General features: G+C 72.8%; 28 protein-coding genes (2 of these 28 cut by a window edge). 8 read left to right on the top strand and 20 right to left on the bottom strand.

The features are described 5' to 3' along the window. From ABD832_RS20045 to ABD832_RS20010, 8 genes are all read right to left on the bottom strand, one after another. Window positions 1-2,732, bottom strand: partial view of an SDR family NAD(P)-dependent oxidoreductase gene (locus tag ABD832_RS20045; RefSeq protein WP_344897507.1) — the start only. It extends 13,192 nt beyond the left edge of the window; 2,732 of the gene's 15,924 nt are visible here — the first part of the coding sequence; the start codon lies at window positions 2,730-2,732; its stop codon lies off the left edge, out of view. A gap of 6 nt (window positions 2,733-2,738) precedes the next feature. Beyond that, the gene (locus ABD832_RS20040) at window positions 2,739-5,198 is read right to left on the bottom strand and encodes a type I polyketide synthase (protein ID WP_344897504.1); all 2,460 of its coding nucleotides are present in this window, start codon (window positions 5,196-5,198) and stop codon (window positions 2,739-2,741) included. Next, complete coding sequence (locus ABD832_RS20035) at window positions 5,089-13,017, bottom strand: beta-ketoacyl synthase N-terminal-like domain-containing protein (protein WP_344897501.1); 7,929 nt, start codon at window positions 13,015-13,017, stop codon at window positions 5,089-5,091. The genes ABD832_RS20040 and ABD832_RS20035 overlap by 110 nt, the downstream gene beginning before the upstream one ends. Before the next feature lie 19 nt (window positions 13,018-13,036). Then, window positions 13,037-26,836: an SDR family NAD(P)-dependent oxidoreductase gene (locus ABD832_RS20030; RefSeq protein ID WP_344897498.1), complete on the bottom strand. Its 13,800-nt coding sequence runs from the start codon at window positions 26,834-26,836 to the stop codon at window positions 13,037-13,039. Next, window positions 26,826-36,251 (bottom strand): type I polyketide synthase, encoded by a 9,426-nt coding sequence (locus ABD832_RS20025; protein WP_344897495.1) that lies wholly within the window; start codon window positions 36,249-36,251, stop codon window positions 26,826-26,828. Before ABD832_RS20025 ends, ABD832_RS20030 begins: the two co-directional genes overlap by 11 nt. 895 nt (window positions 36,252-37,146) lie before the next feature. Continuing rightward, complete coding sequence (locus tag ABD832_RS20020) at window positions 37,147-37,680, bottom strand: hypothetical protein (protein ID WP_344897492.1); 534 nt, start codon at window positions 37,678-37,680, stop codon at window positions 37,147-37,149. A gap of 147 nt (window positions 37,681-37,827) precedes the next feature. After that, complete coding sequence (locus ABD832_RS20015) at window positions 37,828-38,247, bottom strand: hypothetical protein (RefSeq protein WP_344897490.1); 420 nt, start codon at window positions 38,245-38,247, stop codon at window positions 37,828-37,830. A gap of 268 nt (window positions 38,248-38,515) precedes the next feature. Further along, window positions 38,516-39,559, bottom strand: coding sequence for a glycoside hydrolase family 113 protein (locus tag ABD832_RS20010; RefSeq protein WP_344897487.1), 1,044 nt, complete (start codon window positions 39,557-39,559; stop codon window positions 38,516-38,518). A gap of 97 nt (window positions 39,560-39,656) precedes the next feature. Between ABD832_RS20010 and ABD832_RS20005 the strand changes: the two genes are divergently transcribed. The 6 genes from ABD832_RS20005 (at window position 39,657) to ABD832_RS19980 (ending at window position 43,726) form a co-directional block, all read left to right on the top strand. Further along, window positions 39,657-40,352, top strand: a complete 696-nt coding sequence (locus ABD832_RS20005; RefSeq protein ID WP_344897484.1) for a TetR/AcrR family transcriptional regulator — start codon at window positions 39,657-39,659, stop codon at window positions 40,350-40,352. A 20-nt stretch (window positions 40,353-40,372) separates the two neighbouring features. Beyond that, the gene (locus ABD832_RS20000) at window positions 40,373-40,570 is read left to right on the top strand and encodes a hypothetical protein (RefSeq protein WP_344897481.1); all 198 of its coding nucleotides are present in this window, start codon (window positions 40,373-40,375) and stop codon (window positions 40,568-40,570) included. A gap of 45 nt (window positions 40,571-40,615) precedes the next feature. Then, on the top strand, window positions 40,616-41,368 hold the full coding sequence (locus ABD832_RS19995; protein ID WP_344897478.1) for a hypothetical protein: 753 nt from the start codon (window positions 40,616-40,618) through the stop codon (window positions 41,366-41,368). A gap of 167 nt (window positions 41,369-41,535) precedes the next feature. Further along, complete coding sequence (locus tag ABD832_RS19990; RefSeq protein ID WP_344897475.1) at window positions 41,536-42,375, top strand: SGNH/GDSL hydrolase family protein; 840 nt, start codon at window positions 41,536-41,538, stop codon at window positions 42,373-42,375. A 110-nt stretch (window positions 42,376-42,485) separates the two neighbouring features. Beyond that, entirely contained in the window at window positions 42,486-42,860 is a 375-nt protein-coding gene (locus tag ABD832_RS19985; RefSeq protein WP_344897472.1) for an STAS domain-containing protein, read from the top strand. A gap of 386 nt (window positions 42,861-43,246) precedes the next feature. Next, complete coding sequence (locus ABD832_RS19980) at window positions 43,247-43,726, top strand: nuclear transport factor 2 family protein (protein ID WP_344897469.1); 480 nt, start codon at window positions 43,247-43,249, stop codon at window positions 43,724-43,726. A 113-nt stretch (window positions 43,727-43,839) separates the two neighbouring features. Here the strand turns inward: ABD832_RS19980 and ABD832_RS19975 are convergent, their stop codons facing one another. Continuing rightward, window positions 43,840-44,385: a YdeI/OmpD-associated family protein gene (locus tag ABD832_RS19975; protein WP_344897466.1), complete on the bottom strand. Its 546-nt coding sequence runs from the start codon at window positions 44,383-44,385 to the stop codon at window positions 43,840-43,842. Further along, window positions 44,382-44,789, bottom strand: a complete 408-nt coding sequence (locus ABD832_RS19970; protein ID WP_344897463.1) for a VOC family protein — start codon at window positions 44,787-44,789, stop codon at window positions 44,382-44,384. Before ABD832_RS19970 ends, ABD832_RS19975 begins: the two co-directional genes overlap by 4 nt. 123 nt (window positions 44,790-44,912) lie before the next feature. Between ABD832_RS19970 and ABD832_RS19965 the strand changes: the two genes are divergently transcribed. Next, on the top strand, window positions 44,913-45,890 hold the full coding sequence (locus tag ABD832_RS19965) for a helix-turn-helix transcriptional regulator (RefSeq protein WP_344897460.1): 978 nt from the start codon (window positions 44,913-44,915) through the stop codon (window positions 45,888-45,890). Between the two features lie 28 nt (window positions 45,891-45,918). Here ABD832_RS19965 and ABD832_RS19960 read toward each other — a convergent pair whose 3' ends face one another. The 10 genes from ABD832_RS19960 to pdxR form a co-directional block, all read right to left on the bottom strand. Further along, window positions 45,919-47,262 (bottom strand): MFS transporter, encoded by a 1,344-nt coding sequence (locus ABD832_RS19960; protein ID WP_344897457.1) that lies wholly within the window; start codon window positions 47,260-47,262, stop codon window positions 45,919-45,921. Continuing rightward, window positions 47,262-48,293 carry an ABC transporter substrate-binding protein gene (locus tag ABD832_RS19955; RefSeq protein WP_344897454.1) on the bottom strand — a complete coding sequence of 344 codons (1,032 nt, stop codon included), beginning with the start codon at window positions 48,291-48,293 and terminating at the stop codon, window positions 47,262-47,264. Before ABD832_RS19955 ends, ABD832_RS19960 begins: the two co-directional genes overlap by 1 nt. Next, entirely contained in the window at window positions 48,290-49,057 is a 768-nt protein-coding gene (locus ABD832_RS19950) for an ABC transporter ATP-binding protein (RefSeq protein WP_344897451.1), read from the bottom strand. The genes ABD832_RS19955 and ABD832_RS19950 overlap by 4 nt, the downstream gene beginning before the upstream one ends. Further along, window positions 49,057-50,094 carry a FecCD family ABC transporter permease gene (locus tag ABD832_RS19945; protein WP_344897448.1) on the bottom strand — a complete coding sequence of 346 codons (1,038 nt, stop codon included), beginning with the start codon at window positions 50,092-50,094 and terminating at the stop codon, window positions 49,057-49,059. The genes ABD832_RS19950 and ABD832_RS19945 overlap by 1 nt, the downstream gene beginning before the upstream one ends. Before the next feature lie 101 nt (window positions 50,095-50,195). Continuing rightward, a complete protein-coding gene (locus tag ABD832_RS19940) occupies window positions 50,196-51,488 on the bottom strand; it encodes a YcaO-like family protein (RefSeq protein ID WP_344897445.1) in 1,293 nt (430 codons plus the stop codon). A 1-nt stretch (window position 51,489) separates the two neighbouring features. Next, entirely contained in the window at window positions 51,490-52,821 is a 1,332-nt protein-coding gene (locus ABD832_RS19935; protein ID WP_344897442.1) for a YcaO-like family protein, read from the bottom strand. Between the two features lie 159 nt (window positions 52,822-52,980). Continuing rightward, window positions 52,981-54,477 (bottom strand): CocE/NonD family hydrolase, encoded by a 1,497-nt coding sequence (locus ABD832_RS19930; protein ID WP_344897439.1) that lies wholly within the window; start codon window positions 54,475-54,477, stop codon window positions 52,981-52,983. Next, window positions 54,474-55,262 (bottom strand): hypothetical protein, encoded by a 789-nt coding sequence (locus ABD832_RS19925; RefSeq protein ID WP_344897436.1) that lies wholly within the window; start codon window positions 55,260-55,262, stop codon window positions 54,474-54,476. Before ABD832_RS19925 ends, ABD832_RS19930 begins: the two co-directional genes overlap by 4 nt. An 87-nt stretch (window positions 55,263-55,349) precedes the next feature. Beyond that, complete coding sequence (locus ABD832_RS19920; RefSeq protein ID WP_344897433.1) at window positions 55,350-55,535, bottom strand: streptamidine-related RiPP repeat protein; 186 nt, start codon at window positions 55,533-55,535, stop codon at window positions 55,350-55,352. Window positions 55,536-55,703: 168 nt separating this feature from the next. Then, window positions 55,704-57,122 (bottom strand): MocR-like pyridoxine biosynthesis transcription factor PdxR, encoded by a 1,419-nt coding sequence (pdxR, locus tag ABD832_RS19915; RefSeq protein ID WP_344897430.1) that lies wholly within the window; start codon window positions 57,120-57,122, stop codon window positions 55,704-55,706. A gap of 70 nt (window positions 57,123-57,192) precedes the next feature. Here pdxR and ABD832_RS19910 point away from each other — a divergent pair, with 70 nt between their 5' ends. Next, window positions 57,193-57,671, top strand: the 5' portion of a protein-coding gene (locus ABD832_RS19910; RefSeq protein WP_344897427.1) for a metallophosphoesterase. The gene runs 319 nt beyond the window's last position; 479 of the gene's 798 nt are visible here — the first part of the coding sequence; the start codon lies at window positions 57,193-57,195; its stop codon lies beyond the right edge, outside the window.

Below are 57,671 nucleotides of genomic sequence, written 5' to 3'. Positions count from 1 at the left end.
ACCAGGCCGTCGCCCTCGGCCAATGACACCACCGCACCCAGCAGCGGATGCCCCGCCGACGACAACCCCGCACCCGACAGATCCGTCTGACCTGCCGCTTCCAGCCAGTACCGCTGCCGGTCGAAGGCGTACGTCGGCACGTCCACAAGTCGTGCTCCGTCACCACCCGTGGTCTGAAAATAGGCCGTCCAGTCGACCTGCGTCCCGGTCACGAAGGCCCCGGCGACGGCGGTGAGCACGGTTTCGGGTTCGGATCTGCCGTTACGGATTGTCGGGAGGAAGGAGGCGTCGGTCAGGGTGTCCTGTCCCATGGCCGACAGCACTCCGTCGGGGCCCAGCTCGATGAACCTGGCGATGCCTTGGGAGGCCGCGTGGGTCAGGGCGTCGGCGAAGCGCACCGTGCCCCGTACCTGGTCGGTCCAGTAGTCGGCCGAGAACTCTGTGATCGGTTCACCGGTGAGGTTGGAGATGACCGGGATCGAGGGAGCCTGGTAGGTCAGCCCTTCGGCGATGCGGTGGAAGTCTCGCAGCATCGGTTCCATGCGGGCCGAGTGGAAGGCGTGGCTGACGCGTAAGCGGCGGCTCTTGCGTCCTCGGGAGGTGAGTTCGTTGGCCAGGGCGGTGACGGGTTCCTCGTCGCCGGAGACGACCACGGCCTGGGGGCCGTTGACGGCGGCGATCGAGACGCCGTCGACAAGGAGCTCGGTGACTTCCTGTTCGGTGGCCTGAAGCGCGATCATCGCCCCACCGGTGGGGAGTTCCTGCATCAGCCGGCCGCGTGCGGCCACCAGCGCGCACGCGTCCTGCAGCGACATCACCCCGGCCACATGGGCCGCCGCCAGCTCACCCACCGAATGCCCCACCAGGACGTCGGGCCGCACACCCCACGACTCCAGCAGCCGGAACAAAGCCACCTCAAGGGCGAACAACCCGGCCTGAGCGAACACCGTCCGATCCAGAACCCCGTCCTCGGAGGAGAACACCACCTCCCGCACCGAAGAAACCCCAAGGTGGGCATCCAGCAGGGGCGTCACCTCGTCGAAAACACGCGCGAACACCGGGAAGGACTCGTACAGCTCCCGGCCCATCCCCACCCGCTGCGAGCCCTGGCCGGTGAACAGGAAACCCAGGCCACCCGGGCTCACCTGTCCTGACACGACCTGCCCGCCCAGCAGCACCGCGCGGTGCTCGAACAGCGAACGACCCGTGGCCAGCGACCATCCCACGTCCACCGGATCGACATCCACCAGGCCGGAGAACCGGTCCACCAACCCGTCCAGTGCCTTCGCCGAACGTGCCGACACCACCCACGGCACCACCGGCACATCCCCCCGCTCGGCCGGTGTCTCGGTCGTCGGTTCGTGTTCCAGGATGACGTGGGCGTTGGTGCCGCTGATCCCGAACGACGACACCGCAGCCCGGCGCGGCCGACCCTCATCGGGCCATTCGCGCGCCTGGGTCAGCAACTCCACCGCACCGGATGACCAGTCCACATGCGGTGACGGCTCGTCCACATGAAGGGTCTGCGGCAACACCCCGTGCCGCATCGCCATCACCATCTTGATCACACCCGCCACACCCGCAGCCGCCTGAGTGTGACCGATGTTCGACTTCACCGACCCCAGCCACAACGGCCGATCCCTTTCCTGGCCGTAGGTCGCCAAAAGCGCCTGCGCCTCGATCGGATCACCGAGAGTGGTTCCCGTGCCGTGCGCCTCCACCACATCGACGTCACCGGCCACCAGGCCCGCATCCGCCAACGCCCGAGCGATCACCCGCTGCTGCGACGGGCCGTTCGGCGCGGTCAACCCGTTACTGGCGCCGTCCTGATTGACCGCACTGCCCCGCACCACCGCCAGCACCCGATGACCGTTACGCCGCGCGTCCGAGAGCCGCTCCACCAGCAGCACCCCGACACCCTCACCCCACCCCGTACCGTCCGCCGACGCAGCGAACGACTTGCACCGCCCGTCAGCGGCCAGCCCCCGCTGCCGGCTGAACTCCACGAACGTGTTCGGCGAGGCCATCACCGTCACGCCTCCGGCCAGGGCCAGCGAGCACTCGCCACGGCGCAATGACTGGACGGCCAGGTGCAGCGCCACCAGCGACGACGAGCACGCCGTGTCGATGGTGATGGCGGGTCCTTCGAAGCCGAAGGTGTAGGCCACGCGGCCGGTGGCGATGCTGGCCGCGTTGCCGTTCCCGAGGAAGCCTTCGAGCTCTTCGGGGATCGAATGCATCCGCGAGTGGTAGTCGTGGTACATCAGGCCGGTGAAGACCCCGGTCCGGCTTCCCCTCAGCGAGGCGGGCACTATGCCCGCGCGTTCGATCGCCTCCCAGGAGGTCTCCAGCAGCAACCGCTGCTGCGGATCCATCGCCAGCGCCTCACGCGGCGAGATCCCGAAGAAGGCGGGATCGAAATCCGCCGCGTCGTACAGAAAACCCCCCTCACGCGCATACGACGTCCCCGGCCGATCAGGATCATCGTCGAACAACCCCTCCAGATCCCACCCCCGATCCACCGGAAAACCCGACACCCCGTCCCCACCCGAAACCACCAGATCCCACAACCCCTCGGGAGACGACACCCCACCCGGGAAACGACAGGCCATGCCGATGACGGCGATGGGCTCGCGATCCTGCTCCTCGACCTCCCGCAGGCGCCGCTGTGCCTCCTGCGCCTCCGCGATGGCCCGCTTCAGGTAATGGCGGAGCTGCTGATCGTTCGACATGCGGTTCTAGCCCCCGAGGTTCTCTACCAGGTTGAACAGGTCGTCGTCGCTCGCGTCCGCCAGTGCGTCGACGTCATCGCTCTCCCCCGCGGTCCATTCGGCGAGAAGGGTGCGCAGGCGGGCGGCCACCGCGGGACGGTCGTCGGCCTCCAGCGTCTGCAGAACCGCCAGGGCCTCGTCGATCGGCTCCGTGTCCCTGGTGAACAGCCGCTCACGCAGGTGGTCGGAGATCGCGGACGGTGTGGGATGGTCGAAGACCAGGGTCGCGGGCAGCCGCAGGCCGGTCTCCGCGGCGAGCTTGTTGCGGAGCTCCACCCCCATGAGGGAGTCGAAGCCGAGCTCCTTGAACTGTCGCTCCGCCTCGATCGACTCCGCTCCCGCATGGCCGAGGACGGTGGCGATGTGCCCGCGTACGAGGTCGAGCAGCGCACGGTCCCGTTCCTCCTCGGGCAGGAGGGCCAGCCTCTCGGTCAGGGGCCGCGCGTCTCCGCCCTCGACGGTGCGGCGACCCCGCGTACGCACCAGGCCGCGCAGCATCGGCGGCAGGTCCGCCCCTTGGGCCCGTAGCCCCGCCAGGTCCAGCCGTATCGGCAGCAACGACGGCTCGTCACGCCCGAGCGCTCCGTCGAACAGGGCCAGCGCCTCCGTCCCGGTCATCGGTACCGCACCCGTACGCGCGATCCGTGTCCGGTCCGTGTCGCCGAGCCCGTCACCCATGCCGTGTTCCCACAGTCCCCAGGCCAGGGAGGTCGCGGGCAGGCCCTGGGTCCTGCGGTGGACGGCCAGCGCGTCGAGGAAGGCGTTGGCCGCCGCGTAGTTGCCCTGTCCCGGGCTGCCGAACGTCGAGGCCGCGGAGGAGAACAGCACGAACGCCCGGAGCGGCCGGTCCCTGGTCAGCTCGTGCAGATGCCAGGCCGCGTCCGCCTTGGGACGGAGCACCAGGTCGATCCGTTCAGGAGTCATCTGCTCCACCAGCCCGTCATCGACGGCGCCGGCCGTGTGGACCACCGCGGTGACCGGTCCGTCCAGCCCGTCCAGCAGCTCTCGCACGGCCGTACGGTCGCCCACGTCACAGGCCGCGACCGTGACGTCCGCGCCCCGCGCGGTCAGGTCCGCCACCAGCTCGGCGGCGCCCGGCACCCGCCCACCGCTCCTGCTCACCAGGACCAGACGGCGTACGGCATGCGCCTCCACCAGATGGCGTGCCACGAGACCGCCCAGTGCTCCGGTGCCACCGGTGATCAGCACCGTGTCGTCGGCGTCCCAGACGGCGTCCCGCGCCGGGCCGTCGGCACGGACCAGCCTCGGCGCGTGGAGGGTTCTTCCGCGTACCGCGAGCTGCGGTTCGTCGGACGGCAGCAGCGCGGGGAGGTCGGCCCCCTCCGCGACGTCCACGAGCGTGAACAGCCCGGGGTGTTCCGCCTGGGCCGAACGCACCAGCCCCCACACCGCCGCAGCCACCGGATCGGCGTCCCCGCCGTCGCCCACCGACACCGCGCCACTGGTCACCACCGTCAACCGTGACGACGCCGAGCGTTCGTCGGCCAGCCACTCCTGGACCGCTTCGAGCGCCTCCCGGGTCGCCTCCCGTACCGCGGAGGGCACGTCACCGCTCCGTCGCACGATCCGCTTCACCGCGGTGACGATCTCTCCCTCCCCGGTCACCGGCGTCCACTCCACCCGGAACAGCGAGTCCCTGGGAGCGGTGCCCTCGATCTCCGTGGCGGACAGCGGCCGTAGTCTGAGGGAACGGGCCGTGAGGACCGGCCGGCCGGTGCCGTCGGTGACGAACATCAGCACGTCGCCGTCATCGTTCTCGGTGATCCGAACGCGGAGGGACGTCGCCCCGGCCGCGTGCAGCCGTACGCCACCCCAGGAGAACGGGAGCTCGGCCGTCTCCCGGCGGTTGAGCATGAGCGCATGGAGGCACGCGTCGAGTGCGGCAGGGTGGATGCCGAAGCCTGTCGCGTCCAGTTCGCCGGGCAGTGTCACCTCGGCCCAGAGACCGTCACCATGACGCCAGACCGACCTCAGGCCCTGGAAGCTCGGACCGTAGTCGAGCCCCGCCACGGCCAGGTCGTCGTAGAGCTCGTCCACGTCGGCCGGTTCGGCGCCCGACGGGGGCCATTCGAACCGCTCGGCGATGTCCTCCGGGTCTTCCGGGTCTGCGGGGGCCAGCGTGCCGGTCGCGTGCCGTACCCATGGTTCTCCGTCGGCGCGGCTGTGGACGGCCAGCGACCGTCGGCCGTGGTCGTCCCGTCCGTTCACCGTCAGCTGCACCTGGCGGGTACCCCGGTCGGGGATCACCAGCGGGGTCTCCAGGACCAGTTCCTCGAGCAGGTCACAGCCGACCTGATCACCGGCCCCGGATCGCCGACTCCACCAGCACCGCCGCCGGCACCACCACCCTCCCCGCCACCAGGTGGTCGGCCAGCCACGCATGCCGTCCGGTACGCGAGAGGTCACCGGTCAGTACGACACCGTCCCCGTCGGCCAGCGGGACCGTCACGTCGAACAGCGGATGACCACCCGGCCGAGGCGCCCCGGTCACCGGGGCTTCCAGCCAGTACCGCTGCCGGTCGAAGGCGTAGGTCGGCAGGTCCACCGGACGTGCTCCGTCACCGCTCGTGGTCTGGACGTAGGCCGTCCAGTCGACCGTGGTGCCGGTCACGAAGGCCCCGGCGACGGCGGTGAGCAGGGTCTCGGGTTCGGGTCTGCCATCGCGGAGGGTGGGCAGGAAGGAGGCGTCGGTCAGGGTGTCCTGGCCCATGGCCGACAGCACTCCGTCGGGGCCCAGTTCGATGAACCTGGCGATGCCTTGGGAGGCCGCGTGGGTCAGGGCGTCGGCGAAGCGGACCGGCCGGCGTATCTGGTCGGCCCAGTACTCGGCCGAGAACTCTGTGATCGGCTCGCCGGTGAGGTTGGAGATGACCGGGATGGAGGGGGTCCGGTAGGTCAGTCCTTCGGCGATGCGGTGGAAGTCTCGCAGCATCGGCTCCATGCGGGCCGAGTGGAAGGCGTGGCTGACGCGTAAGCGGCGGCTCTTGCGTCCTCGGGAGGTGAGTTCGTTGGCCAGGGCGATGACGGGCTCCTCGTCGCCGGAGACGACCACCGCCTGGGGACCGTTAACGGCCGCGATCGAGACACCGTCGACAAGGAGGTCGGTGACTTCCTGTTCGGTGGCCTGCAGCGCGATCATTGCCCCACCGGTGGGGAGTTCCTGCATCAGCCGGCCTCGGGCGGCCACCAGCGCGCAGGCGTCCTGCAGCGACATCACCCCCGCCACATGGGCTGCCGCCAGCTCGCCTACGGAGTGACCCACCAGGACGTCGGGCCGCACACCCCATGACTCCAGCAGCCGGAACAGGGCCACCTCAAGGGCGAACAACCCGGCCTGAGCGAACACCGTACGGTCGAGGATCCCGTCCTCGGAGGCGAAGATCACCTCCCGTACCGAAGGGGTCCCAAGGTGGGCATCCAGCAGGGACGTGATCTCGTCGAAGGCGCGGGCGAAGACGGGGAAGGTCTCGTACAGCTCCCGGCCCATCCCCACTCGCTGCGAACCCTGGCCGGTGAACAGGAAGCCCAGCCCGCCCGGTTCGGCTCGACCGGTCAGCACCCCGGCCGTCTCACGCCCGGCAGCCAGCGCGCTCAGGCGCTCCAGCAGTTCCTGGCGGTCTGCCCCCGCGACCACGGCGCGGTGTTCCAGCGCCGCACGGCCCTTGGCCAGCGAGTAGGCCACGTCCACCGCACGCAGGTCCGCATGCCGACCCAGATGATCGCGAAGACGTCCGGCCTGAGCACGCAACGCGGTCTCACTACCGGCCGACAGCGTCCACACCGGCGATCCCGGCTCGTCACCGGCATGTGTCCGCGCAGGGGAATCCTCGGATGCCTCCAGGATGACGTGGGCGTTGGTGCCGCTGATGCCGAACGACGACACCGCAGCCCGGCGCGGCCGACCCTCATCGGGCCAGTCGCGCGCCCGGGTCAGCAACTCCACCGCACCCGACGACCAGTCCACGTGCGGTGACGGCTCGTCCACGTGCAGGGTCTGCGGCAACACGCCCTCACGCATCGCCATCACCATCTTGATCACACCCGCCACCCCCGCAGCCGCCTGGGTATGACCGATGTTCGACTTCACCGACCCCAGCCACAACGGCCGATCCCGCTCCCGGCCGTAGGTCGCCAAAAGCGCCTGCGCCTCGATCGGATCACCCAGAGTGGTCCCCGTACCGTGCGCCTCCACCACATCCACATCACCCGGAACCAGACCCGCATCCGCCAACGCCCGAGCGATCACCCGCTGCTGCGACGGACCGTTCGGCGCCGTCAACCCGTTCGACGCACCGTCCTGATTGACCGCACTGCCCCGCACCACCGCCAGCACCCGATGACCATTACGACGCGCATCCGACAGCCGCTCCACCAGCACCACCCCGACACCCTCACCCCACCCCGTACCGTCCGCCGACGCAGCGAACGACTTGCACCGCCCGTCGGGGGCCTGGCCGCGCTGCCGGCTGAACTGGACGAAGGCGTCGGGTTTCGCCATGACCGTGACCCCGCCGACCAGGGCCATCGAGCACTCTCCCTGGCGCAGCGCCCGCATCGCCCAGTGCAGCGCCACCAGCGACGACGAGCACGCCGTGTCCACCGTCACCGCGGGCCCCTCCAGACCGAAGGTGTAGGCCAGGCGGCCGGAGGCGACGCTTCCGGAGTTGCCGATGCCGATGTGTCCTTCGAGGTCCTCGGGTGTGGTGAGCAGTCGTGCGGCGTAGTCGTGGTACATCAGGCCGACGAAGACTCCGGTGTCGCTGCCGCGCAGCGTGGTCGGGTCGATGCCCGCGTGCTCGATCGCCTCCCAGGAGGTCTCCAGCAGCAACCGCTGCTGCGGATCCATCGCCAGCGCCTCACGCGGAGAGATCCCGAAGAACCCCGCATCGAACTCCGCCGCGTCATACAGAAAACCCCCCTCACGCGCATACGACGTCCCCGGCCGATCAGGATCATCGTCGAACAACCCCTCCAGATCCCACCCCCGATCGGAAGGAAAACCCGACACCCCGTCCCCACCCGAGACCACCAGATCCCACAACCCCTCGGGAGACGACACCCCACCCGGGAAACGGCAGGCCATGCCCACGATCACGATCGGGTCGCCGTCGGTGGCCGCGACCGGCGCGGACGGGAGGGCCACCCCGGTGGAGGCGCCGAACAGCTCATCGTTCAGGAACTCGGCCAGGCGGGTCGGGGTGGGGTGGTCGAAGACCAGTGTCGCGGGCAGTCTCCGGCCGGTGGCGGTGCTCAACCGGTTGCGCAGTTCCACCGCGGTGAGGGAGTCGAAGCCGAGCTCGCTGAACGCGCGGCGCGCATCGACCGGCTCGGTATAGCCCAGCACCTCGGCGGTGTACCTGCTCACCAGCTCCAGCAGCCTGGCGCCGCGCTCGGTCTCGGGGAGCCCGGCCAGGGCTTCGGCGGGAAGGCCCGGTCGTTTGGCGGTTCGGCGGGCGGGAGCCCTCACCAACCCCCGCAACAACGCCGGAACACCCACACCCGCAGACCCCAACACCCCCACATCCAACCGAACCGGCACCACCACCCCCTCCCCCACACCCAACGCCACATCCAACAACCCCAACGCCACCCCCGAGGGCAACGCACCAAACCCCAACCGACCCAACCGCGCCACACCCCCCACCCCCAACCCCGCAGAAATCCCACTCCGCTCCTCCCACAACCCCCACGCCAACGACACCCCCACCAACCCCAACCCCCGACGCACCCCCACCACCGCATCCACAAACGCATTCGCCGCCGCATACCCCCCCTGACCCGCACTCCCCAACGTCCCCGACGCCGACGAAAACACCACAAAAAAATCCAAATCCAACCCCGCCGTCACCTCATGCAAAAACCACACCCCATCCGCCTTCGCCCGCAACACCCCCTCACACCCCCCCACCGACAACCCCCCCACCACACCGTCCTCCACCACACCCGCCGCATGCACCACCCCCACCAAACCCTCAACCCCACCCACCACCCCCGCCAACGCCTCCCGATCCCCCACATCACACGCCACCACCTCCACCACCGCACCCAACCCCTCCAACTCCCCCACCAAACCCCCCACCCCAGCAGCACCCCACCCCCCACGACTCACCAACACCACCCGACCAACCCCCCACACCCCCACCACATGACGCGCCACCAAACCCCCCAACACCCCCGTACCACCAGTAATCAACACCGCACCAGACGGATCGACGGTGATCTCGTCGGGGACCGCGCTCACCCGGGCCAGCCTCGGCGCGTAAAAACTCCCTCCGCGTACCGCGAGCTGCGGTTCGTCGGACGGCAGCACCGAGGGGAGCTCCGCACCCTCCTCGATGTCCAGCAGGGCGAACAGGCCGGGGTGCTCCTCCTGGGCCGAACGCACCAACCCCCACACCGCCGCACCCACCGGATCGGCGATCTCGCCGTCGGCCACCGACACCGCGCCGCTGGTCACCACCGTCAACCGTGACGACGCCGACCGCTCGTCCGCCAGCCAGCCCTGGACCGCCTCCAGCGTCTCCCCGATGGCCTCCCGCACCGACGCCAGCGGATCGGCGCCGCCCCGCGCGATCCGCTTCACCACCGCGACGTTCTCCCCCTCCCCCGTCACCGGCGTCCACTCCACCCGGAACAGGGAGTCGGGAGAATCGGCCGCGCGGAGCCGCCGTTCGGACACCGCCCGCAGGGTGAGGGACTCGATCGAGGCCACCGGCTCCCCGGTCTCGTCGGTGAGGTCCAGGGTCAGGGAGTCCGGTCCCGACGGCGTCAGCCGTACGCGCAGCGTGCTCACCCCGGCGGACCACAGCGACACACCCGCCCAGGAGAACGGCAGCCGGACCTCGTCCGCCCGCTCCGGTGCGGCCGCGCCGCCCGCGTGCAGGGCGGCGTCCAGGAGTGCCGGATGCACGCCGAACCGTTCGGCCTCGGCGCGGAACGGCTCGGGGAGGGCGACCTCGGCGTAGACGTCGTCCCCGTGCCGCCAGACGGCTCGCAACCCCTGGAAGGCGGGGCCGTAGGCGTATCCCCGCTCGGCCAGCCGCTCGTAGAAACCGTCGATCTCCACCGGTTCGGCACCGGCCGGGGGCCAGGCGGCCATGGTCGCGCGCGGCTCCGCGGAACCCGGGGCGAGCATGCCGGAGGCGTGACGGACCCACGCCTCGTCCGTCTCCTCCGGCCGCGAGTGCACCGCCACGGTACGCAGGCCCGCCCCGTCCGCCGCGCCAACGACCATCTGTATCCGGCGTCCGCCGTGCTCGGGCAGGACCAGTGGCGCTTCCAGGGTGAGTTCCTCGAGCCGGCGGCAGCCGACCCGCTCACCGGCCTGGCACGCCAGTTCCACGAAGGCGGTGCCGGGCAGCAGCACCGTGTCCAGCACGACGTGGTCCGCGATCCACGGCTGGGCGTCCCGGGACAGGCGGCCGGTGAGCACCAGGCCGTCGCCCTCGGCCAATGACACCACCGCACCCAGCAGTGGATGCCCCGCCGACGACAACCCCGCACCCGACAGATCCGTCTGACCCGTCGCCTCCAGCCAGTACCGCTGCCGGTCGAAGGCGTACGTCGGCACGTCCACAAGTCGTGCTCCGTCACCACCCGTGGTCTCGACGTAGGCCGCCCAGTCGACCTGCGTCCCGGCCACGAACGCACCGGCGACGGCGGTCACCGTCGTCTCGGGTTCTGGCCTGTCCCCGCGCAGCAGCGGGAAGAACGACGCCTCGGCCAGGGTGTCCTGACCCATGGCCGACAGCACCCCGTCGGGCCCCAGCTCGATGAACCTGCCGATCCCCAGCGAGGCCGCGTGCGTCAGGGCGTCGGCGAAGCGGACCGTGCCCCGTACCTGGTCGGCCCAGTAGTCGGCCGAGAAGGTCGTGATCGGCTCGCCGGTGAGGTTGGAGATGACCGGGATCGAAGGGGCCCCGTAGGTCAGACCCTCGGCGATGCGGTGGAACTCCCGCAGCATCGGCTCCATCCGGGCCGAGTGGAAGGCGTGACTCACGCGCAGACGACGGCTCTTACGTCCCCGGGAGGTGAGCGTGTGCGCCAGAGCCGTGACGGGCTCCTCATCACCGGAGACGACCACCGCCTGAGGGCCGTTGACCGCCGCGATCGAGATGCCGTCGGTGAGAAGCTCCGACACCTCCTGCTCGGTGGCCTGAAGCGCGATCATCGCCCCACCGGCCGGCAACTCCTGCATCAACCGGCCCCGTGCCGCCACCAGCACGCACGCGTCCTCCAGTGACATCACCCCGGCCACATGAGCCGCCGCCAGCTCACCCACCGAATGCCCCACCACGACATCCGGCCGCACACCCCACGACTCCAGCAACCGGAACAGGGCCACCTCAAGCGCGAACAACCCGGCCTGAGCGAACACCGTCCGATCCAGAACCCCGTCCTCGGAGGCGAACACCACCTCCCGCACCGAAGAAACCCCAAGGTGCCCATCCAGCAGGGACGTCACCTCGCCGAAAGCACGAGCGAACACCGGGAAGGACCCGTACAGCTCCCGGCCCATCCCCACCCGCTGCGAACCCTGGCCGGTGAACACGAAACCCGACCCGTCCGGCTCGGCCGTCCCGGTCAGCACCCCGGCCGTCTCACGCCCGGCGGTCAGGGCGTCCAGGCGCTCCACCAGCTCCGTACGGTCTCGTCCCAGCACCACCGCGCGGTGCTCGAACACCGAACGGCCCCGGGCCAGCGACCACCCCACGTCCACCGGATCGGCGTCCACCAGCTCCGGAAGCCGTCCCACCAGCCTGTCCAGCGCCTCCGGGGAACGTGCCGACACCACCCACGGCACCACCGGCACGTCCCCGCCCCCGGCCGGTGCCTCGGTCACCGGTTCCTGCTCCAGGATCACGTGGGCGTTCGTCCCGCTGAAGCCGAAGGAGGAGACGCCCGCGCGGCGCGGCGCCCCGGTCTCGGGCCACGGCATCGACGAGGTGGGCAGCGCTATCCCCCCGCCGGTCCACTCCACGTGAGGGGTGGGGTTCCCGGCGTGGAGCGTGCGGGGGAGGATGCCGTGCCGCATGGCCATGACCGTCTTGATGACCCCGGCGACACCGGAGGCGGCCAGGGTGTGACCGGTATGGGATTTGAGCGTGCCGAGCCAGAGCGGCCGATCGGCGGGACGCTCGGCGCCGTAGGTCGCCATGAGCGCGCGGGCCTCCACCGGATCGCCGAGCGGCGTACCGGTGCCGTGCGTCTCGACCATGTCGATGTCCGCCGCGGTCAGCCCGGCGTTCGCGAGCGCCAGCCGTACGACCTGCTGCTGGGCGACGCCGTTGGGCGCGGTGAGACCGTTGGACGCGCCGTCCTGGTTGAGCGCGGAACCCCGGACGACCGCCAGCACCCGGTGGCCGTTGCGCCGGGCGTCGGAGAGCCGTTCCAGCACCACGATGCCGACGCCCTCGGCCATGCCCATGCCGTCGGCGTCGGCGGAGAAGGCCTTGCACCTTCCGTCGGGGGAGAGCACGCGCTGGCGGCTGAGCTCCACGAACGAACCCGGGGTGGACAGTACGGTGACGCCACCGGCCAGGGCGAGGGAGCAGTCCGACTGGCGCAGGGCCTGGCAGGCAAGGTGGAGCGTGACCAGTGAGGTCGAGCAGGCCGTGTCGACGGTGATGGCGGGGCCTTCGAGCCCGAGCGTGTAGGCGATCCGTCCCGAGGCGATGCTGGGCACGACGCCGGTCGCGACGTGTCCTTCGACGCTCGCCGGTGCCTGCTGGAACAGCGGGCCGTACTGGTGGTGGTTGATGCCCACGAAGACGCCGGTCCGGCTGCCGCGCAGCGAGGACGGGGCGACCCCGGCCCGTTCGATCGCCTCCCAGGAGGTCTCCAGCAGCAACCGCTGCTGCGGGTCCATCGCCAGCGCCTCACGCGGCGAGATCCCGAAGAACGCGGCGTCGAACCGGTCGGCGTCGTCGAGGAAGCCACCCGTACGCGTGTAGGACGCCCCCGACACGTCGGGGTCGGGGTCGTACAGGTTCCCGAGATCCCAGCCACGGTCGGCGGGGAAGTCACCGGCCGCCTCACGGCCCGCGGCGACGAACTCCCACAGGTCCTCGGGGGATCGCACGCCGCCGGGGAGGCGGCACGCCATCGCGACGATCGCGATCGGCTCCCGGTGGCCGTCCTCGACCTCCTTCAGCCGCCGGTTGGCCTTGCGCAGCTCACCGGTGACGCGCTTGAGATATTCGCGCAGCCTGTCCTCGTCCGCCACTGCGGCTCCTCCCCTGTTCCTACGCCCCGAGTTCGCGGTCGATGAGGTCGAAGATCTCGTCGTCGGTGGCCGACGTGAGGTCCTGGTCGTCACCGTCGTCGTCCGGGGCCCGGTTCTCGTCGTTCAGCCTCGCCAGCAGCGCGGACAACCGTTCGGTGACGAGCGAGCGTTCACCGTCGCCCAGGGTCGCGACCGCGGCCTCCAGCCTGTCGAGTTCGGCGTGCACCGACGGCTCGTTCCCCAGGAGCAGCGACCGCAGGTGCGCGGCCAGCGCCGCCGCGTTCGGATGCTCGAACACCATCGTCACCGGCAGGCGCAGGCCCGTCGCGGCGTTGAGCCGGTTGCGCAGCTCCACCGCGGTCAGGGACTCGAAGCCGAGTTCCTTGAACGCCCGGTCCACGCCGATCGCCTGGGGCGAGGCGTATCCCAGCGCTTCGGAGACGTGGGTGGTCACCAGGCGCAGCAGCTCCCGCTCCTGCTCGGCGGGCGGCATCGCGGCCAGGCGCCGGGCGAACGTCCCGTCCGGACCATCGGTCTCCTCCACGGTCCGCCGTACGCCGGCGAGCTCGGCGAGCAGGGGCCGGGAGCGGGCCGAGGTGAAGGTCGAGGTGAAGACCTCCCAGTCCACGTCGGCGACGGCGGCGAAGGCCGGGCGTTCGGCGAGGACGCGCTCCAGCCTGTCCAGGGCCGTCCCGGGGTCGAGGAACGGCAGGCCCTGGCGGCGCAGGCGTTCCTCGTCCACCTCCTCGGGAAGGCGTTCGCTGTCCCAGACCCCCCAGGCGACGGAGATCGGGGCGTGCCCGTGGCGGCTCCTGCCGTACGCGGCGTAGGCGTCGAGGAAGGCGTTCGCGGCGGCGTACGCGCCGTGGTCACCGCTGCCCCAGACTCCCGCGATGGAGGAGAACAGGACGAAGGCGTCCAGGTCGTCGTGGTCGAGCAGCTCGTCCAGGTGTACGGCGCCGTTCACCTTGGCGGCCATCGCCTCGGCGAACTCGGCGACCGTGGTCTCGGCCAGCGAGGCCAGGCGCGCGGCGCTCGCGGCGTGCACCACCGTGCGGGGGACGTGCCCCTCGGAACGGAGCCGGTCGAGGAGCGAGGCGACCTCCGCGCGGTCGGCGACGTCGCAGCTCACGATCTCGACGGTGACGCCCAGCTCACCGAGCTCCCGCTCCAGCTTCGCCGCCCCCTCGGCGGCGGGCCCGCGGCGACCGGCCAGGACGAGGTGCTCGGCGCCGCGTCCCGCGAGCCAACGGGCGATGTGGGGTGCCAGCGCGCCGGTGCCACCGGTGATGAGCGCGGTGCCGGAGGTCCGGAACGTGGCGGGAGCGGTGATCGGTGCCCTGACCAGGCGCCGTACCAGGATGCCCGTGTCGCGGATCGCGACCTGGTCCTCCTCGTCGAGTCCCGCCAGTACGCCGCAGAGCCCGTCCCAGGCGGTCACGTCCGGTGCATCGGGCAGGTCCACCAGCCCGCCCCAGGTCCCGGGGTGTTCCAGCGCGGCCACCCGTCCGAGACCCCAGGTCTGGGCCTGGACGGGCTGCCGGACCGGGTCGTCCGGGCCGGTGGAGACGGCGCCGGAGGTGACCGACCACAGCGGGGAGGTCCATCCGGTGCCGGCCAGCGCCTGGACCAGGGTCAACATCCCCGCCACGCCGCCGGGGACGGCCGGGTGCCGGGGGTGGGGGCGTTCGTCGAGGGCGAGCAGGGAGAGCAGACCGGCCGGTTCGGCATGCTCGGCCAGCCTCCGGGTGAGCGTGTCGCGGTCGTCCGTACCATCGACGGTGAGGACCGCCGGCCGGGCACCGTGCCGTTCGAGCGCCTCCGTGGCCGCCCCGACGAGGTCGTGGTCGTGGTCCTCGGGGACGATCAGCAGCCAGTCACCGGACAGGGTGCCGGTCGCGGGGGACGAGGCCGCGGGCCGCCAGGCGATGTCGTACCCCCAGGTGTCCGTGACCGGGGCCTCACCACGATCGGACGGCAGCAGCCAGTAGCGTTGCCGTTGGAAGGGGTAGGTCGGCACGTCCAGATAAGGCGGCGCGTCACCGAAGGCCGGACTCCAGTCGACCTCCACACCGTGCACATACGCCTCGCCCAGCGACAGCAGGACCCGCTCCATACCGCCCTCATCACGGCGCAACGTGCCCACCACGGCCCCCTCGACCCCGGCCGCCTGAAGACTCTGCTCGATCCCGATCGTCAACACCGGATGCGGACTCATCTCCGCAAAAACCCGATGCCCCTGGCCGGCCAGCAACGACACCGCCTGCTCGAACCGAACCGGATGACGCAGGTTGTCCACCCAATACGAAGCATCCAACCCAGCGGCATCGAACACCCGCCCGTGCACCGTCGACACGAACGCCACCCCAGCCGACCGCGGCGCGATCCCCGCCAGCTCCTGAACCAGACGCGACCTGAGCCGCTCCACCTGAGGAGAATGCGAGGCGTAATCCACCGCGACCCGCCGCGCCCGGATCCCTTCGACATCACAACGAGCCAGCACTTCCTCCAGCGCCTCCGGCTCCCCCGACACCACGGTCACCTCGGGGCCGTTGTGCGCGGCCACCGACAACCGCTCCCCCCACCCGCCGATCAGCATCTCAGCGCGCTGTGCGGAGATCCCCAGCGACACCATGCCGCCCTGACCGGCCAGCACCCCCAGAGCGCGGCTGCGCAACGCCACCACCCGCGCACCATCAGCCAGCGACAACGCCCCCGCCACACACGCCGCCGCGATCTCCCCTTGCGAATGCCCCACCACCGCCACAGGCCGCACCCCGAACGAACCCCACACCTCAGCCAAACTCACCATCACCGCCCACAAAGCGGGCTGCACCAACTCCACCCGCTCCAACGACACCTCCCCCCGCAACACCCCCTCCAAAGAGAAATCCGTGTACGGCTCCAGCGCTTGAGCACACTCGGCAATGCGAGCCGCGAACACCGGCGAAGCATCCAGCAGTTGCGCACCCATCCCCACCCACTGCGCACCCTGACCGGGAAAAACGAACACCACCCCCGCATCCGCACCCACCAGCACCCGACCCCGCACCTGACGATCCCCCACCACCACCGCACGATGATCAAACCGAGCCCGACCCGACACCAACACCCGACCCACACCCGCCACAACCCCCACCGGCCACGAACGCCCACCCACCAACGCCACCTGATCAGCCAACGCCTCCACCGACCGACCCGACACCACCAACGGCACCGGGCCTACCACATCATCGGCCACCACCGACTCGACCGGACCCTGCTCCACGATCACATGCGCATTCGTGCCACTGGCGCCGAAGGAGGAGACTCCCGCCCGCCTGGGCCGACCCTCGTCGGGCCAGTTGCGCGCCTCGGTCAGCAGTTCCAGGGGACCCGCCGACCAGTCCACGTGCGGCGACGGCTCATCCACATGAAGGGTCTGCGGCAACACCCCGTGCCGCATCGCCATCACCATCTTGATCACACCCGCCACACCCGCGGCCGCCTGGGTATGACCGATGTTCGACTTCACCGACCCCAGCCAGAGCGGCCGGTCCCGCCCCTGGCCGTACGCCGCCGACAACGCCTGCGCCTCGATCGGATCGCCCAGCGTCGTCCCCGTACCGTGCGCCTCCACCGCGTCGACGTCATCCGGCGCCAGACCCGCACCGACCAGGGCCGAGCGCACCACCCGCTCCTGCGCCAGGCCGTTCGGCGCGGTCAACCCGTTCGACGCACCGTCCTGGTTCACCGCACTGCCCCGCACCACCGCCAGCACCCGATGACCGTTGCGCACCGCGTCCGACAACCGCTCCACCACCAGCACGCCCGCGCCCTCCGACCAGCCCGTGCCGTCGGCGGCGGCGGAGAACGGCTTGCACCGGCCGTCGGGGGCCAGGCCGCGCTGGCGGCTGAACTCGATGAACGGGGTCGGCGTGGGCATCACGGTGACCCCGCCGACCAGGGCGAGCGAGCACTCCCCCTGGCGCAGCGCGGTGGAGGCGAGGTGCAGGGCGACGAGCGAGGTGGAGCAGGCCGTGTCGACCGTGATCGCCGGACCCTCCAGACCGAAGGTGTAGGCGACCCGCCCGGTGGCGATGCTGCCGACGTTCCCGGACAGGAGATGACCTTCGAGCTCCGGCGGGAGACCGCGGGGGTCGGTGACGTAGTCGTGGTACATCACGCCCGCGAAGACGCCGGTGTCGCTGCCGCGCAGCGAGGACGGGTCGATGCCGGCCCGTTCGATCGCCTCCCAGGAGGTCTCCAGCAGCAGCCGTTGCTGCGGGTCCATCGCCAGCGCCTCACGCGGAGAGATCCCGAAGAACTCCGCGTCGAAGTCGCCGGCGTCGTGGAGGAAACCACCGGAGCGGGCGTAGCTGGTGCCCCGGTGGTCGGGGTCGGGATGGTAGACGGCGGGCCAGCCGCGGTCGGCGGGGAAGTCCCCGATCGCGTCCCGTCCCGCGAGGACGAGGTCCCACAGGTCCTCCGGTGAGCGGACCCCGCCGGGGAGGCGGCACGCCATCCCCACGATCGCGATGGGCTCGCCGGCCGGAGCCGGGCGGGCCTGGCGGGGGCGTTCGGGCTTGCCCTTCCGGAGGTACGTGGCCAGCGCCTCGGGGGTCGGGTGGTCGAACACCACGGTGGCCGGAAGCCTCAGCCCGGTCACCTGGTTCAGCCGGTTGCGCATCCGTACCGCGAGCAGCGAGTCGAATCCGAGGGACTTGAACGTGGTGTCGGTCCTGATCTCGCCGGTGCCGGAGTGGCCCAGGACGTCGGCCACCTGCGCGCGTACCAGGTCGAGGAGTTCGCGTTCGGTGAGGTCGTCGATCGCGGGGGCCGTGGGGGCGGCGTGGCGTACGGGAGCGCGCACGAGGTCGCGCAGCAGCGGCGTGACCGTCGCTCCGGCCGGTCGGCGGCGCGCCGAGGTGTCCAACCGCGCGGGGACGATCACCGGTGTGCCGGTGGCGAGGGCGGCGTCGAACAGTTCCAGGGCCTCCGGCGTCGGCATCGCGGTGACGCCGTTCTCGGCCCACCAGGTGACCTCGCTCTCCCGGAGGTCGCCGGTGAGGGCACTGCGCTGTGCCCATGCCCCCCAGACCAGCGACGTGGCCGGCAGCCCGAGGTCGTGGCGGTGCCGGGCGAGGGCGTCGACGTAGGCGTTGGCGGCGGCGTAGCTCGCCTGGCCGGGTGCCCCCAGGGTGCCGGACAGCGAGGAGAACAGGACGAACGCCGACAGGTCGTGCCCGCGGGTGAGCTCGTGCAGGTTCAGGGCGGCGTGGGCCTTCGGCCGCATGACCGCGTCCAGGCGTCCGGCGTCGAGAGCGTCGACCAGGGCGTCGTCGAGGACGGCGGCGGTGTGGACGACCGCCTTCAGGTCCGTGACCCGTTCCAGGAGGGTGGCGAGCGCGGCGCGGTCGGAGATGTCGCAGGCGGCCACGGTGACGTCGGCGCCCAGCGCGCGCAGCTCCGCGACGAGGTCCGCGGCACCGGGGGCGTCGGGACCGCGACGGCTGACGAGGAGGAGACGGCGGGCGTCGTGCCGGTCGACGAGGTGGCGGGCGATCCTCCCGCCGAGGGTTCCGGTCCCCCCGGTGATCAGTACGGTGCCGTCGAGGTCCAGCGGACCTTCGGGGACGGGCTGCTCGGCCCTGGCCAGCCGGGGGACGAGCGCCTTCCCGTCGCGGATCGCCAGCTGCGGCTCGTCCGGAAGCAGGACGGGCAGGTCCTCACCGGCGAGGTCCACCAGGACGAACCGGTCGGGGTGCTCGGACTGGGCCGAACGCAGCAGCCCCCACACGGGCGCGTGTTCCAGGTCGGCCGTCTCGCCGGCCGTGCCCGTGGCGACCGCGCCGCGCGTCAGCACCACGAGCCGGGCGGAGGCGAAGCGCTCGTCGGCCAGCCAGGTCCGCACCGTCCCCAGCGCCCATCGGGTCGCGTCCCGCGGCGGTGCCTCGACGAGCACCGTCTCCGGTACGGGCTCGGTGACGGAGGCGAGGTCCGGGTGGATCGCGGTCGCCGGGATCGGCCGGTCGCCCGGTGCCGGTTTCCACGTCACCGTGAACAGCGAGGAGGCGGAGCGTCCGGTGAGCCGCCGTTCCGGGACGGAGCGGACCGTGAGGGAGGACACCTCGACGACCGGCCGCCCGTCCTCGTCGGCCGCCTCCAGGCGGAAGGCGTCCGCGCCGGTGGGCGTCAGCCGTACCCGGAGGGTGGACGCGGTGCGCCCGTGCAGGCGGATGCCGTTCCAGGCGAACGGCAGCAGGACGTGTCCCTCGCCCGCCCGCATCTCGCGGGCGTGCAGCGCGGCGTCCAGCAGCGCGGGGTGGATGCCGAACCGGGTGGCGTCGTCCTCGTTGCCCGGCGGCAGGGTCACCTCGGCGTAGATCTCGTCGCCGCGGCGCCAGGCGGCGCGCAGGCCCTGGAACGCGGGCCCGTAGTCGTACCCCTGTTCGGCCAGCCGGTCGTAGCGGTCGCCGACCTCCATCGGCTCGGCTCCCGGCGGGGGCCACTGTTCCCGGCCGGTCACCGGCTCGTCCGGGGCCGGGCCGAGGAGGCCGGTGGCGTGGCGGGTCCAGGAGTCGGCGTCCTCGCGCCGCGAGTGGACGTGCACCGGCCGCCTGCCCGACCCGTCGTCGGCATCGGCGACGACCTGGAGGCGTACGCCGCCGTGTCCGGGCAGGACGAGCGGGGACTCCAGGGTGAGTTCCTCCACCTGGCCGTGGCCGGTCCGGCCGCAGGCGTGCAGGGCCAGCTCGGCGAAGGCCGCGCCGGGCATGAGGACGACGTCCCGTACGGCATGACCGGCCAGCCAGGGGTGGCTCTCCAGCGACACCGTGCCGGTCCACACCAGCCTGTCGCCGTCGGCGTCGTCCAGGACAGCGCCGAGGAAGGGGTGGGTCTCGGGCACCAGGCCCAGGCTGCGGGCGTCGGAGGCGGGGGGCGGGGCGTCGAGCCAGTAGCGTTGCCGTTGGAAGGGGTAGGTCGGCACGTCCAGGTACGGCGGCGCGTCGCCGAAGGCCGGGCTCCAGTCGACCTCGACACCGTGCACGTGTGCCTCGCCCAGCGACAGCAGGACCCGCTCCATGCCGCCCTCGTCGCGGCGCAGCGTGCCCACCGCGACCCCCTCGGCCCCGGCCGCCTCGAGGGTCTGCTCGATGCCGATCGTCAGCACCGGGTGCGGGCTCATCTCGGCGAAGATCCGGTACCCGTGCTCGACCAGCGTGGCGGTGGCCTCGGCCAGGCGTACCGGCCGGCGCAGGTTGTGATACCAGTACCGCGCGTCCAGCTCCCGGCCCTCGACCCGGTCACCGGTCACCGTGGACAGGAACGGGATCTCCGGAGCCAGCGGGGTGATCGACGACAACGACTCGATGATCTCCTCGCGTACCCGTTCCACCTGGGGTGAGTGTGAGGCGTAGTCCACCGGCAGCCGCCGGGCCCTGATCTCTTCGGCCTCGCAGCGGGCCAGGAGTTCCTGCAGCGCTTCGGGCTCTCCCGACACGACCGTGACCTCGGGGCCGTTGTGTGCGGCGATCGACAACCGCTCTCCCCAGTTGCTGATCAGCGCCTCGGCGCGTTGTGCGGACACTCCCAGCGAGACCATGCCGCCCTGGCCGGCCAGCACTCCCAACGCGCGGCTGCGCAACGCCACCACCCGCGCACCGTCGGCCAGCGACAACGCCCCCGCCACACACGCCGCCGCGATCTCCCCTTGCGAATGCCCCACCACCGCCACAGGCCGCACCCCGAACGACCCCCACACCCCGGCCAAGCCCACCATCACCGCCCACAGAGCGGGCTGCACCACCTCCACCCGCTCCAACGACACCTCCCCCCGCAACACCCCCTCCAAAGAGAAATCCGTGTACGGCTCCAACGCCCGAGCACACTCCGCGATCCGTTGTGCGAACACCGGCGAGGACTCCAACAGCCGCGCACCCATCCCCACCCACTGCGCACCCTGACCGGGAAAGACGAACACCACCCCTGAGTCCGCCCCCGCCAGCACCCGGCCCCGCACCTGACGATCCCCCACCACCACCGCACGATGATCAAACCGAGCCCGACCCGACACCAACACCCGACCCACACCCGCCACAACCCCCACCGGCCACGAACGCCCACCCACCAACGCCACCTGATCAGCCAACGCCTCCACCGACCGACCCGACACCACCAACGGCACCGGCCCGGAAACACCACCGGTACCCACCACCGGCTCGACCGGACCCTGCTCAACGATCACATGCGCATTCGTGCCGCTCATGCCGAACGACGACACCGCCGCGCGACGCGGCCCGCTCTTCTCCGGCCACTCCCGGGCCTGGGTCAGCAGTTCCAGGGCACCGGACGACCAGTCCACGTGCGGTGACGGCTCGTCGGCGTGGAGGGTGCGCGGCAACACCCCGTGCCGCATCGCCATCACCATCTTGATCACACCGGCGACACCGGCGGCCGCCTGGGTGTGGCCGATGTTGGACTTGATCGAGCCCAGCCAGAGCGGCCGGTCCCGCTCCCGGCCGTAGGTCGCCGACAGCGCCTGCGCCTCGATCGGGTCGCCCAGCGTCGTCCCCGTACCGTGGGCCTCGACCGCGTCCACCTCCGACGGCTCCAGCCCCGCGGCGGCCAGGGCCGAGCGCACCACCCGCTCCTGCGCCGGACCGTTCGGCGCCGTCAACCCGTTCGACGCACCGTCCTGGTTCACCGCACTGCCCCGCACCACCGCCAGCACCCGATGACCGTTACGCACCGCGTCCGAGAGCCGCTCGACCAGCAGCATGCCGACGCCCTCGGCGGCGCCGAACCCGTCGGCGGCGGCGGAGAACGGCTTGCACCGGCCGTCGGGGGCCAGGCCGCGCTGGCGGCTGAAGAAGCGGAACATGTCCGGGCTGGACATCACGGCGATGCCACCGGCCAGGGCGAGCGAGCACTCTCCCCGGCGCAGCGCCTGGGCGGCCAGGTGCAGCGACACGAGCGACGACGAGCAGGCCGTGTCCACGGTGAGCGCCGGTCCCTCCAGCCCGAGCAGGTAGGACACCCGTCCGGAGGCGACGCTGGCGGTGGTACCGGTGAGCAGGTGACCGTCGAAGCCCTCGGGCTGCTCGTGCAACCGCGTCAGGTAGTCCTGGTAGCTGAGGCCGACGAAGACACCGGTGTCGCTGCCGCGCGCCGAGGACGGGTCGATGCCCGCCCGTTCGAACGCCTCCCAGGAGGTCTCCAGCAGCAGCCGCTGCTGCGGGTCCATCGCCAGCGCCTCGTGCGGCGAGATCCCGAAGAAGGCGGCGTCGAACTCCAGCGCGTCGTGCAGGAACCCGCCGCCGCGCACGTAGCTCTTGCCGGGACGGTCGGGATCGGGGTCGTACAGCCCCTCCAGGTCCCAGCCGCGATCGGTGGGGAGGTCGCCGATCGCGTCCCGGCCCTCCGCCACCAGCTCCCACAGGTCCTCCGGAGAACGCACGCCGCCGGGGAAACGGCACGCCATTCCCACGATCGCGATCGGCTCGTCGGCGGCGACGGCAGGAGCCGAGGGCAGGTGACGCACGGTGCCGGTCAGTCTCTCCACCAGGTGCCGGGCGAGGGCCTCCAGCGTCGGGTGGTCGAAGACCAGCGTCACGGGCAGTCGCACGCCGGTCGCGGTGCTCAGGCGGTTGCGCAGGTCCACGCCCAGCAGCGAGTCGAATCCGAGGTCCTTGAACGGCAGCCCCGTCCGGACCGCGGCCGGGTCGTCGTGGTGCAGCACCGTGGCGGCCTGGGTCCGTACCAGATCCAGCACCGCGCGTTCGCGGTCCGCCTCGTCCATGGCCGCGAGGCGGGACGCGAAGGAGGACCCGGTGTCGTCGGTGTTCTCCGCGGCGATCCCGCGCACCTCGGGCACGGCGGACAGCAGGGGCCTGGGACGGGACGCGGTGAACGCCAGATGGAAGCGGCGCCAGTCGATGTCGGCCACGACGACGGCGGTCTCGTCGTGGTCGACCGCCTGCCGCAGGGCCTGGAACGCCAGGTCCTCCGGGAGTTCCCGCAGCCCGTGGGAGCGGTGTACCTCGTCGCGCGTCCAGTCGCCCCAGTGCACCACGGTGGCGGGCAGCCCGTCGGCGCGCCGACGCCGCGCGAGCGCTTCGAGGTAGGCGTGACCGGCCGCCGTACCGGCCTGTCCCGGTGTGCCCAGGGTTCCCGCGAGGGAGGAGAACAGTACGAAGGCGTCCAGGTCACCGGTGAGCTCGCCGAGGATCGTGGCGCCTTCCAGGTGGATCCGGGCGGCGTCGGCGATCCGTTCGGGGGTCGGCTCGGCCGAAGGCTCGTCGTCCTCGGCCGCGTCGGTGTGCACGACGGCCGTGAGGGGGTGATCGGCGGGGATCGACGCGAGCAGGGCGGCGACGGCGTCCCGGTCCGTGATGTCGCAGGCGGCGAAGGTGACCGCGTCACCGAGCACGGTCCGCAGGTCGTCCGCGCCGGGGGCCTCCGGTCCGCGACGACCGGCCAGCAGGACGCGGTCGGCCCCGGCCTCGGCGAGGGCACGGGTGATCTGGACGGCGGCCGTCCCCGTGCCGGTGACCAGCACCGTTCCGCGGGGCGTCCATGTCCGGACCGGGCGGGCAGCGCCCAGCGGAGCCCTCATCAGACGGCGTACCAGGACGCCCTGGTCGCGGACGGCCACCTGGTCCTCGTCGCCGGCGGCCGCGAGCACCCCGGCCAGGCGCGTCGCCGTGTCCCGCGTCGTCCGCCCGGGCAGGTCGATCAGGCCGCCCCGGCGGGCGGGCCGTTCCAGTGCCAGCACCCGGCCGAGTCCCCAGACCGCCGCCTGCCGGGGGTTGGCAGGGGAGTCGGCCTCGTCGGTCGTGACCGCTCCGCACGTCACCAGCCAGAGCGGTGCCTCGATGCGCGCCTCGGCGAGTGCCCGTATCAGCCGGGTGGTCGGCTCCAGGGCCGCCGTCTCGTCGAGGGCGAGCAGGGACAGCGTTCCGGAGACGTCCGCGTACCCGGCGAGGGACGCGACGGATCCGTCCGCCGGCACCGGGACGACGACGGGGGTCGCGCCGTGCAGGCGGAGGGTCTCCGCGCAGAGGTTCGCGAGCGGCCCGTCCTCGTGGCGCGGCGGTACGGCGATCAGCCATCGCCCGGAGAGTTCCACCGCGTCCGGGACGGGACCGGCCTGCCATTCGACGCGGTAGCGGCACTCGTCCACGGTGGGAGTTCCGGCCCTGCCCGCCGGGGAGACGGTGGAGGTCAGCCAGTAGCGTTGCCGTTGGAAGGGGTAGGTCGGCACGTCCAGATACGGCGGCGCGTCACCGAAGGCCGGACTCCAGTCGACCTCCACACCGTGCACGTGCGCCTCGCCCAGCGACAGCAGGAACCGCTCCATACCGCCCTCATCACGGCGCAACGTACCCACCGCGACCCCCTCGACCCCGGCCGCCTGAAGACTCTGCTCGATCCCGATCGTCAACACCGGATGCGGGCTCATCTCCGCAAAAACCCGATGCCCCTGATGCGCCAGCAACGACACCGCCTGCTCGAAGCGGACCGGATGACGCAGGTTGTCCACCCAATACGAAGCATCCAACCCAGCGGCATCGAACACCCGCCCGTGCACCGTCGACACGAACGCCACCCCAGCCGACCGCGGCACGACCCCCGCCAACTCCCCCACCAGACGCGACCTGAGCCGCTCCACCTGAGGAGAATGCGAGGCGTAATCCACCGCGACCCGCCGCGCCCGGATCCCTTCGACATCACAACGGGCCAGCAGTTCCTCCAGCGCCTCCGGCTCCCCCGACACCACCGTCACCTCGGGGCCATTGTGCGCGGCCACCGACAACCGCTCCCCCCACTCGCCGATCAGCGCCTCGGCCCGCTGTGCGGAGACCCCCAGCGACACCATGCCGCCCTGACCCGCCAGCACCCCCAACGCACGACTGCGCAACGCCACCACCCGCGCACCGTCCTCCAGCGACAACGCCCCCGCCACACACGCCGCCGCGATCTCCCCTTGCGAATGCCCCACCACCGCCACAGGCCGCACCCCGAACGACCCCCACACCCCAGCCAACCCCACCATCACCGCCCACAACGCCGGCTGCACCACCTCCACCCGCTCCAACGACACCTCCCCCCGCAACACCCCCTCCAAAGAGAAATCCGTGTACGGCTCCAACGCCCGAGCACACTCCGCGATCCGAGCCGCGAACACCGAAGAGGACTCCAGCAGCCGCGCACCCATCCCCACCCACTGCGCACCCTGACCGGGAAAAACGAACACCACCCCTGAGTCCGCCCCCGCCAGCACCCGACCCCGCACCTGACGATCCCCCACCACCACCGCACGATGATCAAACCGAGCCCGACCCGACACCAACACCCGACCCACACCCGCCACAGCACCCACAGGCCATGAGCGCCCACCCACCAACGCCACCTGATCAGCCAACGCCTCCACCGACCGACCCGACACCACCAACGGCACCGGACCCACCACATCACCGGCCACCACCACCGACTCGACCGGACCCTGCTCCACGATCACATGCGCATTCGTGCCGCTGATCCCGAACGATGACACCCCGGCCCGACGCGGCCGACCCTCATCCGGCCATTCGCGGGCCTGGGTCAGCAACTCCACCGCACCCGACGACCAGTCCACATGCGGCGACGGCTCGTCCACATGAAGGGTCTGCGGCAACACCCCGTGCCGCATCGCCATCACCATCTTGATCACACCCGCCACACCCGCAGCCGCCTGCGCATGCCCGATGTTCGACTTCAACGACCCCAGCCAGAGCGGCCGATCCCGATCCTGCCCATAGGTGGCGAGCAGGGCATCCGCTTCGATGGGGTCACCGAGGGTGGTTCCGGTGCCGTGGGCCTCGACCGCATCCACCTCCGATGGGGCAAGCCCCGCGGCGGCCAGCGCCGAGCGCACCACCCGCTCCTGCGCCGGACCGTTCGGCGCCGTCAACCCGTTACTGGCGCCGTCCTGATTGACCGCACTGCCCCGCACCACCGCCAGCACCCGATGACCACGCCGCACCGCGTCCGACAACCGCTCCACCACCAGCACACCCACACCCTCGGACCACGTGGTGCCGTCCGCCGACGCAGCGAACGACTTGCACCGCCCATCAGCGGCCAACCCACCCTGACGGGAGAACTCCACGAACATCCCCGGATTGGCCATCACCGTCACCCCACCGGCCAACGCCAGCGAACACTCCCCCGCCCGCAACGCCTGCACCGCCTGATGCACCGCCACCAACGACGACGAACACGCCGTGTCCACCGTCACCGCCGGACCCTCCAACCCCAGCGTGTACGCCACCCGCCCCGACACCACACTCGACGTCGTCCCGGTCAGCAGGTGGCCTTCGAAGCCCTCCGGAGGGGAGTGCAGCGGAGCGGCGTAGTCCTGGGCGATGGCGCCGATGAAGACGCCGGTGTCGCTGCCGCGCAACGACGACGGATCGATCCCCGCCCGCTCGAACGCCTCCCACGAGGCCTCCAGCACCAACCGCTGCTGCGGATCCATCGCCAACGCCTCACGCGGAGAAATCCCGAAGAACCCCGCATCGAACTCCCCCGCACCCACCAAGAACCCACCCGACCACCCCCCCGACACCCCCCACCCCCGATCCGTCGGAACACCACCCACCACATCCCGGCCCCCGGCCACCACCTCCCACAACTCCTCCGCGGACGACACCCCACCCGGAAAACGACACGCCATCCCCACGATCGCGATCGGCTCCCGCGAGCGTGCCTCCACGTCGTGCAGGCGCTGCCGCGTCTCCTTCAGCTCGATGGTGACCCGGCGGAGGTATTCGACGAGCTGCTCGTCATTCGCCATGGGTGAGCTCCTTGTCGATGAAGCTGAGGAGGTCGTCGACGGAGGCCTCCCGCAGCAGTTCCGCGACGTCCGAGGCCGGGGCCGCGGGCGGCTCCGGAAGTGATCGCGCGGGGGCCGGGTCCGGTGGGCCCAGCCGGTCGCGCAGGTATCGGACCAGGGCCGAGGGGTTCGGGTGGTGGAACAGCAGTGCGGCGGGGAGCCGCAGGCCGGTGGCGGTGTTCAGCCGGTTGCGCAGCTCGATCGAGGTGAGCGAGTCGAACCCGAGGTCCTTGAAGCTGGCCCCGTCGTCGATCGAGTCGGTCGCGCCGTGACCGAGCACGGCCGCGGCGTGCGTGCGGACCAGGCCGACCAGGATCTTCTCCTGCTCGTCGGGGGCCGTGCCTTCGAGGCGTTCGCGCAGCGTCCCGTCCCGTCCGGGAGCGGCTCCCGAGGCGGGTCCGGCCGCGGATTCGGTCGCGGATTCGGTCGCGGATTCGGTCGCGGATTCGGTCGCGGATTCGGTCGCGGATTCGGTCGCGGAGGCCGCGGGCAGGAGCCCTCGCAGCACCGGGGACACGTTCCCGCCCGCGCGCAGCGCGCCGAGGTCCAGCCGCGCCGGTACGGCCGTCGTCTCGGCCCCGTCCATCGCCAGGTCGAACAGGGCGAGCGCGTCCGCCGCGGACATCGGCCGCAGCCCGGATCGTGTCATGCGTGCCCGGTCGGCGGCCGAGAGCCGCCCGGCCATGCCTCCGGGCTCCTCCCACGGTCCCCACGCGATGGACGTGGCCGCGAGCCCGTTCACGCGCCGGTGCTGGGCGAGCGCGTCGAGCACCGCGTTGGCCGCGGCGTAGTTGCCCTGGCCCGCGCCGCCCAGGGTGGCCATGACAGAGGAGAACAGGACGAACGCCGACAGATCGTACCCGCGGGTGAGCTCGTGCAGGAGAAGCGCGGAGCCGGCCTTGGCGCGCAGTACCGCGTCCAGCCGTTCCGGTGTCAGCTCGGAGATCACCGCGTCGTCGAGGATCCCGGCCGCGTGCACGACGGCGGCCAGCGGATGCGCGGGGGGTACGGCGTTCAGGAGTTCCGTGACGGCCCGGCGGTCGGCGACGTCGCAGGCGGCGTGCGTGACCGTCGCGCCCAGCCCGGCGAGCTCGTGCCGCAGCCGTGCGGCGCCGGGATCGGAGGGACCGCGCCGGGAGGCCAGGACGAGGTGGCGGATCCCGTGGGCGGTGACCAGGTGCCGGGCGAGGGCCGTGCCGAGCGCCCCGGTGCCGCCGGTGATCAGGACGGTCCCCTCCGGGTCGGGCCGCCGTGGCACGGTGAGCACGACCTTGCCGACGTGCCCGGCCCTGCCGACGAACCTGAACGCCTCGGATGCCCGGCGCACGTCCCAGGAGGTGACCGGCAGCGGTGCCAGCGTCCCGTCCGACAGCAGCGGCATGATCTCCGACAGCATGCGGCCGATCCGCTCGGGTCCGAGGTCGAGCAGGTCGAAGGCGTGGTAGCGCACACCGGCCGGGTCACGCGGGTCGGTCTTGCCGAGCTCCACGAAACGTCCCCCCGGTGCGAGCAGCCGCAGGGAGGCGTCGGTGAGCTCCCCGGCGAGGGAGTTGAGGACGACGTCCACCCCGTGTCCCGCCGTGGCCGCGCGGAACCGGTCCTCGAACTCGGCGGTACGCGAGGAGGCGACGCGCCCGCGCGGCAGGCCGAGCGCTCCGAGGGCGTCGAGGGCGCCGTGCTTGCGGGGGGAGGCCGTGCCGTACACCTCGGCGCCGAGGTGCCGGGCGAGCCGGACCGCGGCCATGCCGACCCCGCCCGCCGCGGAGTGGATCAGTACGGACTCGCCGCGCCGCAGGTCCGCCAGCTCGACCAGCGCGTGGTAGGCGGTCAGGTAGGCGATGGGCGCCGAGGCGGCCTGGGCGTCCGTCCAGCCGGCGGGAATCGGCGCGACGACCCGGTGGTCGGTCACGGCGACCGGGCCGAAGGCGCCGGAGAACACGCCCATCACCCTGTCGCCCGGCGCGAGGCCGGTGACCCCCGGCCCCACCTCGGTGATCACACCCGCGGCCTCCAGCCCCGGCGGACCGGGATCGCCCGGGTAGTGGCCCAGCGCGCCGAGCACGTCACGGAAGTTCACCCCGGCCACGCGGACCGCGACCCGCACCTGCCCGGCCGAGAGCGGTGCGGCAGCCTCGGGGCAGGGCTCCGGCGACAGCCCGTCCAGGGTTCCGCGCCTGACGACCGCCAGCCTCCAGGGCGTCTCCGGCTCGCCCGCGCCACCGGTGCGGGGCGGCGCCGGCATGTCCGCCCGTTCGGTGACGGCCCTCGCCAGACGGGGTACGCGGAGGGCGCCTGCGCGCAGGGCGAGCTGGGGTTCGCCCGTGGCGAGCGCGGCGGGGACGAGCGCAGCGGACTCGCCGCCGGTGTCGTCGGTGTCGCCGATGTCCAGCAGCACCAGGCGGCCGGGTTGTTCGGACTGGGCCGAGCGCACCAGGCCCCACACGGCGGCCTGGGCCAGGTCGGTGACGTCCTCCCCGGGCTCCGTCGCCACCGCGCCGCGGGTCAGCACCACCAGCCGTGAGGAGGCGAACCGGTCGTCGGCGAGCCAGCCGCGTACCAGGTTCAGGACGCGATGGGTGACGGCGTGGACGTCGCCCCCGCCGGGACACTCGACGGCGACCAGCTCGGGCACCGGCGTCCCCAGCGTGGTCAGGTCAGGGTCGTCCCCCGGTATGACGACCGGCTCGGCGAACGGCCCGGCCGCGGAGCCGGGAAGCGGCAGGACGGGCCACTCCAGCCGGAACATCGCGTCCGCGGGTGCGTCGGGAACTCCCGCGGACGGGCGCAGGACCAGTTCCTCGATCGACAGGACGACGTCACCGGCCTCGTCGACGGCGGTCAGCGTGACCGCGCCGTCCTTGCCGTCCCCGCCCACGGGTGCCAGCCGTACCCGGAGGGTCTGCGCGCCGGTCGCGGTGAGCGACGCGCCGCCGAACGTGAACGGCACGACCGGAGAGCCGTCTCCGGCCGCGCGGCCGGCCCAGGGGTGCAGTGCGGCGTCGAGCAGAGCGGGGTGCAGCCCGAACCCGCCGCGCGTCAGGCCCGCCGGGACCCTCACCTCGGCGTACACCTCCTCACCCCGGTGGAAGGCGGCGCGCAGCCCGCGGAAGGCGGGGCCGTAGGCGTACCCCCGGGCGGCCAGCGCCTCGTACAGGCCGTCGATCGCGATGCCGGTCGAGGCGGGATCGTCCGGGGACGGCCAGCCGGGCACGACGGCCGCGACGGGTACGGCGGGCTCGTCGGCCGGGGGGACGACGGAGGCTGCGGGGGCTGCGGGGGCTGCGGGGGCTGCGGGGGTCGCGAGGGCTGCGGGGGCTGCGGAGGTGAGGACGCCGCCGCCGTGCCGGATCCAGTCGCCGTCCGGAAGGCGGCTGTAGACGGTCAGGGCCCTGCGCCCCTCGGCGTCACGGGCGGCGACCGAGAGCTGCAGCTCGACGTGGCCGTGCTCGGGCGGCGTCACCGGCCGTTCCAGGGTGAGTTCCTCCACGCGGGGACATCCGGTCCGCGCGCCCGCGTGCCAGGCCAGTTCGAGCAGCGCGGTCCCGGGCAGCATCACCGTCCCGCCGATCGCGTGGTCGGCGAGCCACGGATGCGAGGCGCGTGACAGCCGCGCCGTGAACACCGTCTCCCCGGTGGAGGCCGACTCCACGGCGGGTCCCAGCACGGGATGACCGGACGGCCCCGACGACCCCGACGACCCCGACGACACTGCCGGTGGCGACTCCAGCCAGTAGTGCCGCCGCTGGAACGGGTAGGTCGGCAGCGGGGCGGGGCGCGCACCGTCGAAGAACGCGGCCCAGTCCGCACCGGCGCCGCGTACCACGGCCGTCGCCAGCGCGGTGGTCGCCGTCAGCGCCTCGGGCCTGTCCCTGCGCAGTACCGGCACGAACGCCGCGCCGTCGACGCACTCGGCTCCCATCGCGGACAGCACCGCGTCCGGCCCGAGCTCCAGGAACGTGCGGGCCCCTTCGGCGTGCAGTGTCCGTACGGCGGCCAGGTAGCGCACCGGTTCGCGTACCTGGCGTACCCAGTAGGCGGCGGAGAGGTCGGTGATCTCCCCGGTCACGGTGGACACGATCGGGACGCGCGGCGCGGAGTGGGTCAGTCCCGCGGCCACCTCCTCGAAGTCGCGGAGCATCCCGTCCATGCGCGGTGAGTGGAACGCGTGGCTCACCCGCAGCTCACGGGTCCTTCGTCCGCGCGCCTCGAAGTGCGCTCCGACCTCCCGTACGGGGGCCTCGTCACCGGAGACGACGACGGCGGACGGCCCGTTGACCGCGGCGAGGCCCATCTCGTGCTCCCGCCCGGCCAGCAGGGGGAGCAGTTCCTCCTCCGACGCCTCGACGGCGACCATCGCCCCGCCTTCCGGCAGCGCGTCCATGAGGCGGCCCCGTGCCGCCACCAACGCGCACGCGTCGCGCAGCGACAGCACCCCGGCCACGTGGGCCGCGGCCAGCTCCCCGACGGAGTGACCGGCCAGGAGGTCCGGCCGCAGACCCCAGTGCTCCAGCAGCCGGAACGACGCGACCTCGAGGGCGAACAGCGCGGTCTGGGTGAACGCGGTCCGGTCGAGCGCGGCGTCCGGCTCGTCACCGAACACGACGCGCGCCAGCGGCCGGTCCAGGTGCGCGTCCAGCTCGGCCCAGACCTCCTCCAGCGCCCGGGCGAACACCGGGTACGTCGCGTGGAGTTCACGTCCCATCGCGTGCCGCTGGCCGCCCTGCCCGGCGAACAGGAACGCGAGCCTGCCCGGCACCGCGCCCCGGAGCACGCCGGGGGTCTCGTCTCCCGCGGCGAGTGCCTCCAGCGCCCGCCGGAAGTCCTCCGGTGCCGAGGCGACCACGGCCGCGCGGCGGGTCAGGGTCGCCCGCGTCGTGGCCAGGGCGCGTCCCACCTCGGCCGGGGTGTGCGACGGATGGCGGTCCAGGTGCTCGCGCAGCCGTGCCGCCTGGTCGCGCAGCGCCTGCTCGTTCTTCCCGGAGAGGATCCACGGCATCGGCACGTCGGCCTTCGCCACCGGCTCCGACAGCGCCGGGCCCGGGACACGGGTGTCCGTCACCGCCTCCGACGGCACCGGGCCCACCGCATCACCGATACTCACCACCGGCTCGACCGGACCCTGCTCCACGATCACATGCGCGTTCGTGCCACTGATCCCGAACGACGACACCCCGGCCCGACGCGGCCGACCCTCATCCGGCCAGTCGCGGGCCTCGGTCAGCAACTCCACCGCACCCGACGACCAGTCCACATGCGGCGACGGCTCATCCACATGCAACGTCCGCGGCAACACCCCGTGCCGCATCGCCATCACCATCTTGATCACACCGCCGACACCCGCAGCCGCCTGCGCATGCCCGATGTTCGACTTCACCGACCCCAACCACAACGGCCGATCCCGCCCCTGCCCATAGGTCGCGAGCAACGCCCTGGCCTCGACGGGGTCGCCCAGTTTCGTCCCCGTGCCGTGGGCCTCGACCGCGTCCACGTCCCCCGGCGCCAGCCCTGCCGCGGCCAGGGCCGAGCGCACCACCCGCTCCTGCGCGAGACCGTTCGGCGCCGTCAACCCGTTACTGGCGCCATCCTGGTTCACCGCACTGCCCCGCACCACCGCCAGCACCCGATGACCACGCCGCACCGCGTCCGACAACCGCTCCACCACCAGCACGCCCACACCCTCGGACCACGTGGTGCCGTCCGCCGACGCAGCAAAAGACTTGCACCGCCCATCAGCGGCCAACCCACCCTGACGGGAGAACTCCACGAACATCCCCGGATTGGCCATCACCGTCACCCCACCGGCCAACGCCAGCGAACACTCCCCCGCCCGCAACGCCTGCACCGCCTGATGCACCGCCACCAACGACGACGAACACGCCGTGTCCACCGTCACCGCCGGACCCTCCAACCCCAGCGTGTACGCCACCCGCCCCGACACCACACTCGACGTCGTACCGGTCAGGCCGTATCCCGCCGTCTCCCCCGCGGTCTCGTGGAGGCGCGGCCCGTAGTCGGTGGGCATCGCGCCGATGAAGACGCCGGTGTCGCTGCCGCGCAACGACGACGGATCGATCCCCGCCCGCTCGAACGCCTCCCACGACGCCTCCAGCACCACCCGCTGCTGCGGATCCATCGCCAACGCCTCACGCGGAGAAATCCCGAAAAACCCCGCATCGAACTCCCCCGCACCCACCAAGAACCCACCCGACCACCCCCCCGACACCCCCCACCCACGATCCACCGGAACACCACCCACCACATCCCGACCCCCGGCCACCACCTCCCACAACTCCTCCGCAGACGACACCCCACCCGGAAAACGACACGCCATCCCCACGATCGCGATCGGCTCACCGGCCGACGTCACGGCCGGTGCCGCAGCATGGAACGCGGCCGGGCCGGTACGCAGGTGCGCGGCCAGGGCCGAGGGAGTCGGGTGGTCGTACACGGCGGTGCTCGGCAGCCGGAGGCCGGTGGCGGCGGTGAGCCGGTCGCACAGCTCGACGGACATGGGCGAGTCGAAGCCGAGGTCCTTGAAGGTCAGGTCCATCTCCACCGCGTCGGCGGAGTAGTGCCCCATGACCGCGGCCACCTGCGCGCGCACCACACCCTCGGCGCCCTCGACACCCCGGACGTCGCCTCCCTCCTCGGGCTGCGAGGCCGCGGGAACCGCGGGCCCGGCCGAAGCGGGCATCGGGAGCGGACCGGCCACGCCGTCCAGCCAGTGACGCCGCCGCTGGAACGCGTACCCCGGCAGGTCCACGGCCCGTGCGTCCGGGAAGACGGCGTCCCAGTCCACGGCCGCCCCCGCGACCTGGGCCTCGGCCAGCGACGTCAGGAACCGGTCCATCCCGCCCTCGTCGCGGCGGAGCGTGCCGAGGGCGACGGCGTCACCGATGGCGTCACGGCCGGGGTCACGGGCAGGGTCACGGCCGGGTTCACCGGCGCCGAGGGTGTCCCTGACGCCCCCCGTGAGCAGCGGGTGCGGGCTGATCTCCAGGAAGAGGTCGTGACCGTCGGCGGCCAGCGCGCGTACCGTCTCCTCGAAGCGGACCTGGCCGCGCAGGTTCCGGTACCAGTAGCCGGCGTCCAGCTCGCGGGTGTCCAGCGGGGACGCGGTGACGGTCGAGTAGAACGCCGTCCCCGATGCTGTCGGCCGGAGACCGGCCAGCGCGTCGAGGAGCGGGTCCCGTACGGCGTCGACGTGGGCACAGTGGGAGGCGTAGTCCACCGCGACCCGCCGCACCCTGACGCCCTCGGCCTCGCAGGCGGCCTGCATCTCGCCCAGCGCGTCGAGGTCACCGGAGACCACGACCGAGGAGGGCCCGTTCACCGCGGCGACCACGAGCCGGTCGCCCCAGCGGGCCAGCCGTTCCCGGGTCCGGTCGGCGGGGAGCGCCACCGACAGCATGCCGCCGCGCCCGGAGACGGCCGACATCGCCCGGCTGCGCAGGGCGACCACCCGCGCGGCGTCGTCCAGCGACAGGGCGCCCGCCACGTACGCGGCGGCGACCTCTCCCTGGCTGTGGCCGACGACCGCGGCGGGCTCGACACCGTGGGAACGCCACAGGGCCGCCAGCGACACCATCTGCGCGAACAGCGCGGGCTGTACGACCTCGTCCCCCTCCAGGGGCCCGCCGCCGCCCAGCAGGTCGATGAGGGAGAGGCCCAGGTACGGGTCGAAGGCGCGCGAGCACGCGGCCATCCGCTCGCGGAACGCCGGGGCGGTCTCCAGGAGCCGGGCCGCCATGCCGGTCCACTGGGAGCCCTGTCCCGGGAAGACGAACGCGATCCGTCCGCCACCGGCCCTCCCGGTGCCCCGTACGAGGCCGGGGGCGGGTTCCGCGCGCGCCAGCCCGGTCAGGCCTCGCAGCAGTCCGGCGCGGTCGGCCGCCACGACGGCGGCGCGGTGTTCGAAGGCGGTCCTGGTCGTGGCGAGCGAGTGACCGAGGTCCACGAGCTCCGAGATGTCTGCAATACCGAGATCCGGGTCGCTCTCCAGCCGGGCCAGCAGCCGTTCCGCCTGCGCGCGCAACGCCGCCTCGCTCCTGGCGGAGACCGGCCAGACCATCGGGGTCCCGGTGCGACGGGCGTGCGGCCCGGGGAGGGGCCGCGGGGCCGGGGGCTCGGAGAGCAGGACGTGGCAGTTGGTCCCGCCCATGCCGAAGGAGCTCACCCCGGCGACGAGCGGGCGGTCCGCGTCGGGCCAGGGACCGGTCTCGGTCTGGACGCGCAGGCGCAGCGCGTCCATCGGGATCCGGGGGTTGGGCGTCTCGAAGTGCAGGCTCGGCACCAGTTCCCTGCGGGCGACGCAGAGCGCGGCCTTGACCAGCCCGGCGATCCCGCCCGCGCCCTCGAGGTGCCCGATGTTGGTCTTCACCGAGCCGACCCGCAGCGGCGCACCCTCGAACGCGGCGCCGAGCGCGCGCGCCTCGACCGGGTCACCGACGGCGGTGCCGCTGCCGTGCAGCTCGACGTACTGCACCTCGCCGGGCCGTACGCCCGCGTGGTCGAGGGCCCGCCGGATGACGTCCTCCTGCGCCGTCGCCTCCGGGGTCGTCAGGGTGGGGCCGGCGCCGTCGTTGCCGGTCGCGGTGCCGCGGATCACGCAGTGGATCCGATCGCCGTCGGCCAGGGCGGCGGACAGGGGTTTGAGCACGACGACGGCGCCCCCCTCGCCGCGCACGTACCCGTTCGCGCGGGCGTCGAAGGTGGCGCACCGGCCGTCGGGGGACAGCCCGCCGAACGCCGCGGAGACGATCGTGCTGTCCGGGGCGATCATCAGGTTGACGCCGCCAGCGAGCGCGAGGGTGGACTCCCCGCCGCGCAGGCTCTCGCAGGCCAGGTGCACGGCCACCAGGGAGGAGGACTGGGCCGTGTCGACGGTCAGGCTCGGCCCGCGCAGGCCGAAGGTGTAGGAGAGCCGGTTGGCGATGACGCCGCGGTTCAGGCCGGTCATCGCGTGGGAGGTGACGGCCCCGGCGCCGTGGCGGGCCGTCAGGGCGGCGTAGTCGTCCCAGATCGCGCCCGCGAAGACTCCCGTACGGCTCCCGCGCAGGCTGGACGGGACGATCCGGGCGTCCTCCAGGGCCTCCCAGCCGAGTTCCAGCATGAGCCGCTGCCGCGGGTCCATGGCCGCGGCCTCCCGGGGGGAGATGCCGAAGAAACCGGGGTCGAACCGGTCGATCCTCTCGACGAATCCCCCGCGCCGGTCGACGTCCCCGGAACGATCCGCGGGAGCCTCGGTGATCGCGTCCACACCGTCCCTGAGCAGCGTCCAGAACTCCTCCACGCCGGTGGCGCGGGGGAACCGGCAGGAGACCCCGATGATCGCTATGGCGTCGTGACGACTTTTCCGCACACCGAAATTGCTCATCCGCACAACCTTGCTCCCCCGAAAGTGGGCAGGACGGCACCCACTCAAAGCCCCAGTTGCTGCACTTCGATATAGCTACGATCAAAGATCGACTTTAGGCGGACATGAACGACATGAGCGATAGTACGTCGTCGAGTGACCCGTGGGACACCCGCCCCGATATTTATCTATTACGACCACATTCTCACTGAGAGTGACCAGGTTAAGCGGACAAAAGTCATTCACGCGACAGAAGTCGGCCGTTAACAGAGAGGGCATCAAAGTGCCCATCGCATCACTGTCGGCCGTCTGACCAGCGCCGAATTCGAAGCGTCACCGTCGAGCGGAAATGACGGGCCGACCGATAAATAAGAATGGGGCGTCCGAAAGGAGTGTGGAACGCGCCAATGAACTCGCGGGCGAGCGTTCGTACGTCATCGTCCTGAATCGACCGTTTCATCTGCCGTCGAATCACCCGCGCGGACACCGCCGGATTCGGGTGCGGGCCTTCGCCACGGCGACAGCACGACGACCGCACGACGACCGCACGACGGCTGAATGGCGGCCGGGCGGTGGATTCACCGGCACCCCGGGAACGACGCGCCGATCATGAGGGAAGCGCGACCGTGTCCTCCCAGGCCATCCTGGCCGGTGAGGCCTCCTCGCCCCTCCCGGTCACGGGGCGCCCGGACGGGAGGAGGCCCAGGCGGCCACCAGCCCCGGTCGCGCGCGACGAGGCTTCAGTCGCGCGCGACGACAAGCGGAGCGCGCCGTCCGTGTCCCGCCCCCGGTGGCCGGCCCATCCCCGGTGCGGCACGACCCGCTCATCGGTCTTCGATCGTTCCAGTGCCTTTACAATGTAGATTCCCAAGCGGGATCATGCCCCACCGGGCGACCGCCCCGGGCCGGTCATCGTTCAGCGGCCGTAGGCCTTCTCCCTCGGCAGCGGACCGACCCCGGCGTGCCGGCCCGGTCGCATCGCGGCGTGCCGCTGCCCCGGGCCCGGCCCGGAGCGGGCGGCCAGCAGGTCGGCCACGACCCCGGTGGCGAAGGCGTACACCGTCTTGTGCAGCAGGTCGACCACCAGCTCGCGACGGGGCCAGGTCTCGGGAGGCGCGCCTACCCCGGTGGCGTTCTCCAGGATCTGGTCGTTGGTGATCCGGACCACCGTGAACTTCGCCGAGGACCACGGCCCGCGCAGCCCGGCGTGGGACATCACCGAACGCAGCACGCCCAGCAGGATCCCCTGCCCGGCGTGCATGGCCCAGTTCACCGGCTCGGGCTGGCGTCCGGGCCGCTCGGCCATATCGGTCAGCCGTTCCAGGACCCGTGCCGGAACGTGGGAGTCGGGGCGGCCGGTCAGCCGCTGCTCCACCTTCTCCCCCAGTGTCATCACCGCGACACCGGCCGCCCCGGCGACCAGTCCCTGCCACAACGCGTGTTTCATCATGACCGCCCCGTACCCGAAAGCGGCGTCATGTCACCGACCGTCCCGGCCGTCCCGCCGCTCCCGCTCCCGGGTTCCGGGTCCCGGTCCGTACGACGGCCGGCGTCGCCACGAGGGGACGGCACGCGCCGGCCGTGAAACGGCGGCGGATCACATGATGACGATCGAGAATGCCCGGTCCTCCCACTTGTTGGGCATTCCGGTGATGACGTGGAAGGTGTCCTTCTGCGTTCCGCAGGCCGGGTGCGGCCACATCGAGACACGAATTCCGTACTCGAAGGACGTGTACTGCAGGGTGGCCGAAGGAACGAGTTTCGTGATGTCCAGGTCCTTGTCCTCCAGTTCGACGCAGTACTGCCCGACGGCGGGCTTCGTGACCGCCCTGATCCCCTTGGCGCGATTGATGCTGCCGTCGGCGTTGATCACGGCGGCCGCCTGCGCGTACGGGGTCGCGGCCTTGGCCGGGACCGGGGTGTTCGCGCTCGCGCCTCCCGTCCAGGCGGCCCCCGTGGCGAGACCGATCGCCGCACCGGCGCAGACGAACGCGATGATCCTGCTCCTACCGAACATGTGATTCTCCTTTTTCCCGCGCACCTCGTGAATGATTCGAGGAAAGCGCTGAATCCATGCGATCGTATCCGGCACGTCCCGGCGGACAAGCGCGTGCGGTCCACGGCGGCCGGGTAAAGGTCTTACCGCGTCCGGGGCCCGTATGGAATCAGGTGATTTACGCGTCAAAGCGCTGGAAAATGAATTCGGCGGCGTTTGTGATTCCGTCCGGCATGCCATACGGAACGCGCCGGGCCCGCGGTCTCACCGCTCCGCGGCCCTTGTCGTCTCAGTGCCTCCGGTAGTGGTCGGCGACGGCGGCGAACGCGGCCTTGGGCTCCCACGGCATGTCCGGGTAGGTGGTCCCGAGGCGGTCCTCGTAGAACCTGACGATGCCGTAGCTCGCCAGGTCCAGGTCGTCGCGGGGGTCGCCCCCGGGGCGGTGCGGGTGGTCGGGGAGCGCGAAGGTGAACACGAAGGCGCCGTCGACGCCCCCGGCCTCGAAGACCTCCAGCAACTCGCGCAGGTACGCGGCCTGACCGGCCTCGTCGCGGGCGTACTCCCCCTTCAGCCGCAGCGGCGCGCGGGTCTCCTTCTCGTACTCGACGACCTCCAGGCCGCGGGCGCCCCTGTCGCCCGCGCCCCGGTAGGTGGCCGAGCCGAACTCGGTGATCGCGACCGGCTTCCCCTGCGCGACGAGGCCGGCCACGCCCTCGGCGAAGTGACCGGCGATCTCGGCCGAGCGGTAGAGATCGAAGGACATGATGTCGAAGGGGGCCCAGTCGACCCGTTCGAGCGGGACGGACGCGTAGGTCACCCTGCCGCCGAAGTGCTCGCGGACGAGCGCGACGGCCCTGCCGAGGAAGTCGTTGACGGCCGCGGAGACCTCGCCGACCCGCTCCGGCAGGCGGTCCGACCCGGTCAGCGACTCGACCCGCTCGTCGATGTCGTCGCCGGGCAGGAACCCCCTGTTCATCAGGCTGAGCTCGGCGCCGGTGACGAACACGACCTCGGCGCCCCGCCGCCTGATCCGTTCCGCGCGCACGGCGCAGTCGGCGAACAGCGACAGTGTCTCCTCCTCGGTCAGCTCCAGGGGGTAGGGGGAGAACCACACCTCCAGGCCGAGGTCGGCGGCGTGCGAGGCCACGATCTCCATCCGTTCCGGGTCGCCCCCCATGACGCGGACCGCGGTGCAGTGCAGGTCGTCACGGATGACGCGCAGCTCGCGCCCGGCCACCTCCGGGTCGAAGGACGGGTGGCCGAGCACCCCCCTGCAGGCGAAGCCGGTGTCGTAGCTGATGCCCTTGGCCCGCATGTCGTGCCTTCTTCCCACGAGAACATTTAAGGTACTTGGCGTACCTTATGTGCGGGCACGCGGGCACGGCAACCAGAATGGGAGGACATGATCGGCGGCGAGCACGGGAAGGGCCATGACAGAGGATCCGACGGGACGGCCGGGCGCCGGGCGGACACGGCGACGCGGAGCCGCCCTGGAGGAGGCGATCCTGCGCGCCGCGGCGGAGGAGCTGACCGAGGCCGGATACGCCGGGCTGACCATGGACGGGGTCGCCGCCCGCGCCGGCACCAACAAGAACGCCATCTACCGCCGCTGGCCGAACCGCCTCTCGCTGGGCATCGCCGCCTACCGGCGGCTGACCACGACGGTCTCCCCTCCCGACACCGGCGATCTGCGCGGTGACGTCCTGGAGTGGCTGCGCCGGGCGAACCGCCACTGGAGCTCTCCCCTCGGCGTGATCCTGCGCGAGCTGCTCTCCGCGGCCGGGGGCACGTCCGAGCTCCTGGCGCAGCTGCAGGAACGGTCCGGCGACGCCGCGGCCGCCCCCTGGCTGACCATCCTGGAGCGCGCGGTCGCGCGGGGCGAAGCGGCTCCCGAGGCGCTCCATCCGCGGGTCGCCACCGTGGCGATCGTCCTGCTGCGCAACGAGTTCGTCGTACGCGGGGTCCCCACCGTGTCCGACGACGTCCTCGTCGAGATCGTCGACGAGGTGTACCTGCCCCTGGTACGGCGCCGGGCGGGCCGAGACGACCCCGCCGCCCGCGACCCCGGCCCGGCCGACGCTCCCCGGCCGGAACCGGACCCGCGGATCGGCGCGCGGGAAGAGTGATCGTCGATCAGAGTGGTGATGTGACCTGTCGAGACTGCAAGACGTGCACCAACCCCGCCGTCGTCCGCGTGGGGCAGCGATGGATGGTCGGCCTCCTCTACCTGGGCACCGTGGGCGTCGGCTTCGTGGTGAAGCGCGGGTTCATGCGGCACTGCCCGACCTGCAGGCACCTGCTGAGCCGTCACCTGCGCCGGACGGATGGGTCGTTCCGCGACTAGGCCGCCGTCTCGTCCGGATCGTGCGGGGCTTGTCATACTTCCCGGATGGAGATGCAGGCCCTGGAGGCGGCACGGCGCTGGCTGGCCGCTCGGGGCGTCCGCCGGGTGCGCGACGGGTGGGTGAGCGACGAGAGGCCGGACGTGCTGCTCACCGCCAACCAGGTGGCGCACTCCTGGGCCGGCGACGTGTTCGCCGAGGACCTGGACGCGGCCGACCGGGTGCGGCTGGCCTTCGGGCTGCTGGACCTCCTGGACGAATACTGGGTCACGTGCGAGATCCGGTTCGCGAACGGGAGTGCGGACGGCCCCCTGCCGGCCGACGCCCTGTGGGACGGCTATCGTCAGCGGCTGGAGGCGGACCGGGACGCCGAGGCCGTCACCTACTCGCTGTGGGTGGACTGGTTCGAGGACCACACCACTTCCGCGACGGCCTTCGACGAGGTCCTCGGTAATGACGTCGACCGGGTGGTGGCGGAGCGATCGGAACCCCTGCTCCGCCGAGCCCGCCGGGTTCTGGAGTGTTCGGGCCCGGTGCGCTGGACGGTGAAGGAGCCGGCGTACCGCACCGTCGTGCGGCTTCCCGCCCTGCATCCATCCCTCTTCCGCGGTCTTCGGGCGAGCTTCCACGACGTCTACGGCGACCTCGAACCCGCCGCCGCACTGGCCCTCCTCGACCGGCTGGAGCTTCCCGCGAACACCCGGCATCGTGCCGAACTGCGCCACGTACTCGCCGCGGGACACGAGAACCACTTCAGCAGCCCCGGCGCCTGGGACGATGCGGTCCGCTCCTGCTCCTGAGCCGCGGGCCTGGCAGATCAAGGAAACCCGTCCGCGGTCTTCCTTCACCGCCTGACAGCGGACTTGACCTGAGCGTAAGGTTTCTGTTCCCCCTATGTACGGCGGGCGCGAAGCGATTCATGATCGGCTCAGCACCCGGCACACCCCCCCGGACAGAGGTAGGTCCCTTGTCTAGACGCCATGCCCTCCAGATCGCCCTCATCCTGCTCGCCGCCCTCGGCTGGGCCGTGGTCCCGACCACCCCGGCGACCTCGGCCACCGTCGCGCCGCCCGGCTCCATGTCCGGGCTGGGCGACTCGATCACCCGCGGGTTCAACGCCTGCGGCTGGTTCGCCGACTGCACCAGCCGGTCGTGGTCGACGGGGTCGAGCACCTCGGTCGACAGCCACCGCAACCGGATCAGGACGCAGAACCCCGACCTGGTCGCCTACAACGACGCCCGGTCGGGCGCGAAGATCGCCGACCTGGCCGGGCAGGCGAGGACCGCGGCCTCCCGGGGCGTCGACTACGTGACGATCCTGATGGGCGCCAACGACGCGTGCACCTCCTCGGAGTCGTCGATGACCTCGGTGACCGACTTCGAGAGCCGCTTCCGGGCGGCGATGCAGGAGCTGGCGGCCGGGATCCCGCAGGCGTCGGTGTTCGTCGCCAGCATCCCCGACCTCAAGCGCCTGTGGTCGGTCGGCAAGGACAGCTCCTCGGCGCGCACGGCGTGGAGCGCCTTCAACATCTGCCGGTCGATGCTGGCCTCCCCCCGCTCGACGTCCGCGGAGGACGAGGCGCGCCGTGACCGGGTCAGGCAGCGGGTCGTCGAGTTCAACGACGTGCTGGCCCGGGTCTGCGCGGAGTACAGCACCTGCCGCTACGACGGCGGCGCCGTCTTCTCCTACCCCTTCACGCTCGGCCAGCTCAGCACCTGGGACTACTTCCACCCCAACACCAGCGGGCAGCGGGCCCTCGCCGAGGTGACCTACCAGCCCCTCATGGCGACGGCGTCGGACCTGTAGCCGAGGATCCGCCCCCGGCCGAGGGCTCGTTCGCGGCCGGGGGCATTTCCGCGCTTCATCGGGGTATCGCGGGGGCGCCAGCGGCGCCGACGCGACAGAGGAGGACCCGGGTGAACGAGCGGCACCGCCAGGAGTTGCGGGTACGGGTGACCCATCACGGTCACTGCAGCGTCCTGGAGATCGGCGGGCACCTGGACTTCATCACCGGGCCCGCGCTCGTCGACCACGTGGAGGCGGTCTGGGAGCTGAGCCCGGGTCCCCGCCTGGTGATGGAGGTCTCCGGGCTGACCTTCTACGACTCCACCGCGCTGGCGGTGCTGGCCAACACCCACCACCGGGTCCTCGCCACCGCCACCGGCCGACTGGTGTTCGTGGGCCTGCCTCCCGGGTTGCGGCACCTGCTGCTCCGCACCGGCCTGCTGCCCCACTTCGCGCTGCGCGACAGCGTCGACGAGGCCGTCACCGGCCTGCTCCCGACGGCGTAGAGGACCCGTCCCCGCCGAGACCGGGGACGCGCACCTGCCCTCACCGATCGTCGAGGCCCCCTCCCCGGACGCTCCCGACGGCGTCCCGTCCCGCGACACGCACCGGCCTTACTCCCTTTCCCGGTTTGACAGGTTAGATGCCGTCGTCGTAGCGTCGTTACCGACGAAATCAATTATGACGGTTAGGTGCGTCCGGGTACGCCCGCCGGGCGTCCGGAACCGCGGATCCTCCGATCGAAAATCGCGCCGGCACGGGTGCCGGTCCCGGCTCCGGCTCCGGCTCCACGGTGACGCGACGACGGCGGCCGGGCCTGCCGGACGTCCACGAGCGCCGATCCCGGCCCGCGGGCCCGGCCGTCACCACACCGACCCATCGGGAGCCCCACATGAGCACCGGCCACCACGACGCCGAACCCCCGCGCCATCCGCTGCCGCCCTTCACCGCCGACACCGCACGGGACAAGGTGCAGGCCGCGGAGGACGCCTGGAACAGCCGCGACCCCCGGCGCGTCGCCGCCGCCTACACGCCCGACAGCACCTGGCGCAACCGCTCGGCCTTCCTCACCGGCCGCGACCGGATCGAGGCGTTCCTCACCGACAAGTGGGAGCGCGAGCTCGACTACGCCCTGCGCAAGGAGCTCTGGGCGTTCGGCGACGACCGCATCGCCGTCCGGTTCCAGTACGAATGGCATGACGCGACCGGCCAGTGGTGGCGCAGCTACGGCAACGAGCAGTGGGAGTTCGACGCCCTCGGCTACATGAGCCGCCGGGAGGCCAGCATCAACGACGTCCCCATCACCGAGGACCAGAGGCGCATCCACGGCCCCCGGCCCACCGGCGACCGGACCGGCATCCCCCTGCGCTGACGGCGTCGCCGCGGCCCGGCGGCCGCCTTCCCGTCATCGTGTGGTGGAACCCGCCGCCCCGGCGACCTCGACGAAGCCGTACATGCGGGCACGAAAGACGTCGCGGTGGACGATCAGCGGTCCTCCAGCAGGGTGGAGATCGCCCCGTCCAGGCGGGCCGCGCGTCCGGCCGGGGTCCTGGCCTTCAGCAGCGGCAGGATCAGCCGGTAGCGGCCGGTCCTGCCCAGCGCGTCGAAGCGGGCGGCGGCGCGGGGGTGGGCCGCCAGCGCACCGGCCAGGTCGGCGGGGACGACGGCGTCGCGCTGGGCGGTGTAGGCGGCCTCCCATCGGCCGTCCGCCCGGGCCGCGGCGACCTCGGCCAGGCCGGGCGGGCGCATCCGCCCGGCTGCGGTCAGCGCCTCCACGCGCTCGACGTTCACCCGCGACCAGGCGCCGCCCCTGCGGCGGCGCGAGTACCGCTGCAGGTAGAAGTCCTCGTCATGGGCCCTGCGGTGGCTGTCGATCCAGCCGTAGCACAGCGCGACCTCCAGCGCCTGCGTGATCGTGACCGACGTGGCGGCCGACCCCTTCTTCGCGATCCTCAGCCAGGCGCCGTCGCCGCTCTCGTGGTGGGCGGCCAGCCACGCCTCCCACGCCGCGGCGTCCTCGAAGTGCATCATCGGCCCAGCATCTCCAGGTAGTGGCTGTTGTACATGACGCCCAGCACGTTGCCGAACGGGTCGGCCACCGACGCGGCGACGAAACCGGGGCCGTGCTCGGTGAGCGGCGTGTGGAGGGTGGCCCCCATGGCGAGCAGCCGGTCCAGCGAGCCCTGGACGTCGTCGACGTGCCAGTGGGTGATCGCGCCTCCCGGCGCGGCGGGGGCGGCCGGCGGGGCGTAACGCCGGTCGATGATGCCGAGCTCGGCCTGGTGGTCGCCGATCCGGAACTCGTAGTAGGCGGCCGGCAGCCCGTTCCCAGGACGCTCGAAGTACGGCTCGACGCCCAGCAGGTCGGCGTACCACGCCTTCGCCGCCTCCAGGTCGTCCGCCCAGAGGGTGACGGTGGCGAGTCCTCGCAACATGCGCTTCTCCTTCGCTGCCGGGGGGCTGCCGGGGATCCGGCTGCCGTGGTCCGAGTCGATGTCCATGACTCTAGGAGGGCAACAGGTCATTGAACGTCCTATTAGGGATGGCAGGATGGGGGCATGCGCGATCCCTCCGGCCGGCTGCTGCGGCTGCTGTCCCTTCTGCAGACCCCGCGCGAGTGGCCGGGTGCCGAGCTCGCCGACCGCCTGGGCGTCACCTCCCGGACGATCCGGCGCGACGTCGACCGGCTGCGCGAGCTCGGCTACCCGGTGCACGCCACCCAGGGCAACGTCGGCGGGTACCGGCTGACCTCGGGAACGGCCATGCCTCCGCTGCTGCTCGACGACGAGGAGGCGGTCGCCGTCGCCATCGGCCTGCGCGCCGCGGCCACCGCGGCCGTCAGCGGCATCGAGGACACCTCGCTCCGTGCCCTGGCCAAGCTGGAGCAGGTCCTCCCGGCACGGCTGCGTCCCCGGGTGGCGGCGCTGTCGGGGGCGGCCGTCGTCCTGCCCCCGCGGGACGGCCCGGCCGCCGACGCCGGCGTCCTGGCCGCGCTGGCCGCCGCCTGCGTGACGCACGAGAAGGTCCGTTTCGCCTACACCAGGCCGCACGGCGAGGCGACCCGGCGCCTGGTGGAGCCGCACCGGCTGGTGGTCTCGGAGCGCCTGTGGTACCTGGTCGCCTACGACGAGCACCGGGCCGGGTGGCGTTCCTTCCGGGTGGACCGGATGGGCGAGCTGCACCGCACCGGTGTCCGCGTCCCGGCGCGCGAGCTGCCCGGCGGCGTCGACACCGAGACCTGGGTGACCCGGCAGATGCCGCCCCGCGACGTCCGGGCCCGGCTGCTGCTGCACGTGCCCCTCGAACGGGCCGCCGAGAGCGTCCCCGCCTGGCAGGGGGTCCTGGAGGCGGTCGACGACGACTCGTGCCTGCTGCTCACCCACCCCGACTCACCGCGGCACCTGGCCTACCGCGTGATGCTCCTGCCGGTCGACTACACCCTCCTCGACCCCCCGGAACTGGCCGGTCATCTCCGCGCGATCACCGAACGCGCCGGACGGGCCATCGGCGCGTTCGCCGGTACGGACCGGGCGTAGACCCGGAACGTGCCGTCGTCCGCGGCGCTCACGGCCCGCTCCCCGCCCGTGTCACGCCGGTCCGGCGGGCGAGCCCGAGCAGGGTACGGGCGGGGGGCAGGGTCAGCGTGAGCAGGACGGTCACGGCGACGGTCACCAGGGCGGCGCGCGGGGAGGTCAGGTCCGCGAGAACCCCGGCGAGGGCGGCCCCGGCGGGCTGCCCACCCCAGGCGATCATGCGGGCGGTGGTGTTGACGCGTCCCTGGAGGTGGTCGGGGGTCTGCTCCTGGCGTTCGACGATCCCGTTGAGGCTGACGAGCGTGTTGGCACCCTGCCACAGGGCCAGCACGACCAGACCGAGCGGGAAGTGCCCGGTGAACGCCCAGGCGAGCAGCAGCAGCCCGACGGCGGTCAGGGCGACGAGGGAGATCACCGGGGTGGGCACGCGGCGGCGCAGCCACGGCACCGCGAGACCTGCGGCCATGGCCCCGACGGCGGCCGCGGCGAACAGCAGGCCGATCCTGGCGTCCTGTACGGGCAGCCCGAACTGTTCCACGGCGACCACGACGAGCAGGCCGATCACCGCTCCCTCGGCGAGACTGTTGCCGACGCCGAGGAAGGTGAGCGACCCGATCAGGCGATGCGACCGGATGAACCGCACCCCTTCGCGGATCTCCCCGCGCAGGTCCCCGGAGACCCGCCCGGAAGGATCGCGCTGGTCCCCGGCAGCCCGTCCGGAAGGATCGCGCGGCTCCTTCGCGGCCCGCTCGGAAGGATCGCCCGGGTCCCCGTCCGTTCGGCCGGAAGGATCGCGCGGTTCTTCGCGGGCCCGGCCCGGGCGGACCGTGGGAGGCAGGGCCAGCCGGGCCAGCAGGACCGCCGCGACGGCGTAGCTGAGGGCGTCGGCGCCCATCGCCGCGGGCGCGCCCACCGCGGCGACGAGCACGCCCGCCACCGCGGGCCCGATCAGCGTGACCAGGGTCCCGGCCGTCATCAGGGTGCTCGTCGCGCGGGCGACGCCCTCGCGTCCCACCAGGGCGGGCAGCGCGCCGAAGGCCGCGGCGTCGAAGAACACGAACGCCGTCGCCGTGGCCCCCGCGACCAGGAACAGGTGCGCGGTGGTGAGCACCTCCAGCGCCGAGGCGGCGGGGACGCTTGCGATCAGGGCGGCGCTCGTCCAGCTCGTGAGGGTGAGGGTCCGCCGCCGGTCCCAGCGGTCGGCCAGCGCCCCCGCCGGGAGCCCGAACAGCAGGTACGGGATCGCCTCCAGGGCCGTGAGCAGGCCGCTGAGGGCGGCGCTGCCGGTCCGCTGGTACAGCAGGATCGGCAGCGCCACGAGCGTGATCGACGACCCGATCCACGAGACGGTCCGCGCGAGGAGGTACAGCCGCATCAGAAGGCGGCCGGGTGCAGGGCACGCGCCAGCGTCACGGTGCCGTCGACGGAGCGCAGCCCGGAGTAGTCGGCGGCCGGGGTGGCGACGAGGCGGCCGTTCCTGACCGCGTCGGTCTGGCCGAGGTGCTCGCGGATCCAGGCCTGGGCGGCCGCGCGGTCCTTGTCGTCGACGTAGTGGAAGACGATCGTGTGCGGGTCGGCCTTGGCGACGGTCTCGACCGAGACGGTGTCGAAGTTCTTGCCCTCGGGCACCGAGCCGTCCAGGAGGTTCTCCCCGCCCGCGGTGCGGACGATGTCGGAGTACAGGCCACCGGCCAGGGCGTAGAGCTGCCTGTCGAAGAGCTGGACCATCGCGAGGCGGACGGGCTCGCGCCCGGCCAGGCGCGTGCGGACGTCGTCGAGCGCCTTCCGCACGCCCGCCCCGGCCTCGGCGGTGCGGGCGGGGATCCCCAGCAGGACGCCGAGCGCGTCGAGGTCGCGGCCGGTGTCGGCGAGGGTGGCGGTGCCGGTGGTGTCGGGGCAGAAGGCGGCGCTGACGTAGACCGGGACGCCGAGCTCCTCCAGCTCCTTGATCGTGGGGAGCTTCGTGCCGTCGAAGTTGTACTCGCCGTCGGCCAGGATGAAGTCCGGGCGGGCGGCCAGCAGCGACTCCCGCGAGACCTCCCCCTCGGCGAGCACCTTCACCGAGGCGTAGTCGGCGGCGTAGGCGGGCTTGGGCGGGGACTGGCCGGCCCACCCGTGACCGGCGACGCGGTCCTTGAGCCCCAGGGCGAGCAGCATCTCGGTGTTGGACGGGAAGAACGACACGATGCGCTCGGGCGCCCGCTCGACCCTGACGGTACGCCCGCAGTTGGTGACCTGCGCGGGGTAGGAGGCCTGCCCCTCCTGCGGGGCGACGGTCGCGGTGGCGCCGGGAGCGGCGGCGAAGGCGGTGACGGCGGGGGCGCTCTCCGCCTGTCCGCCGCAGGCCGCGACCGGCAGGAGCACGGCGGCGACGGCGAGAACGGGAACGAGGGAACGGGTCTTCATCGGGGATCTCCGGTGGTGTCGAGGGGGGCGAAGGTCAGGGCCGGGCGGCCGGTGAGGGGGTTGACCCCGAGGTGGGCACGGACGCCGAAGACCTCGCCCAGCAGCGAGGGCGTCAGCACCCGCGCGGGCGGGCCGCAGGCGACGACGCGCCCGGCGGCCAGCACGTAGACGCGGTCGCAGTAGGCCGCCGCGAGGTTGAGCTCGTGCAGCGCCGCGAGCGTGGTGACGCCCAGGGAGCGGACCAGTTCGAGCAGGTCGAGCTGGGCGGCGATGTCGAGGTGGTTCGTCGGCTCGTCCAGGATCAGGACGCCTCCCTGCTGCGCGAGCGCGCGGGCCAGCAGGGTGCGCTGCCTCTCCCCGCCCGACAGGGTGGCGTACAGGCGGTGGGCCGTCCCGGTCAGGCCCACACGCTCCAGCGCCCGGGCGACGATCTCCCGGTCGGCGGCGGGCGCGGCCCGGTGCGGGGTACGGCCGGTGGCGACGATCTCGGCGACGGTGAGGTCGAACCCCTCGGCGGAGTGCTGCGCGACGACCGCGACGCGCCGCGCGGACCGGCGGGCCGACAGGGTACGCCACACGTCGTCGCCGCCGACCCGGACCGTTCCGTCGCCGGGACGCAGCGCCCGGTAGACCGAGCGCAGCAGGGTGGACTTGCCGGACCCGTTGGGGCCGATGAGGCCGACCAGCTCACCCGGCTCGACGTGCAGGTCGACGCCGGACACCCCGCCGACGGGGATGGACAGGCCCGCCAGGTCGACGCGCATCACGCCACCGCCGTCTCGCGCCGCAGCAGCCACAGGAAGAAGGGGGTGCCCAGGACGGCGGTCAGGACGCCGAGCGGCAGTTCCAGCGGCGGGGACAGCGTCCGGGCGGCGAGGTCGGCGGCGACCAGGAACAGCCCGCCGGCCAGTGCCACCAGGGGCAGGGTGAGCCGGTGGTCGGAGCCCACCAGGAGTCTGACGGCGTGCGGGACGATCAGCCCGACGAAGCCGACGCCCCCCGCGACGGAGATGACGGACGCGGTCAGCAGCGCCGCCACCACCAGCAGCGCCGGCCGGAACCGGTGGACGTTCACGCCCAGGAAGGCGGCGGTCTCGTCCCCCAGGAGCAGCGCGTTCAGCCGCCGTCCCTGTGTCAGCAGCCAGAGCGTGCAGGCGGACACGACCGCGCACGGCACGGCCAGGTCGTCCCAGCCCGCCCCGGAGACCGAGCCGAGCAGCCAGAACAGGATCCCGGCGAGCTCCTCGGGCTGGGCGCGGAGCTGCAGGTAGCTGGTCGCACCCTGCAGCAGGTACGACAGGGCCACCCCGGCCAGCACCAGCCGGGTCGGGGTGAGGGTGCCGCGGCGGCTGCCGAGCAGCAGGACGAGCCCGAGCGTGACGCAGGCCCCGAGGAACGCGGCCCCGGCCACCCCCAGCCCGGCGACGCCGCCCAGGGTGATGACCGCGACGGCCGCGAGGGAGGCCCCGGAGCTGACCCCGAGGACGTAGGGATCGGCCAGGGGGTTGCGCACGACGGCCTGCAGGACGGCCCCGGCGACGGCGAGCCCGGCTCCGGCGACGAGGGCGAGCACGGTCCGGGGCGTGCGGGAGCCCCAGATGATCGCGTCGTCGATGCCGCTGACGTCGGCAGGCCGGTGCCCGGTCGTCAGGTGCGCGCCGATCACCCGCCACACGTCCCGGACCGGCAGGTCGACCGCCCCGTGGGTGACGGCCGCGACGAGCACCAGGGGTACGGCGCCGAGCAGGAGCGCCACCAGCAGCGGGTAGCGGCGTCCGGAGATCAGGTGCGAGGAGGTCACGGGAGTCTTTCGGTTCTTCCGGGAGGCCGGTGAGATCGTGAGGCGGAGGTCGGAGAGACGGTGAGATGGGTTCGGGGAGGTCGGTGCGGAAGGCGGCGAGGTCAGTGCGGAAGGGGCAGGGCACGGCGCGGGCGTCCGCCGAGACGGGCCGCGAGCCGGCTCCCGCCCAGGAAGGGCAGTCCGGCCGCGGTGTTGGAGTACAGGCCGGGGGCGATGACGCGGACCACGCGCACCCCCGCCGAGGCGACGTCGGGCGTGGTGACGTCGGCGCACAGCACCCGCGTGCCGAGCCGGGCCGCGAGGTCGGCCACGCTCCCGGGCGGCCGGACGCGCTCGGGCGGGGCGCCTTCGGTGAGCGCCTCGGCGAGCTCGTCCTCGAAGCGCTCCTGGACCGCGGGGTCGAGGAAGAGCTGCAGGTGGCAGCCGTGGTCGACGACGTCGGCGAGATCGTCGCGGTAGGAGGAGCCGTAGGCGCGGTCGGCCCGCCACGGTTTGAGCGGGCTGCGCGGATCGGCCGCGACCCGGCAGTACGGGCCGTCCGGGTCGTCCAGTCCCGCGACGAACAGCTGCAGCTGCAACGCCTCCCCGTACGCCTTGACCATCGCCTCCCCGGCGTCGGCGCGCACCCCCATGCCGAGGCTGAGGTATCCGGTCTCCCGGTCGCGGACCAGCGCGCCGACCACACGCAGGCCCGTGGCGGAGGGGAACTCCAGGAACCGGACGTGCAACCTCCGGCGCGGCCCCTCCGCGAGGACGCCCAGCCACGCGGGCGCCTCCAGGAGGCGGAGCCCGGCGCGCCCGTGCCAGGCGAGCGTCATGGCGTCGCGCTCGGCGAGCTCGCACAGGGCGCCCCAGGCGGCGTACGCCCCGCTCGGCCCGGCGGCGAGACCGGCCTGCACGACCGGGTTGGTGCGCGGCGTGGGCGTGGCGACGTCGGCCGAGAAGTAGGAGACCCACACCAGCCCGGCCGGGACGAGCACCTCCTCGCCGGTGACCAGGTCGGAAGCGGGCGTCCACTCCACGGGAAGGTCGGGAGTGAACTCGGCCAGGGGGAACCCCGGTGTGGCGTACTGCTCCGGGGAGTACAGGGCCAGGGTGCGCGGGTCGAGCGCGAGCGGGCCGAGCTCGCGGTGGGAGCCGGTGCGCAGCCCGGCGGGCACGAGGTTGCCGCAGTAGCGTTCGGCGGCCTCGCCCAGCGCCGCGCCCAGGGCGGCCCGCGGGTCGGCGAAGGCGTACCCGGCACCGGCGGAGTCCGACGGCCAGGGGCTGAACCGGGTGGTGTCCGACAGGACGGCCGTGACCATCGAGAACGACTCGGGCAGGTGGCCGGGGACGCGGGTGTGGACCAGGTCGCGGACGATCCCGGTGCGCGCGTCGAGCAGGAGAGGGTACATGTCAGGCCAGGGGAAGAGGGGTGACGACCAGGTCGTCCTCGGTCAGGACGTTCTCGGTGAGGCCCAGCAGGCGCGGCACCTCGTACAGGCGCGACCCCCCGCGCAGGGGGAAGGCGGGCGGGGCGTTGCCGACCAGGCCGGGGACCAGGACCCGCACCACGCTCAGCCCGGCCGCGGCGACGTCGGGCGTGGTCAGGTCCGCGCAGTAGGCGGTGAGGCCCGCCTCCGACAGCCGGTCCAGGTACCCTTGCGGATCGGCGGCCGGCAGGTCGTCCAGCGCGGGACCGGGGGCGGCCCGCAGGCGGTCCAGGGGCTCGCCCCGCATCCGGGGGTCGAGGTAGAGCTGGGCGATCGCCGGCAGGTCGGTCAGGTCGCGGAAGTCGGCGCGGAAGGCGTCCCGGTAGGTCCGGTCGGCCCGGAACGGGCGGAACACGTGCGCCTCCAGGGCTCCCGTGGCGACCGCCCGCCAGACCTCGCCGTCCGGGTCGGCGAGCTGGAGCGTCAGGGAGTACAGCCCGTAGGCCTCGACCAGGGCCTTCGCCGCGGCCTCGGCCGGGGTCGACCGGCAGGCGCTGCCGAACGCGACGATCCCGTCGTCGTCCTCCAGGAACGCCGCCATCACCGGGACCCCGAACGGCGAGGGGATCACCAGGATCCGCGCGGCCGGTCCGTCGCCGCCGAGCAGCGAGGTCACCCGTTCCGGATCGGCGACCGCCCGCGCCGGCGCGCCGGAGGCCCACCAGATCGTGGTGGCGTCCCGTTCGAACAGCTCCTCCAGCGCGGCCTGCCGCGCGCGGGCCGGGCAGGGCCCCGCGGCGATCCCGGAGTACAGCAGGGAGTGCGTGGGCGGCTGCGCGGCCCGTGGCCCGTGGAAGTAGTCGAGCCAGACCATCGAGGCGGGGACGAGCACCTCCTCGCCGGTCCGCAGGTCGGTGGCGGGCGTCCAGGCGATCTCCAGGTCCCGGGTCAGCGGGACGAACGGGAAGCCCGGCTCGGCGTACTGGGCGGCGGAGTACAGCGGGATCGTCTCCGGGTCGAGCGCCGCCTCGTCCAGCGCGTACCACGACGACACCCGCAGCCCGGACGGGATCGCGTTGCCGCAGTAGCGTTCGACGGCCTCGCCCAGCGCCGCGCCGCGGGCCCGCGCCGGGTCGCCGATCGACGCGCCGAACCCGTGCCGGTCGGCCCGCCATCCCGCGAACCGGCGGGTGTCGGCGACGGCCGAGCCGTAACCGGTCCACCAGCGGGGCAGTCCCGGGCGCCGGGCCTGCGGTTCCAGTGCGGTCAGTACGCCGGTGCGCGGATCGACCAGCAGGTCTTCTGGGCGGGTCATGCGGTCTCCAGGGTCACGCGGTCTGCGAGGTCGGGCGGTCTTCGGGGACGAGTGGTCTGCGAGGTCGGGCGGTCTGCGAGGGCGAGTGGTCATCGGGGAGGTGCGGTCTTCGGGACAGGCGCGTCTCACAAGCGGGCGCGTCTCAGGGACAGGCGTGCCTCAGGGACAGGCGTGCCTCAGGGACAGGCGTGCCGCGTGGACGGTCTGGCGGACGGGCGCGGTCGCCGTCGTGGTGTACCGGTCGGCGCCCGTCCCCAGGGAGCGGGCCAGCCGGGGGAAGTCGCCGCCGCCGATCTCCAGCCGCAGCCGGGAGCCGGATGCCGGCACCGCGGCGAACGGGCTCAGCACACAGCGGCCGGACCCCGCGGCGCGTCCCCGGGCGAGCTCGAAGACCTGCCCGGTGGCCGTTCGCTCCACCAGCCGGACGATCCAGTCGGCGTCACCGGCGGACGCGCCGACCTCCAGGTCGACGTGCGCGCCCGTGAGGGTGGTCCCGGTGGTGAGCGGCGTCGCAGTGAAGCGCAGCACGTCGGCGCGCGCGTCGAGGCCGCGCCGGTCGGTGCCGGGGGCCAGGGAGGGACACGGGTCGTCCGGGTCGTGGCGGAACGAGCCCGCGGGCCCGTCCGGCGGGGTGTCGCGGAGGGTCCCGGCGGGGTGGGCGTGCAGCACCGTCTCGCCCTCCGCCCGCGGCCAGGGACGCCAGGTGTCCGCGCCGACCGGGAGGACCAGCTCCCCGGCCCGGGCGGTGCCGTCCAGGCAGGCGCGGATCCACTCGACCTGCAGGGCGCCCAGATCGAGCGAGGAGACGGGCCCGTGCTCGCGGTCGCCGTAGCGGGTCCTGCCGGTGAAGGCCAGGTCGTGTCCCCACGGCCCGACGACGAGCCACTGCGGTGGCCGGGGAGCGCGTCCGGTTCCCACGGTGCGCCAGTGCAGCAGGGTCTCGTCGACGAGCAGGTCGTACCAGCCGCCGATGTGCATCCCCGAGACGGGAAGGCCCGCGAGTTCGCTCTCGGTGATCTCCTCCTCGGGCCGGTGGTCCGGGCCGCGGCGGACGACCCCGGCCCAGCCCGGCAGGCGGACCCCGAGCCGCTCGGGCAGTCCGGTCACCGGCAGGTGGGACAGCACGCCGGGGTCGGCGCCCAGCAGCAGGGAGGCGAGGCCGTCGCGGCCGGTCCGGGAGTCGGCGCGGTCGAGCCACCAGGCCGCGTGCTCGGCCAGCCGCAGCACGCCGTCCTCGAACTTCGTGCGGTGCAGGGCCATGGACGGTCCCATGCTCACCACCACGGGCACGGAATCGGGGCGTTCGGCCGCCAGGGCCCACGCGGTGAAGCCGCTGTAGGAGCCGCCGTAGCCGATGAGCCGTCCGTCGCTCCACTCCCGCGACAGCGCCCAGTCCGCCAGGGCGGCGCCGTCGCCGCGTTCGTTGCGGTAGCACTCCCAGACGCCGTCGGAGTCGTGGCGTCCCCGGACGTCCTGAACGACGTACGCGAATCCCCGCCGCGTCCAGCCCCGGCCCTCGGCGAGGTGGTGGGAGCGCCCGTAGGGGGTGCGCGTCACCACCGCGGGGACGGGCCACAGCGAGGGGTCGGGGAGCTGGACGTCGACCGCCAGGGGCGTGCCGTCCCAGCCCGGGACCCGCAGGTTGAAGGCGCTCATGCGACCGGCAGCGGCAGGACCGGGTGCCGGTCGACCGTCCCGGTGGCCGGGTCGACCACGAGCTGGAACGAGCCGGTCGCGGGCAGGCCGGTGTCGCGCCACGTCAGCACGTCGTTGACCAGGAGCCCGGCGGCCAGGCAGACCGCTCCGGCGTTCGGCCAGCGCAGCGGCGGCAGCGGGACCTTCCCGGCCGCGCCGTCGTCGAGCCGGGCCCACAGCGCGGCGAGCTCGTCGGGCAGCGGGGACGCGGCGAGCCTGCGTCCCCGCAGGTCGCGGTAGGAGGCGGTCGCCCCCGGTACGGTCATCGGTCCCAGCACCAGCCGGGTGCCCTCGACGTGGCAGCGGTGCCAGACCGTCCCGCTCGCGTCGAGCCGCCGCCAGCGCTCGTCGGTGAGCCAGCCCGCGCAGGCGACGACGACGTCGGCCTCGCTCCCGGTCCCGGTCCCGCTCCCGGTCTCGGTGGGCTCGTGCCGCACGACGGCCACGTCCGGGACCGCCTCGAACAGTCGCGCGGTCTCCGCCGCGACCGGCCCCTCCCCCGTGACGCGCACCGTGATCCGCCGGACGGGCTCGCGGCGGGCGGAGGTGAGCACGCCCCGCTCGCGCAGGACCGCGGCCAGCGGCTCCAGCTCCGGGTCGGCCCCGCCCGCGTACGCCTGGTCGCGCATGCGCTCCAGCAGGTCCGCGGGGCCGGACAGCCGGGCGAACCGCTCCTGCGGGTCGCATGACCGCCAGGTGCCGTCGGGCCCGGTGTACAGGTGGTGGCCGGGGGCGATCAGCTCCATCGGTCCTCTTTCTCGGCTTTCTCGCTCGGTCTTCTCGGCGGGGCGGAGGGCGGGCGGCCCGTCCGGGGACGGGCCGCCCTGGCGGAACTAGGAGTTCCAGGCGAACGGGGAGTGCACCAGGGCGTTGGTGCCCGGACCCTGCAGGGCCGGCAGCGCGGCCTCGGCCGCCAGTTCCTCGAACGCGAACGGGGTGTGGACCAGGGCGTTGGTGCCCGGGCCCTGCAGGGCCGGCAGCGCGGTCGCGGGGGCCAGTTCCTCGAAGCCGAAGGTCATGGAATTCTCCGATCGACAGTGAAAACGGTTGTCGTTTTCGGGAGTAACCAAACCAGATCATCCGACTCCCCGCAAGTGGTGTCTCACGGACGAATGCGCGCATACGTCATGGAGTGCGGTCCGTCCCGCACCGAGGACGGCAGCGACACGTGCTCCGGCTCGCGCCCCTCACACCCCGGGCCGCGCGGGGGCGTCCCGGTCGGCCAGGACCGCGAACAGGGCGTCGAGGGCGGCCGGGTAGGCGCGCTCGGACGGGGCGGCGAAACCGACCAGCAGCCCCTGCGGGCGGCCGTCGGGGTCGTGGTGGAGCTCGGTCAGGCCGCGTACGGCCAGGCCCCGGCGGTCGCACCGGGCCAGCAGGTCGTCCTCGGCGGGGGCGCCGGGCGGGAGGGTGACCAGCGTGTGCAGTCCGGCCGGGACGCCGTGGGCGACCAGGCCCGGGACGGTGGCGACCCTGCCGAGGAGGAGCTCTCGGCGGCGGCGGTAGCGCAGGCGGGCGGCGCGGATGTGACGGTCGTAGGCGTGGGTGGTGATCAGATCGGCCAGGACGAGCTGGCCCAGGGTCTCGGTGTACTGGTCGGCGTGCCGCTTGGCCCGCGTCACCGGCTCCACCAGGTGGGGCGGCAGGACCATCCAGGCCAGGCGGAGGGCGGGGCCGAGGGTCTTGGACACGGTGCCGCAGTACACGACCTGGTCGGGGGCGACGCCCTGCAGTGCGCCGACGGGCTGACGGTCGTAGCGGTACTCGCCGTCGTAGTCGTCCTCGACGATCAGGCCGCCCGTGGAGCGCGCCCACGCGCACAGTGCCTGACGGCGGCCGGGACGCAGCGGGACGCCGGTCGGGTACTGGTGCGCGGGCGTGAGGAACGCCGCCGCGTCGCGGTGGGTCAGCTCCTGCGTGCGGGCGCCGTGGGCGTCGACGGGCAGGGCCCGGACGGTGAACCCGGCCCGCCGGACGACGTCGCGGAAGACGTCGTGGCTTGGGTCCTCCACGGCCGCGGTACGGGCGCCGCCCGCGACCAGCACGCCGCAGAGCAGGCCCAGGCCCTGGTGGTAGCCGGAGGTGACGACGATCCGGTCGGGGGTGGTGATCACGCCGCGGGTGCGGCCCAGGTAGCCGGCGAGCGCGGCGCGCAGCTCGATCCGTCCCTGCGGGTCCCCGGCGCCGAAGACCTCGGGACGGGCGCGGGCGAGCACCCGGCGGGTGGAGGCGAGCCAGGCCCGGACGGGGAAGGCGCTGACGTCCGGCAGGCCGGGGCGGAGGTCGTGGCGGGGGGCGGCGGGCGCGGGCACGTGGTGCGCGGGCTCCCGGGTGCCGCCCGGGACGGCGGCCACGCTGGTGCCCGATCCCGGCCGCGTGGTCAGGTAGCCCTCCTCGACGAGCTGGTCGTAGGCGGCGCTGACGGTGCCCCGCGAGAGGCCGAGCTCCCGTGCCAGCCCGCGGGTGGAGGGCAGGAGCGTCCCGGCGGCCAGCCGTCCCTCGCGGATCGCCGTCCGCAGGGCGGACTCCAGGCCGGAGCGCCGCCCGCCCGCCGTGTCCAGGGAGATGTGCAGGTCGAGCCGGGAACCGGACCAGTGTTTCGGCATGAGACCGGATCTTAATCCTGGTCCGGTGGTCCTCTACGGTCGTGGTGAGCCAGAACGAAGGGAACCCGCAGTGATCGTGATCGCCCATCTCAGCGACCCCCACATCGACGACGGCCGGCGCAGCGTCGAGCGCGTCAAGACCGTCATGGACCACCTGGAGGATCTCCCCTACGACCTGGACGCCGTCCTGGTCACCGGCGACATCGCCGACCACGCCCTGCCGGCCGAGTACGAGCGGGCGCGCCGGTTGTTCACCTCCCGGCATCCGCTGCTGATCTGTCCCGGCAACCACGACGAGCGCGCCGCGTTCCGGCGGCACCTGCTCGGCCGGCCGGGGACGGAGGAGCCGATCAACCAGGTGCACCGGACGTCCGGTGCCGTCATCGTCCTGTGCGACTCCTCGATCCCCGGGAAGGACGAGGGCTTCCTGGAGGAGGAGACGCTGGCGTGGCTGGAGGACACCCTGGCCGGCACCCCGGCGGAGGTTCCCGTGCTGGTCGGCTTCCACCACCCGCCGGCCCGGCTGCAGATCCCCTTCATCGACGCCAT

The organism is Streptosporangium longisporum, from assembly GCF_039534895.1.
GTDB classification, from domain to species: Bacteria; Actinomycetota; Actinomycetes; order Streptosporangiales; family Streptosporangiaceae; genus Streptosporangium; species Streptosporangium longisporum.
This window is presented reverse-complemented; position numbering and strand designations above follow the sequence as displayed.

Coding starts and splice junctions, on each gene's coding strand:
- ABD832_RS20005 (WP_344897484.1), top strand. CDS start 39,657: ATGACAGAGGATCCGACGGGACGGCCGGGCGCCGGGCGGACACGGCGA.
- pdxR (WP_344897430.1), bottom strand. CDS start 57,122: ATGCCGAAACACTGGTCCGGTTCCCGGCTCGACCTGCACATCTCCCTG.
- ABD832_RS19930 (WP_344897439.1), bottom strand. CDS start 54,477: ATGAGCGCCTTCAACCTGCGGGTCCCGGGCTGGGACGGCACGCCCCTG.
- ABD832_RS19920 (WP_344897433.1), bottom strand. CDS start 55,535: ATGACCTTCGGCTTCGAGGAACTGGCCCCCGCGACCGCGCTGCCGGCC.
- ABD832_RS19955 (WP_344897454.1), bottom strand. CDS start 48,293: ATGAAGACCCGTTCCCTCGTTCCCGTTCTCGCCGTCGCCGCCGTGCTC.
- ABD832_RS19940 (WP_344897445.1), bottom strand. CDS start 51,488: ATGTACCCTCTCCTGCTCGACGCGCGCACCGGGATCGTCCGCGACCTG.
- ABD832_RS19995 (WP_344897478.1), top strand. CDS start 40,616: ATGGAGATGCAGGCCCTGGAGGCGGCACGGCGCTGGCTGGCCGCTCGG.
- ABD832_RS19935 (WP_344897442.1), bottom strand. CDS start 52,821: ATGACCCGCCCAGAAGACCTGCTGGTCGATCCGCGCACCGGCGTACTG.
- ABD832_RS20020 (WP_344897492.1), bottom strand. CDS start 37,680: ATGATGAAACACGCGTTGTGGCAGGGACTGGTCGCCGGGGCGGCCGGT.
- ABD832_RS19960 (WP_344897457.1), bottom strand. CDS start 47,262: ATGCGGCTGTACCTCCTCGCGCGGACCGTCTCGTGGATCGGGTCGTCG.
- ABD832_RS19925 (WP_344897436.1), bottom strand. CDS start 55,262: ATGGAGCTGATCGCCCCCGGCCACCACCTGTACACCGGGCCCGACGGC.
- ABD832_RS19975 (WP_344897466.1), bottom strand. CDS start 44,385: ATGATGCACTTCGAGGACGCCGCGGCGTGGGAGGCGTGGCTGGCCGCC.
- ABD832_RS20025 (WP_344897495.1), bottom strand. CDS start 36,251: ATGAGCAATTTCGGTGTGCGGAAAAGTCGTCACGACGCCATAGCGATC.
- ABD832_RS19965 (WP_344897460.1), top strand. CDS start 44,913: ATGCGCGATCCCTCCGGCCGGCTGCTGCGGCTGCTGTCCCTTCTGCAG.
- ABD832_RS19950 (WP_344897451.1), bottom strand. CDS start 49,057: ATGCGCGTCGACCTGGCGGGCCTGTCCATCCCCGTCGGCGGGGTGTCC.
- ABD832_RS19970 (WP_344897463.1), bottom strand. CDS start 44,789: ATGTTGCGAGGACTCGCCACCGTCACCCTCTGGGCGGACGACCTGGAG.
- ABD832_RS19980 (WP_344897469.1), top strand. CDS start 43,247: ATGAGCACCGGCCACCACGACGCCGAACCCCCGCGCCATCCGCTGCCG.
- ABD832_RS20030 (WP_344897498.1), bottom strand. CDS start 26,836: ATGGCGAATGACGAGCAGCTCGTCGAATACCTCCGCCGGGTCACCATC.
- ABD832_RS20015 (WP_344897490.1), bottom strand. CDS start 38,247: ATGTTCGGTAGGAGCAGGATCATCGCGTTCGTCTGCGCCGGTGCGGCG.